Origin of the sequence: Streptomyces pallidus (ex Mingjun et al. 2026), from assembly GCF_051550185.1 — a bacterium.
GTDB lineage: Bacteria > Actinomycetota > Actinomycetes > Streptomycetales > Streptomycetaceae > Streptomyces.
Genome location: NZ_CP196181.1, coordinates 168,676 through 223,839, shown reverse-complemented (window position 1 = coordinate 223,839; position 55,164 = coordinate 168,676). Strand labels below are relative to the sequence as shown.

General features: G+C 70.9%; 51 protein-coding genes and 2 pseudogenes (2 of these 53 cut by a window edge). 25 read left to right on the top strand and 28 right to left on the bottom strand.

Going from position 1 to position 55,164, the window contains the following annotated elements; all coding sequences use genetic code 11:
* Together ACSHWO_RS01100 and amaP are read left to right on the top strand one after the other, a co-directional pair.
* Positions 1-179, top strand: partial view of a DUF6286 domain-containing protein gene (locus tag ACSHWO_RS01100; RefSeq protein WP_438309649.1) — the end only. It extends 472 nt beyond the left edge of the window; the window shows 179 of its 651 coding nt (coding positions 473-651); the start codon falls outside the window, past its left edge; its stop codon occupies positions 177-179.
* A gap of 52 nt (positions 180-231) precedes the next feature.
* Positions 232-831, top strand: a complete 600-nt coding sequence (gene amaP / locus ACSHWO_RS01095) for an alkaline shock response membrane anchor protein AmaP (protein WP_438309648.1) — start codon at positions 232-234, stop codon at positions 829-831.
* An 83-nt stretch (positions 832-914) separates the two neighbouring features.
* Here the strand turns inward: amaP and ACSHWO_RS01090 are convergent, their stop codons facing one another.
* From ACSHWO_RS01090 to ACSHWO_RS01070, 5 genes are all read right to left on the bottom strand, one after another.
* Positions 915-1,403: an SPW repeat protein gene (locus ACSHWO_RS01090; protein ID WP_438309647.1), complete on the bottom strand. Its 489-nt coding sequence runs from the start codon at positions 1,401-1,403 to the stop codon at positions 915-917.
* A 139-nt stretch (positions 1,404-1,542) separates the two neighbouring features.
* Complete coding sequence (locus ACSHWO_RS01085) at positions 1,543-1,947, bottom strand: ATP-binding protein (RefSeq protein WP_438309646.1); 405 nt, start codon at positions 1,945-1,947, stop codon at positions 1,543-1,545.
* 80 nt (positions 1,948-2,027) lie between these two features.
* Entirely contained in the window at positions 2,028-2,408 is a 381-nt protein-coding gene (locus ACSHWO_RS01080; RefSeq protein WP_438309645.1) for an STAS domain-containing protein, read from the bottom strand.
* Between the two features lie 158 nt (positions 2,409-2,566).
* Complete coding sequence (locus ACSHWO_RS01075) at positions 2,567-3,763, bottom strand: amidohydrolase (RefSeq protein ID WP_438318845.1); 1,197 nt, start codon at positions 3,761-3,763, stop codon at positions 2,567-2,569.
* A 268-nt stretch (positions 3,764-4,031) separates the two neighbouring features.
* Positions 4,032-4,301 carry a hypothetical protein gene (locus ACSHWO_RS01070; protein ID WP_438309644.1) on the bottom strand — a complete coding sequence of 90 codons (270 nt, stop codon included), beginning with the start codon at positions 4,299-4,301 and terminating at the stop codon, positions 4,032-4,034.
* Positions 4,302-4,421: 120 nt separating this feature from the next.
* Between ACSHWO_RS01070 and ACSHWO_RS01065 the strand changes: the two genes are divergently transcribed.
* On the top strand, positions 4,422-4,787 hold the full coding sequence (locus ACSHWO_RS01065; protein ID WP_438309643.1) for a hypothetical protein: 366 nt from the start codon (positions 4,422-4,424) through the stop codon (positions 4,785-4,787).
* 65 nt (positions 4,788-4,852) lie between these two features.
* On the opposite strand, the gene ACSHWO_RS01060 is transcribed toward ACSHWO_RS01065, so the two are convergent.
* On the bottom strand, positions 4,853-5,200 hold the full coding sequence (locus ACSHWO_RS01060) for a carboxymuconolactone decarboxylase family protein (RefSeq protein ID WP_385805203.1): 348 nt from the start codon (positions 5,198-5,200) through the stop codon (positions 4,853-4,855).
* A gap of 147 nt (positions 5,201-5,347) precedes the next feature.
* Here ACSHWO_RS01060 and ACSHWO_RS01055 point away from each other — a divergent pair, with 147 nt between their 5' ends.
* The gene (locus tag ACSHWO_RS01055; RefSeq protein WP_438309642.1) at positions 5,348-6,265 is read left to right on the top strand and encodes a LysR family transcriptional regulator; all 918 of its coding nucleotides are present in this window, start codon (positions 5,348-5,350) and stop codon (positions 6,263-6,265) included.
* Positions 6,266-6,457: 192 nt separating this feature from the next.
* Here ACSHWO_RS01055 and ACSHWO_RS01050 read toward each other — a convergent pair whose 3' ends face one another.
* Positions 6,458-7,162 (bottom strand): YqjF family protein, encoded by a 705-nt coding sequence (locus tag ACSHWO_RS01050; protein ID WP_438309641.1) that lies wholly within the window; start codon positions 7,160-7,162, stop codon positions 6,458-6,460.
* A 178-nt stretch (positions 7,163-7,340) separates the two neighbouring features.
* Positions 7,341-7,571, bottom strand: a complete 231-nt coding sequence (locus ACSHWO_RS01045) for a hypothetical protein (protein ID WP_438309640.1) — start codon at positions 7,569-7,571, stop codon at positions 7,341-7,343.
* On the opposite strand from ACSHWO_RS01045, the gene ACSHWO_RS01040 reads away from it, so the two are divergent.
* Together ACSHWO_RS01040 and ACSHWO_RS01035 are read left to right on the top strand one after the other, a co-directional pair.
* Entirely contained in the window at positions 7,570-8,301 is a 732-nt protein-coding gene (locus tag ACSHWO_RS01040) for a DUF6328 family protein (RefSeq protein WP_438309639.1), read from the top strand. The genes ACSHWO_RS01045 and ACSHWO_RS01040 overlap by 2 nt on opposite strands.
* 266 nt (positions 8,302-8,567) lie before the next feature.
* Positions 8,568-9,128 (top strand): DUF6245 family protein, encoded by a 561-nt coding sequence (locus ACSHWO_RS01035; protein WP_438309638.1) that lies wholly within the window; start codon positions 8,568-8,570, stop codon positions 9,126-9,128.
* A gap of 77 nt (positions 9,129-9,205) precedes the next feature.
* Here the strand turns inward: ACSHWO_RS01035 and ACSHWO_RS01030 are convergent, their stop codons facing one another.
* From ACSHWO_RS01030 to ACSHWO_RS01015, 4 genes are all read right to left on the bottom strand, one after another.
* Positions 9,206-10,039, bottom strand: a complete 834-nt coding sequence (locus tag ACSHWO_RS01030; RefSeq protein ID WP_438309637.1) for a PIG-L family deacetylase — start codon at positions 10,037-10,039, stop codon at positions 9,206-9,208.
* A 402-nt stretch (positions 10,040-10,441) separates the two neighbouring features.
* Positions 10,442-11,815 (bottom strand): NAD(P)/FAD-dependent oxidoreductase, encoded by a 1,374-nt coding sequence (locus tag ACSHWO_RS01025; protein ID WP_438309636.1) that lies wholly within the window; start codon positions 11,813-11,815, stop codon positions 10,442-10,444.
* A 91-nt stretch (positions 11,816-11,906) separates the two neighbouring features.
* Complete coding sequence (locus tag ACSHWO_RS01020; protein ID WP_438309635.1) at positions 11,907-12,992, bottom strand: terpene synthase family protein; 1,086 nt, start codon at positions 12,990-12,992, stop codon at positions 11,907-11,909.
* 160 nt (positions 12,993-13,152) lie between these two features.
* Positions 13,153-14,202: a polyprenyl synthetase family protein gene (locus ACSHWO_RS01015; RefSeq protein ID WP_438309633.1), complete on the bottom strand. Its 1,050-nt coding sequence runs from the start codon at positions 14,200-14,202 to the stop codon at positions 13,153-13,155.
* A 719-nt stretch (positions 14,203-14,921) separates the two neighbouring features.
* Here ACSHWO_RS01015 and ACSHWO_RS01010 point away from each other — a divergent pair.
* The 4 genes from ACSHWO_RS01010 (at position 14,922) to ACSHWO_RS00995 (ending at position 19,638) form a co-directional block, all read left to right on the top strand.
* Positions 14,922-15,683, top strand: a complete 762-nt coding sequence (locus ACSHWO_RS01010; RefSeq protein ID WP_438309632.1) for an SDR family oxidoreductase — start codon at positions 14,922-14,924, stop codon at positions 15,681-15,683.
* 145 nt (positions 15,684-15,828) lie between these two features.
* Positions 15,829-16,719: a helix-turn-helix transcriptional regulator gene (locus ACSHWO_RS01005; RefSeq protein ID WP_438309631.1), complete on the top strand. Its 891-nt coding sequence runs from the start codon at positions 15,829-15,831 to the stop codon at positions 16,717-16,719.
* Between the two features lie 207 nt (positions 16,720-16,926).
* Entirely contained in the window at positions 16,927-17,952 is a 1,026-nt protein-coding gene (locus tag ACSHWO_RS01000; protein ID WP_438309630.1) for an SAM-dependent methyltransferase, read from the top strand.
* A gap of 105 nt (positions 17,953-18,057) precedes the next feature.
* Positions 18,058-19,638: an FMN-binding glutamate synthase family protein gene (locus tag ACSHWO_RS00995; RefSeq protein WP_438309629.1), complete on the top strand. Its 1,581-nt coding sequence runs from the start codon at positions 18,058-18,060 to the stop codon at positions 19,636-19,638.
* A 225-nt stretch (positions 19,639-19,863) separates the two neighbouring features.
* Here the strand turns inward: ACSHWO_RS00995 and ACSHWO_RS00990 are convergent, their stop codons facing one another.
* From ACSHWO_RS00990 to ACSHWO_RS00980, 3 genes are all read right to left on the bottom strand, one after another.
* Positions 19,864-22,383, bottom strand: a complete 2,520-nt coding sequence (locus tag ACSHWO_RS00990) for a SpoIIE family protein phosphatase (RefSeq protein WP_438318842.1) — start codon at positions 22,381-22,383, stop codon at positions 19,864-19,866.
* A gap of 92 nt (positions 22,384-22,475) precedes the next feature.
* Complete coding sequence (locus tag ACSHWO_RS00985; RefSeq protein WP_438309627.1) at positions 22,476-24,167, bottom strand: response regulator; 1,692 nt, start codon at positions 24,165-24,167, stop codon at positions 22,476-22,478.
* Positions 24,164-26,518, bottom strand: a complete 2,355-nt coding sequence (locus tag ACSHWO_RS00980) for a HAMP domain-containing protein (RefSeq protein WP_438309626.1) — start codon at positions 26,516-26,518, stop codon at positions 24,164-24,166. The genes ACSHWO_RS00985 and ACSHWO_RS00980 overlap by 4 nt, the downstream gene beginning before the upstream one ends.
* Positions 26,519-27,138: 620 nt before the next feature.
* Here ACSHWO_RS00980 and ACSHWO_RS00975 point away from each other — a divergent pair.
* Positions 27,139-28,335 (top strand): IS110 family transposase, encoded by a 1,197-nt coding sequence (locus tag ACSHWO_RS00975; protein WP_438309625.1) that lies wholly within the window; start codon positions 27,139-27,141, stop codon positions 28,333-28,335.
* Positions 28,336-28,343: 8 nt separating this feature from the next.
* On the opposite strand, the gene ACSHWO_RS00970 is transcribed toward ACSHWO_RS00975, so the two are convergent.
* Positions 28,344-30,629, bottom strand: coding sequence for a catalase (locus tag ACSHWO_RS00970; protein WP_438309624.1), 2,286 nt, complete (start codon positions 30,627-30,629; stop codon positions 28,344-28,346).
* Between the two features lie 263 nt (positions 30,630-30,892).
* Here ACSHWO_RS00970 and ACSHWO_RS00965 point away from each other — a divergent pair, with 263 nt between their 5' ends.
* Positions 30,893-31,534: a carbonic anhydrase gene (locus ACSHWO_RS00965; protein ID WP_438309623.1), complete on the top strand. Its 642-nt coding sequence runs from the start codon at positions 30,893-30,895 to the stop codon at positions 31,532-31,534.
* Positions 31,535-31,553: 19 nt separating this feature from the next.
* Here the strand turns inward: ACSHWO_RS00965 and ACSHWO_RS00960 are convergent, their stop codons facing one another.
* Complete coding sequence (locus tag ACSHWO_RS00960; protein WP_438309622.1) at positions 31,554-32,522, bottom strand: L-threonylcarbamoyladenylate synthase; 969 nt, start codon at positions 32,520-32,522, stop codon at positions 31,554-31,556.
* A 505-nt stretch (positions 32,523-33,027) separates the two neighbouring features.
* Between ACSHWO_RS00960 and ACSHWO_RS00955 the strand changes: the two genes are divergently transcribed.
* The gene (locus tag ACSHWO_RS00955; RefSeq protein ID WP_438309621.1) at positions 33,028-33,306 is read left to right on the top strand and encodes a transglycosylase family protein; all 279 of its coding nucleotides are present in this window, start codon (positions 33,028-33,030) and stop codon (positions 33,304-33,306) included.
* A gap of 650 nt (positions 33,307-33,956) precedes the next feature.
* Here ACSHWO_RS00955 and ACSHWO_RS00950 read toward each other — a convergent pair.
* The 3 genes from ACSHWO_RS00950 to ACSHWO_RS00940 form a co-directional block, all read right to left on the bottom strand.
* Complete coding sequence (locus tag ACSHWO_RS00950; protein WP_438309620.1) at positions 33,957-34,202, bottom strand: isoamylase early set domain-containing protein; 246 nt, start codon at positions 34,200-34,202, stop codon at positions 33,957-33,959.
* Positions 34,203-34,900: 698 nt separating this feature from the next.
* The gene (locus tag ACSHWO_RS00945; protein ID WP_438309619.1) at positions 34,901-35,278 is read right to left on the bottom strand and encodes an STAS domain-containing protein; all 378 of its coding nucleotides are present in this window, start codon (positions 35,276-35,278) and stop codon (positions 34,901-34,903) included.
* 50 nt (positions 35,279-35,328) lie between these two features.
* Entirely contained in the window at positions 35,329-35,997 is a 669-nt protein-coding gene (locus tag ACSHWO_RS00940) for an HSP18 transcriptional regulator (RefSeq protein WP_438309618.1), read from the bottom strand.
* A 124-nt stretch (positions 35,998-36,121) separates the two neighbouring features.
* Here ACSHWO_RS00940 and ACSHWO_RS00935 point away from each other — a divergent pair, with 124 nt between their 5' ends.
* From ACSHWO_RS00935 to ACSHWO_RS00910, 6 genes and pseudogenes are all read left to right on the top strand, one after another.
* Positions 36,122-36,556, top strand: a complete 435-nt coding sequence (locus tag ACSHWO_RS00935; RefSeq protein ID WP_438309617.1) for an Hsp20/alpha crystallin family protein — start codon at positions 36,122-36,124, stop codon at positions 36,554-36,556.
* 102 nt (positions 36,557-36,658) lie between these two features.
* Positions 36,659-37,006 (top strand): annotated as a pseudogene (locus tag ACSHWO_RS00930) (DUF2267 domain-containing protein); the annotation flags it as partial.
* Positions 37,007-37,088: 82 nt separating this feature from the next.
* Positions 37,089-37,493 (top strand): DUF2267 domain-containing protein, encoded by a 405-nt coding sequence (locus ACSHWO_RS00925; protein WP_438309616.1) that lies wholly within the window; start codon positions 37,089-37,091, stop codon positions 37,491-37,493.
* A gap of 428 nt (positions 37,494-37,921) precedes the next feature.
* Complete coding sequence (locus tag ACSHWO_RS00920; RefSeq protein WP_385805181.1) at positions 37,922-38,125, top strand: cold-shock protein; 204 nt, start codon at positions 37,922-37,924, stop codon at positions 38,123-38,125.
* Positions 38,126-38,343: 218 nt separating this feature from the next.
* Entirely contained in the window at positions 38,344-39,609 is a 1,266-nt protein-coding gene (locus tag ACSHWO_RS00915; protein ID WP_438318839.1) for an SLC13 family permease, read from the top strand.
* The gene (locus ACSHWO_RS00910; protein ID WP_385805180.1) at positions 39,606-40,106 is read left to right on the top strand and encodes a universal stress protein; all 501 of its coding nucleotides are present in this window, start codon (positions 39,606-39,608) and stop codon (positions 40,104-40,106) included. The genes ACSHWO_RS00915 and ACSHWO_RS00910 overlap by 4 nt, the downstream gene beginning before the upstream one ends.
* Before the next feature lie 221 nt (positions 40,107-40,327).
* Here ACSHWO_RS00910 and ACSHWO_RS00905 read toward each other — a convergent pair whose 3' ends face one another.
* Positions 40,328-40,576: a gamma-glutamyl-gamma-aminobutyrate hydrolase family protein gene (locus tag ACSHWO_RS00905; protein ID WP_438309615.1), complete on the bottom strand. Its 249-nt coding sequence runs from the start codon at positions 40,574-40,576 to the stop codon at positions 40,328-40,330.
* Positions 40,563-40,739 carry a hypothetical protein gene (locus tag ACSHWO_RS00900; RefSeq protein ID WP_438309614.1) on the bottom strand — a complete coding sequence of 59 codons (177 nt, stop codon included), beginning with the start codon at positions 40,737-40,739 and terminating at the stop codon, positions 40,563-40,565. The genes ACSHWO_RS00905 and ACSHWO_RS00900 overlap by 14 nt, the downstream gene beginning before the upstream one ends.
* Before the next feature lie 263 nt (positions 40,740-41,002).
* Between ACSHWO_RS00900 and ACSHWO_RS00895 the strand changes: the two genes are divergently transcribed.
* The 4 genes from ACSHWO_RS00895 to ACSHWO_RS00880 all read left to right on the top strand — a co-directional run bounded on the left by ACSHWO_RS00895 (position 41,003) and on the right by ACSHWO_RS00880 (position 46,382).
* Positions 41,003-41,911, top strand: coding sequence for a LysR family transcriptional regulator (locus ACSHWO_RS00895; protein WP_438309613.1), 909 nt, complete (start codon positions 41,003-41,005; stop codon positions 41,909-41,911).
* Positions 41,912-42,256: 345 nt separating this feature from the next.
* A complete protein-coding gene (locus tag ACSHWO_RS00890; protein WP_438309612.1) occupies positions 42,257-43,522 on the top strand; it encodes a hypothetical protein in 1,266 nt (421 codons plus the stop codon).
* Between the two features lie 1,441 nt (positions 43,523-44,963).
* Positions 44,964-45,467: a GNAT family N-acetyltransferase gene (locus ACSHWO_RS00885; protein WP_438309611.1), complete on the top strand. Its 504-nt coding sequence runs from the start codon at positions 44,964-44,966 to the stop codon at positions 45,465-45,467.
* A 219-nt stretch (positions 45,468-45,686) separates the two neighbouring features.
* Positions 45,687-46,382, top strand: a complete 696-nt coding sequence (locus ACSHWO_RS00880; RefSeq protein WP_438309610.1) for a transposase — start codon at positions 45,687-45,689, stop codon at positions 46,380-46,382.
* Between the two features lie 362 nt (positions 46,383-46,744).
* Here the strand turns inward: ACSHWO_RS00880 and ACSHWO_RS00875 are convergent, their stop codons facing one another.
* Entirely contained in the window at positions 46,745-46,906 is a 162-nt protein-coding gene (locus ACSHWO_RS00875) for an HTH domain-containing protein (protein ID WP_438318836.1), read from the bottom strand.
* Positions 46,907-47,355: 449 nt separating this feature from the next.
* Between ACSHWO_RS00875 and ACSHWO_RS00870 the strand changes: the two genes are divergently transcribed.
* Positions 47,356-48,081, top strand: coding sequence for a peptidylprolyl isomerase (locus ACSHWO_RS00870; RefSeq protein ID WP_438309609.1), 726 nt, complete (start codon positions 47,356-47,358; stop codon positions 48,079-48,081).
* 168 nt (positions 48,082-48,249) lie between these two features.
* Here ACSHWO_RS00870 and ACSHWO_RS00865 read toward each other — a convergent pair.
* Positions 48,250-48,571, bottom strand: a pseudogene (locus ACSHWO_RS00865) (IS110 family transposase); the annotation flags it as partial.
* Between the two features lie 119 nt (positions 48,572-48,690).
* Positions 48,691-49,449, bottom strand: a complete 759-nt coding sequence (locus tag ACSHWO_RS00860) for a hypothetical protein (RefSeq protein WP_438309608.1) — start codon at positions 49,447-49,449, stop codon at positions 48,691-48,693.
* A 911-nt stretch (positions 49,450-50,360) separates the two neighbouring features.
* On the opposite strand from ACSHWO_RS00860, the gene ACSHWO_RS00855 reads away from it, so the two are divergent.
* Positions 50,361-51,467 carry an RCC1-like domain-containing protein gene (locus tag ACSHWO_RS00855; protein ID WP_438309607.1) on the top strand — a complete coding sequence of 369 codons (1,107 nt, stop codon included), beginning with the start codon at positions 50,361-50,363 and terminating at the stop codon, positions 51,465-51,467.
* 797 nt (positions 51,468-52,264) lie between these two features.
* Here the strand turns inward: ACSHWO_RS00855 and ACSHWO_RS00850 are convergent.
* The 3 genes from ACSHWO_RS00850 to ACSHWO_RS00840 all read right to left on the bottom strand — a co-directional run.
* The gene (locus ACSHWO_RS00850) at positions 52,265-52,879 is read right to left on the bottom strand and encodes a DUF3995 domain-containing protein (protein ID WP_438309606.1); all 615 of its coding nucleotides are present in this window, start codon (positions 52,877-52,879) and stop codon (positions 52,265-52,267) included.
* A gap of 670 nt (positions 52,880-53,549) precedes the next feature.
* Positions 53,550-53,990: a VOC family protein gene (locus ACSHWO_RS00845; protein ID WP_438309605.1), complete on the bottom strand. Its 441-nt coding sequence runs from the start codon at positions 53,988-53,990 to the stop codon at positions 53,550-53,552.
* 544 nt (positions 53,991-54,534) lie between these two features.
* Positions 54,535-55,164, bottom strand: partial view of a quinone oxidoreductase family protein gene (locus ACSHWO_RS00840; protein ID WP_438309604.1) — the 3' portion only. 294 nt of this gene lie beyond the right edge of the window; only the last 630 of its 924 coding nucleotides appear in the window; its start codon lies beyond the right edge, outside the window — the gene reads right to left on this strand; its stop codon occupies positions 54,535-54,537.

Here is a 55,164-nt window from a genome sequence, read left to right as displayed (position 1 = left end):
TCAGTGCCATCAAGGTCCGCTTCTCCCGGAGGCGCGTCACCGCACGCGCGCAGGTGCGGTTCCGCCCTCCCGGGGACGTCAGGGCCGACCTCCGCAACTCACTGCGTGAGGAACTGGACCGGCTCGCCCTCGCCCGCCTTCCCTCACTCGAAGTCCGGGTACGCCCGCACCACCGATGACCACATGCGGGCTGGCGGGGCACGGGGGAGACCTGGGGAAAGGGGAGATGCGATGAAGAGGAAATCCGTCACCAACCGAGTCCTGCTGCTCCTGGCGGGCGTTGTCCTGCTCGGCACGGGTCTCCTGGTCCTGGCCGGCGGCGTCGACCTGTACCGGCGCTGGCCCCTGACTCCGCCCGACGGCTGGCCCCTCACCGCCCCCCAGGACGTGCTCCTCGACGACGCCGACCGCACGCGCTGGACGGACGAAGGCTGGTGGTGGCCCGCGGTCATCGCCGGACTGGCCGTTCTCACCCTGCTGGCTCTGTGGTGGCTTGTGGCGCAGTTCCGCCGCACGCACCCCGGCAACCTGTCGGTGGGAGTCCCGGAGCGGGACGGCGTGGAACTGCGCGAGGACGCCCTCAGCGACGCCATGACCGCCGACGCCGGGCAGCTGCGCGGTGTCCGGCGAGCTCGTGCGCGGATGGACGGCTCCTCCCACCGTCCTGAAGCGCACATCGAGGTCACCCTGAAGCCGGACGCCGAGCCCGGCTCCGTCCTGCAGGCGCTGTGCGACGGGCCGCTGAAACGTGCCCGCCAGTCGACGGGACGGCCGCTTCCCGCCCGGATACGGCTGCGGATGACCCCGCACAAACCCCACCGCGCCCAATAGCAGGTTCCGCGCGTAGAAGTGTGGCGACCGGGGTGCGGGGACGCCGACCGGCAGACGCCCCTGCACCCTCCTGATCGGACGGGTCAGCGGTCGCCCGGCATCATGCGGTGGTCCCGCGTACCGGCACCGCCGATGCGGCGGCCGTATCCGGCGCGGTCGCGGGCGCCGGAGGCGGCGGCCAGAGCGAGCAGGGTCGCGACGGCACCAGCGATGAGGTTGCTGGTGATGGAACGAGTGTGGGCGACATCGCCGGCCACCACCCAGGGAGCGACGCAGGTCCAGATACCAATGGCGGCAGCAGCCCAGGCCATGGAGTGGGTGCGCTCATAGGAATTCCCGAGTCCGCCCAGAAGGAGCATGTAGGCGACACCGGCGATCAGGTTGGTGACCGCGAGGGTGGTGAACCCGCTGAAGCCGACGATCCAGGGAGATGCTGCGAGATAGAGGCCCGTGATGAGGGCGCAAGCCTCGACCATCTGGGCCCCCGGGGTGGCCGCGGCACGGTCATGCCGGGCACGCAGCTCCAGCAGGTCCGGGTGCTCCTCGATGGGAGCGCGGTGCGTTGACGCCATGATGACCTCCACAAGAAGAAGTGGTCTATGGCGCCTGTACCCGCAAACCCGACATTAATCGGGAAACCGGGGTGTACGGCGGTGTCAGTTGCCGCGGTGTCAGCGCGCCCGCCGGGGGTCCGCAGGCTCCTGGCGGGCCTCAGTACGGTAGGCGGACGTCCGCCCAGACGGTCTTGCCCGGGCCGTGGGATTCGCTTCCCCACTGATGGGCGAGGACGTCGACGAGGAACACGCCGTGGCCGCCGGTGGCATCGGGCCGGTGTGCGCGGAGCCGGGGCGGGTCGGGGCTGGGGTCGGTGACGGCGATCCGCAGCAGGTGCCCGTGCCAGTCAAGGGCGAGGCTCAGGATGCCGCCACCGTGCTTGGCTGCGTTGGAGAGCAGTTCCGCGGCGATCAGCACGGCGTCCTGGCCCTGGCCGAGCAGGTCCCAGTCGGTGAGCGTCCGGCGTACCCAGGCGATGCCCGTGTTGCAGGTCTTCGTGTCGGCACAGTCGTTTTCGAAGGCGATTTCCCGGTGGCGTGTGGCAGACGGCGGAAGACCCATGGCCAGTCCCTGGCGGCCGAAGGAGTGTTGCCTGCCGCCTGCCCGCCGGTACCAGGGCCACACCGGCCACGGCCGGTGGATTACGGCTGGTGTCCGGCTACGGCTTCCGCGATGGTGGAGTGGATCGTGAAGAGTTCGGCAGCGCCTGTCATGTCCAGGATGCGGCGGACGGATCTGCTGGGGGAGACCAGGACCAGCGGCACACCGTAAGTGCCTGCGGCATCGCGCAGGGTGAGGAGTATGTTGAGGCCTTCTGCGGTGAACAGCTCCACCGCGTCGAGATCCACAGCGAGCAGGGCCGGACGGAGGGCGAGCGCCTCTCGCAGCGCCTCATCGCCGAGGGCCTTGGTGCCCGTGTGCACATCACCGGCCATGACGCACACGACGGCATCTCCGACACGCACGATGTCGGTCTTCAGCCCTGGTGCCGGCATCGGCAAGTCCGCCGGGTCCCTGTCCATGCCCGCCTCCTCCATGCCACCTTCCGCGACCCGCTGCGCGCACAGCGCCGTTGCGGGGGCAGTCGGCGTCCTGCCCGGCCCAGCCGCCGGGGGCGGTCTTCGACCGGGGGGTGTCTCCACCGTACGCCCGCCGAACGGGGCCCCGCCGCATCGGCGGCTCAGAGGCCGGCTGCGGCCTTCTCCCGCAGCGCCGCCCACGCCTGCGGGCCCACCTCAGGGCGCAGCAGCACGTCCGCCGCTGTGCAGGCGAGGGCTTCCGCCGCCGCGAGCAGGACGCGGCGACCGCGGGACGACGCCGCTGCGGCGGCGAAGCGAGGTGTGTGGTCGGAGCCGTCGGCCGCATCCATGATGGCGATGAACGGATGGATGGCCGGTACGCCCGTGCTCACGTTGCCCATGTCGGACGACCCCAGGTACACGCCGGGCTCCGGTTCGGTCAGCTGGATCCCGGCCCGCGCCAGGTGCCCTGCGAACCGGCCGGAGAGCACGGGGTTGTCGCGGAAGTGCTCGTAGCGCCCGCCCACCCGCTCCACGGTGACTTCGGTCCCCGTGGCTGCCGCCGTTCCTTCGGCGCACCGCCGCAGCTCGCCTTCGAGAGCTTCCAGCGCGGCCGTGGTCGCGCCGCGGATCCCGAACAGCCCCTCGGCGTACTCGGGCACGATGTTGGTGGCCCGCCCGCCGTCGGTGACGATGCCCTGGATGTGGGACCCGGGCGCAAGCCGGCGGTGCAGCACCCCCAGCATGTTGAACAGCTGGATCAGTGCGCCCAGTGCGTCGATGCCTTCGGTGGGGTTGCCCGTCGGGTGGGCGGCGCGCCCGTGGAACCCCACTCGCACCTGCGAACTGGCCGTAAGCGGCGCCCACGACCAGTTGTGGACGCCCGGATGCATCATCAAGGCGGCGTCCACGCCGTCGAACGCCCCGGCTTCCACCAGCGTCGCCTTGCCGCCGCCCCGCTCCTCTGCGGGCGTGCCGAGGGCCAGCAGGGAGCCCTCAGGGTCGCCGAGGGCGGCCCGCAGGGCGAGGGCGGCCCCCAGCCCGGCCGCGGCGATCAGGTTGTGCCCGCACGCGTGCCCGAGCCCGGGCAGCGCGTCGTACTCCATGAGCAGCGCCACCCTGGGCCCCCGGCCACTGCCGGCGGCCGCAGTGAAGGCGGTGGGCAGTCCGGCCGTCCCGCGGTCGACCCGGAAGCCCTCCCGCGTCAGCTCCGACGTGAGCAGCTCGGCCGCCCGGTGTTCCTCGTACGCCGACTCGGGGTCACGGTGCAGGGTCATGGCGGTGTCCCACAGGCGATTCGCGCGGGCCGCGACCTCGCGGCGGATCAGGTCGTACACCGCACCCGGACCGCCGTCCACGGGATGGGCGGCGGAGGACGCCGGGTCCGGGCGACCGGGGTGGCCGGGGACGGGACGGTCGAGGTGGTCGGGCACGGTGTGCCTCCCTATGGTGCGGGCGCTTCCTGTACGTGTTCCACGTCGGCGGCCCCTGATGCGCGGTCTCCTGGCGGAAGCCGAGGGCTTCCACTGGAGTGTCGTCGGCGCTCGCTCGGGTCGGGGCAGGGGGAGGACCGGTCCTCGACGCGCGGCTGCGGCCACATCACCCAGCGGTTGCCTCGTCGCCGAGTCAGGAAAAGACGCCGATCAGCAACTGCAGGCCAAACATGAACACCATGCAGAAGCCGAGGGCGGCAAGGAGCCATTGGGCCACGCCGCGCGGGGCGTCGAACTGGACGAAGTACCCGCCGATGCCTGCGATCCCCAGAAGGGCGCCACCCCAGAACAGGGAGCCCTCGTGCCACTTCGCCAGCACGGCTATGCCGGCCGCCAGCAGGCCCAGTGCCACCACTTGGCCCCGCGTGGCCACCCCGCGTGCTGCGTCCCCCGTATGCGTCATACAGGGGATCTTAACCGTCCCTGGGGAAGCCCCGGCGCCAGCGGGGAGAGGGCGGGAAGCGGCATCACAGCACACGGAAAGGGCCCCGTGCAGCAGCCGGCCGGTCATGAACGAGACCCCGTGGACCATCGAACGGTCTGCGAGGCCCTCGGCAGCCCTGACCCGGCCCAGCGATTCCTGTCCGAGATCGACAAGGCGCCGGCCCACGAACTCCTCACCGTGTTCGCGAAGTGGGAGCGGATCGCGGAGAGCACCCTCCTTCCCGTCGAGCGTGGCGAGCAGTTTCCCGGTGAGTGGGCCGACGCCACCCACCGGATCCTCGATCAGAGCGGATCCCGCACGAGGCGCCGCCTGAAGCTGAGACGGACCCGGCCGCCGAGGCCGGCCACGGCGCCCTTCCGCCGCACGCAAGCAGGAACCTCACGCGGTCCCTCGCCCCCTGCATGCGGACGGCCCCTCGACGCGACACACCCGTACGGCGCGTAGACGGGACACCTGTACGGTTCGGTCGGACCTGCGTCGGAGAAGAGTGCTCCGGGCCGAGTGCGTCCCTACTCGTGTGAGTGGGTGGTCTTGCCGTGGTGTTCGTAGAGGCGATCGGCGAGCAGGGCGTGGGCGAGGGTGCCGCCGGCGCGCACCGAGGCGGTGACGAAGGCGGTCTCGGCGAGTTCCTCGGCCGTGACGCCGTGCCGGCGGGCCGCGGCGGTGTGCACGTCGAGGCAGTACGAGCACTGCGTGACGAGGGCCACCGCCACCGAGATCAGTTCGCGGTAGCGGCGCGGCACCGCACCGTCCTCACGGTCGACCGCGTTCTGGAAGGTGAGCCAGGCGGCGAACTCGGGCGCGGCGGCGCCTCCGACGGATCGGGCACGGTGCAGGTCGTCGGGGTGCGCGTACATGGGGGCTCCAAATGCGGAAGGTGCGGAGAGGTACGGAAGTCGCGGGAGTTGCGGTCCCGGGAACGGATCCAGTTCACCGTGGACCCCCCTGCTGCGTCCAAGACCGCTTTCGCAGGGGCGGTGCGGTTCTCGGTATCGTGGCCGGTCATGGACTTGCGGACGTTGCGTTGTTTCGTCGCGGTGGCGGAGGAGGGCCACTTCGGCCGGGCGGCCGCTCGGCTCCACATCGCCCAGCCGCCCCTCAGCCGCAGGATCCGGGAACTGGAGACGGACCTCGGTTGCCGCCTGTTCGACCGGATTCCGACCGGGGCCCGCTTGACCCCGGCCGGGGAAGTCCTGCTCGCCGAGGCGCGCGACCTCCTGGAGCGGGCCGAACGGGCCCGGGAGCGGGTGCGCGCCGCGGAATCCGTGCGAGAGGTGGTGCTGGGCACGGTCGCCGGGGCGGGTCTGGACGCCGGCCACGCGGCACTGGCCGTACTGCGGACCACCCACCCCGCATTGCGGGTCCGGCTGCGGGAGGCGCCCGTCACCGACCCCACGGGCGGACTCCGTGAGCGGCAGGCCGACCTCGCACTGACCCGGCTCCCCTTCGACACCGCCGGACTGGCCACACGGCTGCTCGGAGTGGAGCCCGTGGTGGCGGTGCTGCGCGCGGACGATCCGTTGGCCGCCCGACCGCGGCTGCACGTCACGGAGCTCGCGGGACGCCCGCGTTTCCGCTTGCCGGCCGGGACGGACCCGCGCTGGCGTGCGTATTGGCTCGCGGCCGAGGAGGATGCCCCCGGCCCGGTGGTGACGTCTGCGGAGGAGTGCCTCCACGCGGTTCTCTGGGACGGGGCGGCAGGCCTGCTGCCAGCGGGGGCTGCGCGGCGGCACGTCCGCCCTGGCATCGCCTTCGTCCCGGTCGACGGCCACCCTCCGAGCCGTGTCGTGTTGGCCCGCCGCGCGGGTGCCGCCGATCCGCTCGCGGACGCGGTGGCGGACGCTCTGGCCGACGCCTACGCTGACGCGGCGGCCGCGCGGTCAGCCGTCGCCACGAGTGGCGACGCTGGGGCCGAGGCCTGAGTCGAAGCGCGGATCTCCGCTCGGCCGCGGCCCGGCGTAGTGGCTGGCGAGAGCCAGCCACTCACAAGCCGTCACCGGCGTTCCCTCGGCCGGTCCGGCGCCGTGCCGTACGACGCCACGGACCGCTGCGTCCGGGAGTAGCCGTTTCCTCTTGTCCCGGCGGCTGTAGTCGTTGACCAACGGCGTGGCCGGTCATCCCACGAGCCGCGGCAGCCCCATGCGCACCGGGCCCACCCCGGGGGAGGTGTGGATCAGTGGTTCGCTGCCCGGATCGGGAAGCCTCGCGCTGCGGGTGAGGGTCTGGTCCAGTTCCAGGACCGTACCCCGGTGCAGGGGCCACGGCTCGTGTTCCACCGGGGTGAGCCACAGGCGCCCGGCGCGACGGGAGAACGCGGCCCACCGGTGGGTGAGCCAGTCGTCGAGTGGGTCCGGTTCCGCCACCGGCGCGCCCCCGCGGACGCGCAGCCGGTAGGAGGCGTCGCCGTCTCGGCGCCGCCCGTAGTAGCCGACCTCCTGACCCCGGGACTCCACCGACAAGGCGGCCACGTGGTACGGGATGCCGATTGCGCGGGCCGCGAGCATCAGCGGGTTGGTGACGTCGAGCGAGAAGAACCACAGTCCGCGACGGCCGTCGGGCAGGCGGGCGTAGGTCCGCAGGTTCGTCTCCGTGAAGGCGGGGGGCGGCAGGGGCGCTCGCAGCGCTCTGACCGACCGCATGATGAAGGGGGTGAGGCTGACCCACGCGGCCTCGTCGAACAGGTCGACGAGCAGCCCCGGTGGCAGCAGGTCCTGGACGGCTTCGGGCGGATAGCGCCAGTGCACCAGCGTCTGCTGCCGCCAGTGCATGGTCAGCACGGCCCGGGTGACATGGGGAGCCTCGTACCGCGTTCTACGCATGGGCGCGGGGCGGGATCGGCGCCGTGATCGTCATGGGACAACGATGGGCCGGCGGTCCGGGCATCGACGCCCGCGACACACGGCCCCGGGCCCCCGTGACGAAGTCACCGCTGTCCGCCGTTCTCGACTGGCGGCGGCGCCCAAGGTGTGCTGCGTACGCTCTACGTCGCACGGCGCTCTATGCCGGATCTGCCGGGCCTTGGCGACCGCCCTCCGACGCTCCGGGTTTTCCGGTGCCCATGACTTCCCGCGCCGCTTCCTTCACCTTTTGTGCCGCCTCCTGGATCCGGCCCTTGCCGTCCTCCGGAGACGTGCCACGTTGTCGCTCCTCCTCGGGGGACACGTCCTTCTCGCCAGTCACCTGCTCCAAGGGTGACCGGTCGTCCTTCCTCTCCTGAGGCTCAGCCATGACAGGGCTCCCCTCTTTCGTGCTACGTGCCGGGACACGGCTTCTGTCCCTTCGACACCGCTTCAATCAACCTGGGGCAGCACCGGCCCGTCCCGATTCCGGTCGGCCAGCAGCAGGGGAGTGCGTACGTCATCGGGCCGGTCTGCCGGGAAGAGACGGCTGCGATGCCGGCCAGCCCATCGCGGCAGGACAGGCACGGCGCCCTGGCCGGGGAGCCTCCTTGCCGTCGCGGCGGCGCGAGGCGGTGTCCCGGACGCTTCAGCCGCGCCGTCTCGGCGGCCTTCCAGCAGTCCGAGGCTCCGGTCGAAGACGCTTCGCATCGCTCCAGGAGCCGCGTCCACCTCCCTCGTCGACCGCCTGGGCGCGACGCCGGAGGCTGTCTCGGTGTCCGCGAGTGAGGAGCGCGTCGCCGCCGGTGCCAGGTGTCGGACTGCCGGGACCGGGAATACGACCTTCGCAGCCCCGCCATGCGGGGCTGACCAGACCAGCGACGCACCCCGCCGCCCGCGGTTCCGCCAAAAGCAGACCCGGCCGTCCGCTGAACGAACGCCCCCTTCGCCCCGCGCCGCGAAACGTCGGCCAGCGGCGCGAGACCTGCGACGAGCGGGCCGACCGCCTCTGGCTGGAGATGGTGTACGAAGTCCGGGTGCTCCTGACCGCCGTGCAGTTGCTCTTCGCTTTCTTCCTCCCAGTGGCCTGCTGTGCGGGGCGGGTGCGATGGCGGCATTGACGGGCCCGGTCGCGCTCCGCCGGTGGTCTCCTGGTCGTGCTGCGGCAGATCACCGGCTCGACCACGGCCTTCCTGCTTGCTGCGCCGCCACGACCGCCTACGCGCCACCGAGCCAGGCACGCAGTGAGCTGACGCTTACGGACGGTGAGGTGATCGCCCGGCGCTCTCTTCATCCGAACGGCCGACCTGACACAGGATCGAGAACCACCGCCGATTTGCCGTCACAAAGGCGCCTACGCCCCGTCGGGCACGGGTAGCGTGCCGGTATGACGAGCGGCGGCATACCTGTGACGGTGGAACAGATCAATGCGGCCCTGGCCGCGTTGGGCGTACGCGAGGGCAACGAAACGCCGGTCGGTATTGCCGAGAGCATTGCTCTCGGCAATACCGACTTCCACCGGTTACGGCTGCTCAACACCCTGCTGGGCGTGGTGCAGGAACAGGCGAAGCTCGCCGACGAGGCCGAGGAGGATGGCGAGGACCTGTTCACCGCATGGTTCGAGCAGCTGAAAGCCGCCGACGCCTGGGACGACGCCGCGCGGCAGATGGCGTTCCTGGGCTGGCAGGTCCGACGGGCGGGCATCCCGCTCTACTTGCTCGCCAAGGATCCGGACGCCGGGGCGTTCGTGGTCGCGGCCGCGCACGCCGCCGAGGCGCTGCACGTCATGCTGGGAGTGATCGCCGTGACCGACAAGGCGAACGCGATCGGCGACGCCGCAACCGTCCTCGCCCAGATCGTGCCGATGAAGGCGGCCCGGGAACTACTGGTAGCCGCCCTCGACAACGCCGACATCATGCTGGACTCCATCACGTCGGCCGGCCAGTAGCTCCGCCGATCTCGCGTCACCGGAACCACCAGGGCGGCTCCCCGACAGGCCCGCGTTCAAGCCGATTGGCGGGCCGATCAGCGCAGGCCGGCGAAGAGGTCGTTCTCGGGTATGGCCGCGCCGGTGGCGTCCAGGACGCGTACGAAGGTCTCCATGCCCATCAACTCGCCGAACCTCTCCTTGCCCATCCTGAGGAAGAAGATGTTCTCGCCTTGACTGGCGTGCGCGGCCAACGCGTCGAACTTCTGACCGCTGAACGCGGTGGTGTCCACCCACGTGGTGATCTCGTGGTCGGGGAGGCCGATCTCGGCCATCGCGGCGGCCTCGGCAGGATCCGGCTCCGGCATGTCCTCGTGGAACTCGCGCATGACCTCGCCGAACCGCTGCATCGTCGAGCGGGGCACCGTGGTCCAGTACACCTTCGGTGCCAGCCCGGTCATCTCCAGCGCCGCCATCGTGATGCGGTGGGCCTGGATGTGGTCCGGGTGGCCGTAGAAGCCGTTCTCGTCGTAGGTGACGACCACATCAGGCCGGTAGTGCCGCATGAGTCCAGCGAGTCGGGCCGCACCTTCCTGCACCGGGGTCTGCCAGAAGGACCCGGGGGCGTCGTTGCTCGGCCACCCCATCATCCCGGAGTCGGCATAGTCCAGCATCTCCAGGTCACTGACCTTCAGGACGTCACAGCTCTTCTGCAGTTCCCGCCGCCGCATCAAGGCGACCGCCGCCGGGTCGTGCCCGGGATCGCCCGGCTTCACACCCCCCGGTCCGTCGCCGCAACGGCCGTCGGTACACGTCACGAGAACCGTGCGGATACCTTCCGCTGCGTACCGTGCGAGAACTCCTCCGGTTCCGGTGGCCTCGTCGTCGGGGTGGGCGTGTACTGCCATGAGCGTCAATGGCCGGTCGGTCATGAAACGGTCCTCCTGTAGGAATACGTGTGGGTCCGAGTGCGCCTCGGTCGATGCAACCTTGCCGGCCGGACCGCTTGTTCCCGGGGTGCCCGCTTGGTCTTCCAGGCGTCGGCGTTTCGACCTGATCGCCGTCCTCGGCTCCCCGTCCCTGGAGGCTTCGGCCGGGGCGCGCTGCGCGAGGAGGTCGTCCGCGCCGCCGCCCGGCACCGCTTTCCCGGCAGTCTGCATGTCCTGGCGACCCGGCTCCGGGTGGCCGGCCGCCGCCGGACGCCGAGGAGGTGCGGCGGTGCGATCCGGATCGCCGGGGCCGCCCTGGAGGTACTCGTCGACCCTGAGCCCGGTGGCGTGCCTCTGTTTCCTGCTGTCCTGTGCGGCTCGACGGCGCGCAGCTCGTGGTGTGGGTCACTTCGCCGTGGTCCCCGGTTGCCGTGAAGTCGGCTGGTGGAGCATCTGGCGGAGGATGCGGAGGCGGACGAGCTTGAGGGGGGAATCAACGAAGGAGAGTGACCTGAGTACCGCGGATGCGGTTCTAGGGTCGCTTGCGGCGGCGGCCATGAGACGACGAAAGGAGGAGCCGAGAAGCCGAGCGCTGACTCCATCCTGTACGAGGCTGTAGTCGCCGATCTTGGACAGCCACCAAGCCGGATAGGTCGCGTCGTGTGCGGACGAGAAGAAGCGACGAGCCAACGGGGGCCCGGCGCCTTCCTCGGCAAGGCATTCTTCGAGCAAGACGGCCTCGCGGACGGCCAGGGAGATCCCGGCCCCGTAAACGGGGTTGACCGAACAGAGAGCATCCCCCACGGCCAGCAACCCGTCAGGGAAGCGCTTCAACCGGTCGTAGCGGCGACGGACCCCACAGGGGAAGCGGTACACAGCGATCTGATCCAGCGGTTCGGCACGCCGTAGCTCGCTCATGACATCGGGAGGGGCGATCGTGGCGGCGAAAGCGAGGAATTCCTCGTCGTCCACAGGGGCCCGGTGGTGACCGTAACTGTGCAGGGAGACAACCCAACTGCCGTTCTCCTGCGCCGCGAAGACCATCCCGCGTGGCTGCGAAGACGTAGCGCCGATCATGACGGCCCGGTCGGCGCCGAGCGCATCGGGCGGGAGCGCGAAATGCCGACTGGCATAGGTGACGTTGATCCGGGTGCGTTCCTCCCGGGCCCTCGGATAGCCCATCTCCTCCAGCCAGGCTCCGCTTCGCCCACCGCGCCCCATTGCATCGACCACGAGGTCCGCCTCCAGGACCTCACCACCAGCTTCTCCACCGCGTGGATACAGGCGCACTCCCCGTACGGCCGCCTCTCCCCGGGTGCCCTCGGTGACCAACCCCGTGACCTCCACGCCGTCGCGAAGGGACAGGGACCTCAGCTGCAGAGTGCGCTCGCGGAGCCTGGCTTCCAGGAACGGCCGTGATGCCATGATCCCGTCAATTCCGGCGAACCGCTGGGGCAACCTGTGACCGTGGTAGGTGATGCGGCTCTGACTGCCGAGCTCGGCGCTCACGGCACCGCCGGCCAGACACTGGTCGATCAGGCCGGGAAACAGCTGTTCCATCTCCTGTGCCGCGCGTGTCAGGACGGTATGGATGTGGGGACTCTGCGGGACTCCCTTCCTGCCCCCGCCGTCTGCGGCCTTCCTCTTGAGATGGTCGCGTTCCACCAGCGTCACTCGGGCGAAGTGACGGGTGAGTACGGCGGCCGTGCACAGTCCCGCAATACCCGCGCCCAGTACGACGGCGTGGTCACGGACAGCAGGGACCTCGGCGCGACGCATCGAGACGACCTCCAACGGATCGACGGGAGGTTTGCGGCCGGACCGGTTCCGTGGCCTGCGGGCAGCAGCCGCCTCCGTGCCGGTCGGCTGTTCAGGGCAGGTACTCGGTGCGGTCGGGGTGAAGGACCACCGTGCCGGAGGTGAGGCCGTTCCAGGTGTGACCGACGCCGTTGTAGCGGCCGGCGAGGTAGACCGAGCGCAGGTAGCCGGAGCAGAACGTCTCCAGCCCCTCCAGGAAGGCGACGACCGCGGGTTCGGTGGCTGCGGGTGACGCCAGCGTGGCGGCACGGGCGTCGTACAGGTCGCGCTCGGCGTCCAGGATCAGTGAGCCCAGCCGGTCGACGGCTCCCTGGAGGTTCTCGCCCGGCTGCTGGAGGAAGATCGTGATCGGGTTGATCGACGCGTCGCCGTGGAAGTGTTCGCGGCGATAGGAGAACAGGTCGTTGACCAGGAGGACGTGGCGGATCGCGACGTCGACGGTGGCTTGGAGGGCGGGGCAGGTGGCCAGCGCACAGCTGACGTCGATGCCCAGCGCGTACTCGATCAGGACCATGACCAGGCCGCGGAAGCTGGTGCCCGCGTGCACCTGCTGGTAGGTGTCGAAGTCCGGCACGGTGCCCGCGGCGCGCAGGCCGTCCTCCTGCACGCACCCGTCGGCGTATTCGGACAGGGCATGCAGGAGCCGTTCGCCCTGGCGCGGGCTCAGGTGCTGGTGCAACCGGCCCATCAGGTCCAGCAGCTCCCGCAGGACGTCGGGGCCTGTGCGGGTGGCGTCGTCGGACGGGCCGGACTTCAGGGCATCGAGTACGGGTTCCAGGAGGGCCCGGGTGGCGGAGCCGGTGCGATCGGTGGCGCGGACGTCGTCCAGCACGTTGTCGACGGCTCCGAAGAACTGCATGAGGTCGGTGATCAGGCCGAGGCGTTCGAGCGGGGCGTCCGGGTAGCACCACAGCGCGAAGCACTCCGCGTGCTCGGCGATGAAGAGGTCCAGGGCGTCGTCGTCGGGCAGGATGCAGCGCAGGTGGGTCCGGCACCAGTCGGCGGTGCGCCGCGTCTCCTGCCTCGCGGCCGGGTGCAGGCGCGGTGCGGGCAGTTGCACGGTCAGGACCGGGAGGGTGAAGGCCAGTGGCCCGTCCGGGACTTCGCCTCGGGAGACGGCCGACGGGGAGAGAGACATCGTTCCTCCTGTCACATCCTGGGGTCAGGACGCGCTCTGGTTCTTGGACGGCCCTCGGCCTTGCGCTGCGGCCCGTCCTCGACCGCAGCCCCCTCCGCACCCGTGGTCGGGAAGGCGGCGGAGCCCGCCGTACGGTAGGCCACCGGTGTGTCCGGCGGGGTCAGTGGTCACGGCCGGTCACCAGATCTGCGAGGGCCCGTAGCTCGGCGGCCGCGGTCCGCTGCGGTCGCGCGGCCGCAAGTTCCTCCAGTGCCTGCCTCGTGTGCCGTTCTGCCGCGCGCACTGCCCAGCTGCGCCCGCCGGCCTCCTCGACCAGGCCCGCTGCCCGGGCCACTTCCGCCGTGCCCAGCGGCCCGCTCCCGGAGTACAGCCGGCCCAGCTCCCGCCCCGCCGCACAGCGGGAAGCGAGCGCCGCGGCGATCGGCAGGGACTTCTTGCGCGCCGCCAGGTCCGCCCCGGCCGGCTTGCCGGTCCGTACCGGATCACCCCAGATCCCCAGCACATCGTCGATCAGCTGGAACGCAGCCCCCACATGCACCCCGAACGCCCGCAGACACCCCACCCGCTGCTCGTCCGCGCCGCCGGCCACCGCCCCCAGCGCACACGAGGCGGCGATCAGCGCGCCGGTCTTGCCCTGCGCCATCGCCGTGACCTCCGCTACGGGCACCGACGCCACCTCGCGGTCCTCCAGCAGCGTGTCCACGTACTCGCCGTCGATCAGCTCCTGTACCGCGCGCGTCAGCATGCCCGGCCCCGCCGCGCCCAGCGGCCCGGGAGCCTCGGCGACCGTCTGGACGGCGAGGAGGAACAACGCGTCCCCGGCCAGGATCGCCGCCGGCACCCCCAACGCAGCCCACACAGCCGGCCGCCCCCTGCGCAACCGGTCGCCGTCGATGATGTCGTCATGCAGCAGGGAGGCGTTGTGCACCAGTTCCACCGCCACCGCCGCCGCGACTCCCGCCTCACGCACCCCGCCCACCGCCTCACACGCCGTGAGCACCAGCGCCGGGCGCACCGCCTTGCCCGCCCGCCCACCCTCCAGCGGAGTGCCCGCCTGGTCCCACCAGCCGAAATGCACCCCCACCGGATGCCGGATCCCCACCGGCAGCCCCTCCACCGCGGCCCGCAGCGCCGGGTGCGTCAACGCCTCCGCATCCCGGAGCACGTGATCCGCGTCCCGCGCCGTACCCGCCGAGGACACCACCGTCATTCCCGTCGCCTCCCACTGCCGGAAACCCGATGAGCCACACGTCGTCCCGGCTGTGTCCGCCTCATGAGGCGACCGGGAACACCGATCTGCGCTGTTCTGCCACTGACGCGTGGACACCCGCCCGCGGCAAGAGGGGCGTCTCAGCCAGCCCTCGAATAGCGAACCACCTGCAACCCACTTTGAGCGCGTAGGCGCACAACACGCTTCCCCCGCGTCACCCCGGCACCCCACGCCCGGCGGAGCCTCCCGTCCCGGCCGGCCCGCCCGCAGGTGATGACACGGGATCAGGACGTGGCTGCAACGGGGTCTCCTGTTGAGCCCTGGGACTGCCCACGGGCGAGAACGGTCCGTGAGTACGAGGGCGCCGAGTGGTGCGCCGGAGCACGTTGACGTCACGGCGGCTGGTGCGGCGGCTCGGGGAGTAGCCACGGACCGGCTCGCGGAGGATCCGGGGCTTCCGTCGCCGAGGAGCGGCCCGTTCCCGCTTCTCCACCCTGCTGCCCTGTGCAGGGCGGTCGGGGCTCGCCGAGCCGGCCGCCCCGCGTGGAAAGGGCAGGCCGGCCCTGGGTGGGACTGGCTTTCCCAGGGAACGGCAGGCTCTGGTTGGCGGTCCCGGCCGGGCGCAGAGTGGTCTGCATCCGCCCACTGCACCGGCCCACCGGGGCACCGGGCCGGTCCATCGGAACCGGCCCGCGCAGCAGAAGACCCAGGAGCACCTCATGAGCTACCCCGCCCTCGCCGCCCGTACCGCCGTCGTCACCGGAGCGGCCAGCGGCATAGGTGCAGCCACCGCCCGCCTGCTCGTCGCGGGCGGGGCGCGCGTCGCCCTGCTCGCCCGGCGCACCGACCGGCTGGACGCACTGAGCGCCGAACTCACCGCCGCCGGGGGCCAGGCACTCGCCGTCACGGCCGACGTCACCGACCAGGCCTCGGTCGACGCCGCCGCCAAGGCCGTCCACGATGCTTACGGGCAGGTGGATCTGGTGGTCAACAACGCCGGCGTGATGCTGCCCAACCCCCTCGCTGCGGGTCGGCTCGACGAGTGGACCCGCATGATCGACACCAACCTCACTGGCGCCCTGCGCGTCATCCGCGCGTTCACCCCCGACCTCATCGAGGCCGCCGCCGACGGTCGCACCGCGGACCTGGTCAACGTGTCCTCCATCGCCTCCCACCTCCTCTTCCCCGACTACGCGGTATACGGGGCCACCAAGGCCGCCCTCACCCAGCTGTCCGCCGCACTGCGCACCGAGCTGGGCCCGCGCGACGTCCGCGTCAGCACCATCGAGCCGGGCCTGACCGACACCGAACTCGGTGGGCACATCGACAACCGGGAACTGCGCGACCAGTTGGACGGAATGTTCAGCGTGATCCCGGCCCTCGCCGCCGAGGACATCGCCGACCTCATCGCGTACACCGTCAGCCGCCGCCAGCACGTCAACCTGCGCCAGTCGATCGTCCTGCCCACCCGCCAGGCCTGACATCCCTCCGGACCCCACCGGGGCCGCCTGTGGAGACGTGCTCATCGCGTGACCGAGCGGCAGGACAGCGGCCCCGACCAGCGGTGTGCTGCCTGGCACCAGCAGGGCCAGGCAGCACACCACGCCGATCAGCCACAATCGTCGTATGAGCACCACGATCAGCCTGAGCGACTTCCTCCGGACCCGCCGCGCCCGCCTGCGCCCGCAGGACGTAGCCCTACCGGACTTCGGCGGCACGCGCCGCGTCGCGGGCCTGCGCCGCGAGGAGATCGCCCAGCTCGCCGGGGTCAGCGTCGACTACTACACCCGGATGGAACAGGGCCGCGTGTCGAACCCCTCGGACACCGTGCTCGACGCCCTCGCCCGCGCACTGCGGCTGAACGACGACGAGGCCCGGCACCTGCACCACCTGGCCCGACCACAGCGCCCCGCCCGTACGGTGCGTGGACACCAGGTCCCCCAGCAGCGGGTGCGGCCCATGCTCCAGCGACTGCTGGACGAGCTGAAGGACGTGCCGGCCATGGTGATGGGCCGACGCATGGACATTCTGGCCTGGAACCCGGCAGCAAGCGCCCTCTTGGGCGACTACGCCGGCATGGAGCCGGCCGAGCGCAACATCGCCCGGATCACCTTCCTCGACCCGCGGTCCCGAGAGCTCTACGCAGACTGGCCCTCCTGTGCCCGCGAGAACGTGGCCTACCTCCACCTGGAGGCAGGACGGCGCCCCGACGACCCCCGATTGGCACACCTGATCGGGGAGCTGTCGATGAAGAGTGCGGACTTCCGCCGCTGGTGGGCTGAACACCCGGTCCAGGACAAGACTTCGGGCGTCAAGAAGTTCCACCACCCGTTGGTCGGCGACCTGGAACTGACCTACGAGACCCTGCGCGCTGCCGACGACCCCGACCAGGCACTGATCACGTATGGAGCCCAGAAGGACACCTCGTCCCACGACGCCCTCCACATGTTGCTCGCCTGGACCGCCTCCCCGACCCCAGCGCTCGTCGACCGACCGATCGGCGAACAGGACCGGTAGCCCGGGTTCGCGGTCGGCTGCGGCGCCGACGGGACCTGCCGGGCCTACCGGGCTGGCAGAACGAGGCCCACGTCGCCGAACTCGCGCGGGCCGCGGGGACCTTCCGGCCGGGTGTAGCAGCGGCTTCGAGGGCTGAACGGGTGGGAAAGGTGCGTACGGTCGGTGTGGATCGCACGTGGCGGCCCGCACAGCGGTTGTGATCGGTCCATGTCCGGGAACGGCGAGCCCGCCACCAGCCAGCCCACCCACGACACCCCGACGACCAGGGGGACGTCCGTCCAGAAAGGGGCGTCCGCCTACAAGGGGTCGTCGACGAAGGCCATCCTTCACCACTACGACTACCTGGGTGACTTCTACCGCCTCTTCCTGGGCGAGGACCTCGTCTACTCCCATGCCATGTGGCAGGCGGGCGACACCCTCGAAGCCGCCCAGCGGCGCAAGCTCGACCACCACATCGCAGCGGCTCGGGCCGACGGCGCCGAGCGGGTGCTGGACGTGGGCTGCGGCTATGGGAGCCTGCTGCACCGCATGGTCGAGTGCCACGGCGTCCAGCGCGCCGTCGGTCTGACCCTGAGTCCCGCCGAGGCGGCCCGGGTACGGGCACAGGGGTGGCCGAGATGCGAGGTGCGGGTGGAGAACTGGTTCGATCACCGTCCGGACGGACCCTACGACGCGGTCATCGTGATCGAGGCCGTGGAGCACTTCGCCGGGGGCACGCTGTGGCGGTCGCGTCGGGTCGCACGCTACCGGGAGTTCTTCCGGCGCTGCCACGACTGGCTGCGGCCGGCTGGACGGCTGTCTGTGCAGGCCAATGCCTGGAGCCGGTACGGCTGGCTCGCTTCCGTGCTGCTCAGCCCGGAGCGGCTGGCAGCCGACGGCGCACCGGGCCGGAGTCGCCCCACGGGCCGGGACGCCGCTGCCGCCGTACGCAACCTTCGGTCCGGGCTGCACGCCTCCCGGACCGTGTTCCCGGAATGCTTCGTCCCCACGCGGTCCGAGCTCGCCGACGCCTCGGCAGGCCTGTTCCGGATCGTTTCCGAACGCCGGGACCCGGAGGACGGCATTCGGACTCTCCGCGCGTGGATCGACCTGGCCGAGGAGAACCAGGAGGACGGCGCCCGGCTCATCGGCCGTCGAGCGGTGGACGACATCCAGCGCGAGCTGCGGACGTCCTTGCGCTTCCTCCAGGAAGGCCGCGCCACGACCCTCCGCCTGGTCTTCGAGAAGCTCTGAGGCGCACCGGGCCGCCTGCTCCGACTCCTCTGCACCGCCGCGACGACGGGGCACTTCACCCCCGAACGAGGGCATGCCGGGCCGGTAACGGGACACAAGAGGCGCGTGCTGAAGACATTCCTCCTGAGCCTGCTCGGTCTGGCCGCCGCCGCCTCGGTCGCCGGAGCCCTCGTCGTGCCCTGGTTCTGGGTCCTCGCCGCCCCCTTGCTCGTCGCCGCGCTGACGGCCGCCCACGACCTCGTCCAACGGCGGCACGCCATCCTGCGCAACTACCCCCTCCTGGGGCGGCTGCGCTTCGCGCTGGAGGCGGTGCGGCCGGAGATCCAGCAGTACTTCGTCGAGCGCAACTACGACGGCCGCCCCTTCGACCGCGACACCCGCAGCCTCGTCTACGAACGCGCCAAGGGAACGGACGCCGAAGAGGCTTTCGGCACCGAACGCGACCTGTACCGGCCCGGCAGCGAGTACTTCACGCCCTCCATGGCTCCGCTCCCCGTACCCCCCGATCCGCCCCGCGCCCGCATCGGGGGACCCGACTGCACCCGGCCGTACGACATGGCACTGCTCAACGTCTCCGCCATGAGCTTCGGATCGCTCTCGGCCCATGCCGTCCTCGCCCTCAACACCGGTGCGCGGCTGGGCGGCTTCGCCCACGACACCGGCGAGGGCGGGCTGTCCGAGTACCACCTGCGCCCCGGCGGGGACCTCGTCTGGGAAATCGGTACCGGATACTTCGGCTGCCGAACCGGCGACGGGGACTTCGACGAGCAGCAGTTTGCGGAGGAGGCGGCGTACCCGCAGGTCAAATGCGTTTCGCTGAAGATCAGCCAAGGCGCCAAACCAGGCATCGGCGGCGTCCTACCCGGCGCCAAGGTGAACGCGGAGATCGCGAAGGTGCGCGGCGTGCCGCAGGGCCGGACGGTCGTCTCCCCGCCCTTCCACCGCGTCTACTCCACCCCTCGCGAGCTGGTGCGCTTCCTGGCACGCATGCGCCTGCTCGCGGACGGCAAGCCCGTCGGGCTCAAGTTGTGCGTCGGCTCCCGCCGCCAGTTCCTGGCCCTGTGCAAAGCCATGATCGAAGAGGACGTGACACCCGACTTCGTCGTCGTCGACGGGGCGGAGGGCGGGACGGGCGCAGCGCCGCCGGAGTTCGCCGACATCGTCGGCCTCCCCCTGGACGAGGGACTGATGACCGTGCACAACGCGCTCGTGGGCGCCGGGCTGCGCGACCGGATCAGGATCGGAGCCAGCGGCAAGGTCGCGACCGGCAGCGACCTCGTCAAGCGGCTCCTCCAGGGAGCGGACTACACCAACGCCGCCCGCGCCATGATGCTCGCGATCGGATGCATCCAAGCCCAGCGCTGCCACACCAACACCTGCCCGGTCGGGGTCGCCACCCAGGACAGACGGCGCGCACGCGCGGTGCACGTCGGTGACAAGTCGCAGCGCGTACGGCGCTACCAGGAGGCGACGGTCAAGAGCGCACTGCAGATCATGGCCGCGATGGGGGTGGACGACCCCAGCGGGCTGCGCCCTCACATGCTGTTGCAGCGGGTGGACCCGCACACCCTCCGCACCTACGCCGAAATCCACGAATGGCTCGCTCCGGGAGAGCTGCTCGCGTCGCCGCCGCGTGGTTGGGCGGCGGACTGGAGGGCTGCTCACCCCGACCGCTTCTCCGCCTGAAGCCGTGCCCGGCCGCGCTCGCCTGGCCGGACCGGCGGGACGTCTACACCGGTGCGATGGTCGAGACGTTCCGGGCCACCGACACGGCCCGCGTCCCGTGGACCGTCGTCAAGAGCAACGACGAGCGGCGCATCGTGGACGGGGGAGACGGTCCGTGCGCCGACGCTCCTCCGCCGGTGTACGGTCCGCGGCAAGGCGCGCAGGTCACGGTGAGTGCTGGCGCAGTCAGTCCGAAGGTGCTCCCTGCGCCCGCCCGCGGACGGACACGCCGACGAGGCACGTGTCGTCGTCCGTGTCCGCCCGGCTGTCGCGCAGCAGGTGGTCCAGGTGCGCCTCCAGGTCGGACGGGTCGTCAGCGCCCGCCCTCTCCGTGAGGGAGATCAGGTTCGTCAGCGACGCCTGGAGGGACTGGTCGCGGCGTTCGATCAGCCCGTCGGTGTACAGGACCAGGAGGTCGTCCGGCTGCAGCTGGAGCTCGCTCTCCTCGTATTCGGCCTGGTCCAGAGCACCGAGGAGGATCCCCGCGAGTTGGGGCAGGGTCTCCGCGCGTCCGGCGCGCAGCAGCACGGGCGGCAGATGGCCGGCGCGGGCCCACCGCAGTCTGCGCGTCACCGGGTCGTACAGTCCGCATACGGCCGTGGCCGTGAGGTTCTCCGTCAACTGGTGGGTGATGCTGTTCAGCCAGGACAGGAGTTGTGCCGGGCCGGCGCCGGTGGCCGCGAGCCCGCGCAGGGCGTTGCGCAGGGCGACCATGCCGGTTGCGGCCTCGATGCCGTGTCCGGCGACGTCCCCGACGCACAGCAGGATCTCGCCGGACGGCAGGGTGAGGGTGTCGTACCAGTCGCCGCCGACGAGGTGGTCCTTCTCGGCCGGCCGGTAGCGGACCGCGACGTGCAGGTCGTCGAGGTGAAGCGGGCCGCGGACGGGCGGCATGATCGCGTGTTGCAGCTGGCGGGCGAGGCGGCTGCGCTCGGCCGCCTGCTGCTCGGTCTGGGCGAGCTGGTCGCGGGTGGCCGCGAGAGCGACCTCGGTCCAGTGCTGGGCCGAGATGTCCTGGTAGGCGCCGCGGACGAGGCTCAGCCGGCTGTCGGGGCCGTCGACGGGTTCCGCCACGACCCGGATGTGGCGGGCCACGCCGTCGGGGCGCTCCAGGCGGAACGCGGTGGAGGCGGGCCGCCGGTGGTGCAACAGGGTGCGCAGGAAACGGCCGATGGAGTGCCGGTCGTCCGGGTGGGCGTGATCGGCGAGCTGGTCGAGGGGGATCGGCGTAGCGCCGCGGGGCAGGCCGTGCAGCTCGTATACCGCTTCGTTCCAGACGATCTGTCGGGTCCGCAGGTTCTCCTCGAAGCCGCCGATGCGTCCGAGCCGCTGGGCGTGCTGGAGGAGCCGGGCGACCCGCGGCGTGCCGTCGTCCAGTCGCCAGACCACCACGAGGTGACTGCCGTGGCGGCTGATGCTCACCTTGGCCCGAGTGCTCAGCGGCACGCCGTCGACCATCGCCGAGAGCGTCATGCCGCCGGTGCGGAACGGCTCGCCGGTGACGAAGACGTGCTCGACCTTCTCCAGGAGCCCTCCGGCCTCTGCCGCCAGCGGGTACGCCTCCAGCAGCCGGGCGCCGACGATGGCGCTGGTGGGCCGGCCTGCGAAGTCGACGAAGACGGGGTTGGCGTGTCGGATGGTGAAGCGCAGCGGGCCTGCGTCGCCGTCGCACGACACCTGGAGGATGAGGCTGGGGTCCAGCAGGCCGTCGGTGAGCGCCCGCAGGCGCTCCAGTCGGTTGTCGCGCCCCTCGGGCTCGGCCGGTCCGCTGTCGGCCCAGGTTTCGAGGGTCGTCGCGCACAACTCGGCGAGCGCCTCGAACTGGCGTTGCAGCGGTTGGGACAGCTCGGGCAGCCGATCGTGCCAGCAGACTTCCAGGACGCCGATGAGTCGCCCCCCGATGCCCGCCGGGACCGCGAGGCGCCCGCCGCTGATCTCGTGCTGGCCGATCGAGGGGAGGGCGGCGTCCGCGAGCACCGGATAGGAGGCGGCAGCCCGCCGGTCGAGGGCGTGGCGGGCGGGCGTGGGCACTCCCGGAGGCACGTGTCGCCAGCGGTGCGCCTCCGCGGGACCGAAGCCGGCACTGCCCGCCAGGGACAGGGACTGGTCGGGGTGGGCGGCCCACACGGCGACGGCGACGGCGCCGAGGGGCCGCAGCGCGTGCTCCAGCATGGAGCGGGCCGCCGCTTCGGTGTCCTGCCCGGCGAGGGCGTGTGCTTCGGCGCTGCGCAGCCGGACGCCGACGGAGTCGGCGGCGGGGGCGGCGGCTGAGGAGGCGACGAAGTCGCGGGCGACCGCGGAGATGCGGTCCGCGGCAGCCTGGTTGACGAGGTCCGCGGCCAGGGCCAGGGGCGGGACGCCGGCCTTGTCCGCGAGGGCCGCCAGCTGCGTCGAGGCTTCGGTGGGCCCGCATTGCAGCCGCTCGACCAGGACGCCGATGGCCATCTCGACGAGTGCCCGCCCGGCGGCGTCGGCGTGCACCTGATCGAGCTCGCGCCGCAGGCGTTCGACGATGCCCGCGAGGCGGCCGACGGCGGCGCCGCCGGCCGTGTCGGCCGTGGTGCCGGCAGACCGGTCCGCGCCCGTCGTGTCGGGGGTGCTGCCGGCCCACCGGTCCGCGTCGGCCGTGCCGGCGGGGGCGGAGGGGGCGGCGGTGATGGCGTCGCGCTGCGGCCCGACCCGGACGGTACCCGGGCCGGACGGCATCCGGGGGCGGCCGATGCCGCCCGGCGGCTCGTGGGGGTGTTGCACGCTTGGGCTCCTCGCAGTCCTTCGGTAGCTGTGGACCGGTCCCGGCGTCAGGGGGCCAGCTGGCGCTTGACCCGGCCGATCAGCTCGTCCGCGTCGACGGGTTTGGTGATGTAGTCGCTGGCGCCGGAGGCCAGGCTCTTCTCCCGGTCGCCGATCATGGCCTTGGCGGTGACGGCGATGATGGGCAGCCCGCTGTGCTCGGGCATGGCCCGGATGGCGGCGGTGGCGGTGTAGCCGTCCATCTCCGGCATCATCACGTCCATCAGGATGACGTCAATGCCCGGGTGCAGGGCGAGGGCTTCCAGGGCGGCCCGGCCGTTCTCCGCCTGGAGCACCCGCATACCGTGCAGTTCGAGGATGCCGGTGATGGCGTACAGGTTGCGGTCGTCGTCGTCCACCACCAGAGCGGTGCGGCCGGCCAGGGAGCGGTCGAGGTCGGGGTCCCAGGGGGACCCGGTGTCCGGCCGGTGGACGAGCGGCAGCACGTCGCCCGGCCGGTCCGCCCCCATGTGCAGAACGATGCGCTCGCGCAGCTCGTCCAGGCCGGTGATGAGTTCCAGCAGACCGGAGCCGTTCCGCTCGCGCAGCGGCCGCGTGTCGGGCGCCGCGGTGCCGCGGCTGCTGTGGGCCAGCACCGGCACGCCCTGCAGGGACGGGTCCCGTTCCATCTCCTCCAGGAGGCTGGCGGCCGCGCCGTCGGGCAGGTCCAGATCGAGGATGACGCAGTGGCAGGGGTTCGTGGCCAGGGTGGCCGCCGCCTCCTGGGCGCCGACGGCAGTGATGATCTCCACGCCGTCCCCGGCCGCGGGGTCGCCGTAGCGGGGCAGGTCGCCGACGGCGTTCTCCGCCACCAGCGACAGCAGGCCGCCCGGCCGGGCTTCCACCACGAGCAGGCGGCGCCGCCGGAGCGGCCCCGGGAGCGCAGAGAGGGTGGTGGCGGCGGGCTCCGGTTCCCGGCCGGCCCCTCGAACGTCCGGGTCCGAGGCGCCTGCGTCCTGGAGTTCCCGCTGCGTCCTCGTCGTGACCGCATCGGCGGAGTCGGGGCGTGCGATGGGCAGGTAGAGGGTGAACGTGCTGCCCTTGCCCAGGGTGCTCTCGGCGGTGATGGCCCCGCCGAGCAGGTAGGCGATCTCCCGGCTGATGGACAGGCCGAGCCCCGTCCCGCCGTATTTGCGGCTGGTGGTGCCGTCTGCCTGCTGGAAGGCGCCGAAGACCGACTCCAGGTGCTGCGGCGCGATACCGATACCGGTGTCGGTCACGCGGAAGGCGAGCACGGGGCCGCCGCCCCGGCGGGCGAGCTCGGGAACCCGGTCCTCGTCAGCGGGTTCGATGCGCAGCTCGACGCCGCCCTGCTCGGTGAACTTGACCGCGTTCGACAGCAGGTTGCGCAGGACCTGGCGTAGCCGGTAGTCGTCCGTGACCAGCTCGGACGGGACCTCGGGGGAGGTGCGGACGACGAACGACAGGCTCTTCTGGCTCGTCAGGGGCCGGAAGGTGGCCTCGACGTAGTCGAGCAGCCTGGCCAGGGAAACGGTCTCGACGGTGAGGTCCATCTTCCCCGCCTCCACCTTGGACAGGTCGAGGATGTCGTTGATGAGCTGGAGCAGGTCCGAGCCGGCCGAGTGGATGATGCCGGCGTACTCCACCTGCTTCGCCGTCAGGTTCCGCGTCGGGTTCTGCGCGAGCAACTGGGCGAGGATCAAGAGGCTGTTGAGCGGGGTGCGCAGCTCATGGCTCATGTTGGCCAGGAACTCCGACTTGTAGGTGGAGGCCAGGGACAGCTGGTGCGCCCGCTCCTCCAGCTCCTGGCGGGCCTGCTCGATCTCCAGGTTCTTCGTCTCGATGTCGCGGTTCTGCGCCGCGAGCAGCTCGGCCTTGTCCTCCAGCTCGGCGTTGGACGCCTGGAGTTCCTCCTGCCGGGCCTGGAGCTCCTGCGAGCGGGCCCGCAGTTCGGCCGTGAGCCGCTGGGATCACCGAGGAGCTCGTCGGTACGGGCGTTCGCGATGATGGTGTTGACGTTCACCCCGATCGTCTCCATCAGCTGGTTCAGGAAGTCCTGGTGGACCTGGGCGAAGGGGCGCACGGAAGCCAGCTCGATCACGCCGAGGACCTGTCCCTCGACGACGATCGGCAGCACGATCAACGACAGCGCCTCGGTTTGACCGAGCCCGGAAGAGACAGCCAGGTAGCTCGCCGGGAGGGCGTCGACGGCGATGGAGCGCTTGCTGCGGGCGGCCTGGCCGACGAAGGACTCGCCGAGCCGGAACCGGTTCGGCCGCGAACCGGCGGGGAAGGCGTAGGAACTGACGAGCTGCAGGACGGTGCCCTCCTCGCTCTCCTCGGCGAGGTAGAAGGCGCCGCACTGGGCCGACACCAGCGGGGTCAGCTCGTCCATGATCGATTCGGCGACGAGGCCGAGGTCGCGCTGTCCCTGGAGCAGGCCGGAGATGCGGGCCAGGTTGGTCTTCAGCCAGTCCTGTTCTTCGTTGGCCCGGGTGGTCTCGCGCAGGGACTCCACCATGAAGTTGATGTTGTCCTTGAGGTCGGCGACCTCGCCCGAGGCATCGACCGTGATGGAGCGGGTGAGGTCGCCCGCCGCGACGGCGCTGGTGACCTCGGCGATGGCGCGCACCTGGCGGGTCAGGTTGCCGGCGAGCTCGTTGACGTTCTCGGTGAGCCGCTTCCAGGTGCCGGAGACGCCCTCGACCTCGGCCTGGCCGCCGAGCCGGCCCTCGCTGCCGACCTCGCGGGCCACCCGGGTCACCTCGGCGGCGAAGGAGCTCAGTTGGTCCACCATGGTGTTGATGGTGGTCTTGAGCTCCAGGATCTCGCCGCGGGCGTCCACGTCGATCTTGCGGGTGAGGTCGCCGTTGGCGACGGCCGTGGTGACCTGTGCGATGTTGCGCACCTGACTGGTCAGGTTGTGTGCCATGAAGTTGACGTTGTCCGTGAGGTCCTTCCACGTCCCCGCCACGTTCGGCACCCGGGCCTGGCCGCCGAGGATGCCCTCGGTGCCGACCTCGCGGGCCACGCGCGTCACCTCGTCCGCGAACGCCGACAGGGTGTCGACCATGGTGTTGATGACGCCCGCGAGAGCAGCCACCTCGCCCTTGGCCTCGACGGTGATCTTCTGCGAGAGGTCGCCCCTGGCGACCGCGGTGGCCACCTGCGCGATGGAGCGGACTTGGCCCGTCAGGTTGGAGGCCATCACGTTGACGTTGTCAGTGAGGTCCTTCCAGGTGCCCGAGACACCGCGGACGGTGGCCTGGCCGCCGAGGTTCCCGGCGGTCCCGACCTCGCGGGCGACGCGGGTGACCTCGTCCGCGAACGCGGAGAGCTGGTCCACCATGGTGTTGATGGTGTCCTTGAGCTCCAGGATCTCCCCGCGCGCGGTCACCGTGATCTTCTGTGACAGGTCGCCCTGGGCCACGGCGGTGGCCACGTGGGCGATCGCCCTGACCTGGCTGGTGAGGTTGCCGGCCATGAAGTTCACCGAATCGGTGAGGTCGCGCCAGGTCCCCGAGACGCCCTGAACGTCGGCCTGGCCCCCGAGGATGCCCTCCGTGCCGACCTCGCGGGCGACGCGGGTCACCTCGCCGGCGAACGAACTGAGCTGATCCACCATCGTGTTGACGGTGTCCTTCAGCTCCAGGAACTCACCGCGCGCATCGACGGTGATCTTCTGCGAGAGGTCGCCCGTCGCGACGGCCGTCGCGACCTGGGCGATGTCGCGGACCTGGGTGGTGAGGTTCCCGGCCATCGCGTTGACCGAGTCGGTGAGGTCCTCCCAGGTGCCCGACACCCCCGGCACCTGCGCCTGACCGCCCAGCCGGCCCTCGGTGCCGACCTCGCGGGCCACGCGGGTCACCTCCGAGGTGAAGCGGGAGAGCTGGTCCACCATGCCGTTGAAGACGGTGGAGATTTCGCCCAGCAGACCGTCCGCCTCACCGGGCAGCCTGATGCCGAAGTCGCCGTCGCGTACGGCCGTGAGCCCGGCCAGCAGCAGCCGCAGCTCCGGCTCGCCCACCTGGGCGGCCCCGGTACCGGTACCGGCACCGGCCGTGGCACCGGCCGCGGCCCTCTGGGGCACTTCCGCACTCTCGTCGGGCGGTGTCGCGCCAGCCATCGAACATCGCCTCCGTAGAACGCCGGGCCATTGGCCGGCTTCGATCCTGCCCGTCCCGAGCGGAGGCGGCCCGGGAGCCGTCCCTCGCGGTCAGGACGTGGGCCTGTACCGATCCGGAGGCTACCCCACCGGTCAGGGGTGGGAACGAGCCCGGATCGAGCCGCACTTCCCGGGTACGGGCAGGCATGGATGTGCGAGTTCGGTGGATACGGCCCGCATTGGCGGTCCCGACGGAACGCTCTCCACCGGAAGGAGCCGCGGCCATGGCTGACATCATCTCCGTATTTGTGGCCGGATCGTTCGACCCCTGGGCGCCGACCGGCCACGGCCGGCCGGCGCCCCGCGGGTCAGGCGGCTCTACCTTCTTGATCGGGTTGATCGAGCCATTCGTAGGGTTGGGTCGCCCAGGGGTGCCGGGTGTGGCTATCAGGCGGCTGCCGTCTCGTGGTTTCCCTGGCTTCGCCGCCCGGCGCCCCACGACGACTCGGCCGCCGATTAGGAAGTGCGAACAAGTCGCTGTGTAGAGCAATGCCGGCGAGGTCGTCCGTGGTACGAACCGAACGAACACGTACGTCAGGAGCGCGATGAGCCGGATATGGGCGGGGATCGACAGCGGCAAGGGCCACCATCACGGCCTCGCCCTGGACGCGGACGGCAAGACGCTGCTGTCGCGGCGGGTGGCCAACGACGAACCTGAGCTGCTGAAACTGATCGGGGATGTCCTGGATCTGGCCGACGGCCGTGAGGTCACCTGGGCCATCGACATGACCGGCGGGGAGCCCGCGCTGCTGCTGGCCCTGCTCGTCGGCCACGGCCAGCAGGTCCTCTACATGCCGGGGCGGCTGGTGAACCGGGCTTCCGACGGCTACCGCGGTGAGGGAAAGACCGACGCCCGCGACGCCTACGTCATCGCGGACCAGGCCAGGATGCGCCGCGACCTGCGGCCCATCCGCCCCGCCGACGAGGCCGCCGTCGAGCTGAAGCTGCTGACCGGCCGCCGGGCCGACCTGGTCGAGGACCGCACCCGCTCGGTCAACCGGCTGCGTGGCACCCTACTGTCCATGTTCCCGGCCCTGGAGAGGGCCCTGGACGTGACGAACACCGGGCCGCTCAGGCTGCTGACGGGCTACCAGGCCCCGGCCGCGATCCGCCGTGCCGGGGCCACTCGGCTGACGACGTGGCTGGCCAACCGCAAGGTCCGCAATGCCAGAGCCCTGGCCGAGGCGGCCGTCGAGGCCGCCGCGCGACAGCACACCGCTGTCCCGGGGGAGAAGACCATCGCCAAGCTGGTCCACACCCTGGCCGAGGAGGTGATGACCCTCAACGAGCAGATCGCCGAGATGGACAAGCTCATCGAGGGCCGGTTTCGCGAGCACGAACTCGCCGACATCGTCCTGAGCGTTCCCGGCATAGGCGCGACACTAGGAGCCGAGTTCCTCGCCGCTGTCGGCGGCAGCCTTGACGAGTTCGATTCCCCGGACGCGCTGGCGGCCTTCGCCGGCGTCGCCCCGCGACCACATGATTCCGGCAAGGTCAGCGGCAACCTCCACCGCCCGCTCGTCTATCACCGCAGACTTCAGCGGGTCTTCTACACCTCCGCGCTGGTCAGCGTCCGGTACGACCCGAACTCGCGGAGGTTCTACGACCGCAAACGCGCCGAGGGCAAGAAGCACGTCCAGGCCGTTCTCGCCCTCGCCCGCCGACGCGTCAACGTCATCTGGGCCCTGATCCGTGACCGGCGGTGCTACGAAGTGTCACCGCCGGTCACGACGGCCGCTTGACAACACGATTAGGAAGCTGGGGCGGGGAAGCGGGCCCAGACGCGGTGGCTTCCCATCAGTTCGGAGAGCTGGCGCAGAGCGGCCGGTCCGTCGTTCGCGAGGACGACGCCGGCGTCACCGTTTCGGATGCCTGCTGCTTCGAAGAGCCGCTCCGCACCGTTCCAACCGCCGACGGCCTTGCCGTGCCGGTACGCCTCGGTGAGCAGTGCCAAGACGCGGGGGTCGCCGACGGCGGTCCTGGGGTCGGCGGCCTTCGCGTCGCGGGCGCCGTAGGCGTCCGCCCCCGCTGCGGGCACACCGGCGAACAGCAGCGCGTCGAACTCGACCGAGCGTGCGGCCGCGTAGGTGCGTTGCACGGTCACCGGCGCTCCGTCGCCGGCCAGGCGGCCGCCGACCGGAGCGATCACCAGGGGAACCATGCCCGCGTCGAGGACGGCCTGGCGGACCTCGGTCACGCCGGCCTGGTCACTGGCGGCGTCGGTGACGATGCCGATGATCCGCCCGTCCAGCGGCCAGGTCTGTCCGATCTGGGACAGGCGCGGGCTGGGGCTGGCGTCCGCGAGCGTCTCGGTGGCCGCCGGTGCGGACAGCCCCAGCCCGGCGGCGACCTCGGCGCACAGCTCACCGTCGATGTTGGCCAGCGTCTGCAGGACCCGTTCCTTGACGGCCTGTTCGTAGCACTTGGACAGCTCGAAGGTGTAGGCGGCGATGATGTGCTCGCGTTCCACGGCGCTCATGCTCAGCCAGAACAGCCGCGGCTGGGAGAAGTGGTCGTCGAAGGAGGCGGGAGCTTCGCGGACCTTGCGTGCGGCCGGGAGTTCCACGGGTACCTCGATGAAGGCACCGGTGTCGGCGCCGGCGAAGAAGGGGCAGCCCCCGTCGAGGCTGTTGGGGTGGTACGGCGCCACGCCGCGGTGCACGGCGGTCTGGTGCATGCCGTCACGAAGCATGTCGTTGACGGGCGCGTGGGTGCGGTTGATCGGAAGCTGCGGGAAGTTGGGCCCGCCGAGCCGGGTGATCTGGGTGTCGAGGTAGGAGAACATGCGCCCGGCAAGCAGCGGGTCGTCGGTCGGATCGATGCCGGGGACGAGGTGGCCGGTGTGGTAGGCGACCTGTTCGGTCTCGGCGAAGAAGTTCGACGGGTTGGCGTTCAGGGTCATCAGGCCGAGCGGTTTCACCGGCGCCAGTTCTTCGGGAACGATCTTCGTCGGGTCGAGGAGGTCGATGCCCTCGAACGTCTGCTCCGGGGTGTCGGGGAAGGTCTGGATCCCGAGCTCCCACTGCGGGAACGCGCCCGCCTCGATGGCGTCGGCCAGGTCACGTCGGTGGAAGTCGGGGTCGACACCGCCGAGGATCTGGGCCTCCTCCCAGACGAGGGAGTGCACGCCCAGCTTGGGCTTCCAGTGGAACTTCACCAGCGTCGTGACGCCTTGTGCGTTGACGAGGCGGAAGGTGTGGACGCCGAAGCCCTCCATCATCCGGTAGGAGCGCGGGATGCCCCGGTCGGACATGTTCCACAGGGTGTGGTGGGTGGCTTCGGTGTGCAGGGAGACGAAGTCCCAGAACGTGTCGTGGGCGCTCTGCGCCTGCGGGATCTCCCGGTCCGGATGCGGCTTGCCGGCGTGGATGATGTCGGGGAACTTGATCGCGTCTTGGATGAAGAAGACCGGGATGTTGTTCCCGACCAGGTCGAAGACGCCTTCCTCGGTGTAGAACTTCGTGGCGAAGCCACGGGTGTCGCGCACCGTGTCGGCGGAGCCGCGGGATCCGAGCACGGTGGAGAACCGTACGAACACGGGCGTCTCGGCGTCGTCGGCGAGGAACGCGGCCTTCGAGACGACTGCCCCGGTGCCGTAGGACTGGAAGACGCCGTGGGCGGCCGCACCGCGGGCGTGGACCACGCGCTCGGGGATCCGCTCGTGGTCGAAGTGCATCAGCTTCTCACGCAGGTGGTGGTCCTGCAGCAGCACCGGCCCGCGCGGACCGGCCTTGAGCGAGTGGTCCGTGTCGTACAGCCGCGTGCCCTGCGAGGTCGTGAGGTGCGCGCCGCTCTGGGCCATCCGAGCCTGCTCGTCGCCGGTGGGCTGCCCGGTCGGACTGACGGTCTCCGGTCCCCTCTGGTCCGCCTTCGGCGGCAGCGGCTCGACCGGCTGGACGGGTTCGGTCAGCTGGGGAGACGCGAAGGCGGGCTTGCCCGGAATCCCCTCCTCAGGGCCGCCACGCTCTGACCCTCCGCCCTGCATGGCGTCGGCGATCTTGTCGGTCACAGCCTTCAACGGGTTCTTCTCTGGCATCACATCTCCAGGTCGCGGGAACCGGGTGATACACGTGTGACCCCATCCAAAAATTCCCAAACAGTGCTATGTCCAGAAGGCGAGGCATTGCCGGTGCCCGGATCCTGCCGACCCGGCCGCTGTGTCGCCCCGCCTCCGGCCTTCCCGGTCTCATACCAGGTGGGGGCGGGTAGCGCTGGTCACGGGGGCAGCGCCGCCTGTCCGGGGCCGTTCGGCGGGACCGGGCGCTGCGACGGCTGATGCCGCCTCGTAGGCTTCGGGGCATGACCGAGATCAAGAGCCCGACGCCCCGCGACGCATTCGAGCTGCTCATGGCGGGCAACAAACGCTTCGTCTCCGGAGCCACCGAGCATCCGAACCAGGACGCCGCCCGCCGCACCGAGACCGCACCGTCTCAGCAGCCTTTCGCCGTGTTGTTCGGGTGCTCCGACTCCCGGCTCGCCGCCGAGATCATCTTCGACCGCGGCCTGGGCGATCTGTTCGTGGTGCGTACCGCCGGCCACGTCGCCGGCACGGAAGTGCTCGGCTCCATCGAGTTCGGCGTGAGCGTCCTCAACGCGCCGCTGGTCGTCGTCCTCGGCCACGACTCGTGCGGTGCCGTCGCCGCGGCCTGCTCCGCCTTGGAGAACGGGAACACGCCGGGCGGCTTCGTGCGTGACGTGGTCGAACGGGTGACCCCGAGCGTGCTGGCCGCCCGCGCCGCCGGACGCGAGACGGCCGAAGAGATCCTGGCCGAGCACATCGAGCACACCGTGGATCTGCTGCTGGAACGTTCCCGCATCCTGGCCGAGCGGGTGGCCGCCGGCCGCCTCGGCGTGGTGGGGCTGTCCTATCGGCTGGCCGACGGCAGCGCACAGTTCGTCGCCTCCCGCGGCTTCGACGCGGCGGCCGCCACCGCTTCCTGACCGCCCCGGCCATAGCCGTTCACACGGAGGGCCGGGGTCCCGCGGCCCGGCGGAGCCGGTTGGCGATCGCGAGCCCCAGCCCTTCCTCCACTGGCAGGGACGCGACGATGAGGTCGCAGCCCTGCTGGTCGAGCCCGCGCAGGAACCCGTACAACCCGCGCGCGTAGGCGCCCATCGAAGGGGGGAGCGCCACCACGGCATGCGCCTTGACCGGAGTGGTGGCGAGGGAGGGGGGAAGAAGGACCCCCACCTGGTGCCCCAGCTCCTGTGCGAGCTCGGCTTCGGCGACGACCCTCCCCGGGGCGGCGAGGACGACGCGCGCCCGCGGCGCGTAGTGCGATGGATGCTGGCCCGGCACCCGGACACCGCTCGTCGCCGAGACCGCGACCGGGCGCCCCAGTACCGTTTCCAGGTCCTCACGCGTCACTCCGCCGGGCCGAAGGACGGTCGGGGCCCCGCCCGTGACGTCGACGATGGTCGACTCGACGCCGACCGCGCAGCGCCCACCGTCCAAGACGAAGTCGACGGCGTCACCGAGCTCCGCTCGGACATGGTCCGCAGAGGTGGGGCTGACCGAACCGAAGCGATTGGCGGACGGCGCCGTGACACCACCGCCGAAGACCGACAGCAGCCTCAGGGCGACGGGGTGGTCGGGCACGCGCACGGCTACTGTCTCCAGCCCGCCGGTTGCTTCGAGGGGCACCCGGTGGCCGCGCCGCAGGACCAGCGTCATCGGCCCCGGCCAGAAGCGTTCCGCCAGTAGGCGCGCGTCCGCCGGCACTTCCTCGACCCAGTCGTCCAGATGCTTCGCACTGCCGATATGGACGATCAGTGGATGGGAGGGCGGGCGCCCCTTGACCTGGAAGATCCGTGCGATAGCCGTGGAGTCCTCGGCGTTGGCGCCCAGCCCGTACACGGTCTCGGTCGGGAGAGCCACCAACCCCCCGGCGCGCAGCACACCGACCGCCCTCTCGATGTCACCGGTCATTGCCGTCACCTGGTATTCCTCTCCGCTCCGACCTACCGGGCCGAACCTGCTGCGACCACGGTGCCGGGCAAGGCCCGCCGGCCGCTGACCTGCACAAGTTCGGGAAGGCCTCCTTCTGCCCGTGCACGCGTCGCCTGGCCAACGCCAACGGTGCCGGCGAGGACACGCCCGGCGTCAACACGCCGCCTCCGCCTGGCACGGCCCCTCACCCAGCCTCTGGCCAGGCGGTGGCCGTCGCCCCCGCGACGAGCCCGGTGCTGCGGAAACCGAGCGAGGGCCGCGAGGCCATGGGAGTGGCTCCATCCGACTTCCCGCCGCCAAGCCGTCCGGTCCCAGGGACCTCGTGTTGTGATGCGCGTGCCGCTGCCCGGCCGCATCGGCGGACCGACTGCCGCTCGGCCGGCTGCCGTACGACGAAGGAGGATTTGTGTCCCGTTCCCAGGTACGCCGCCGGACCCTGCGCATCGTGCGGTCTCTGTTGTGCGCATCCGCAGTCTGCCAGCTCATGGCACTGAGTACCTCCGGCGCTCATGCAGTCGAGCACCTGTCCAGACCGGTCGACTGGGATGCCATCGCCCGGTGTGAGTCCGGCGGCAACTGGCGTGCCAACACAGGCAACGGTCATTACGGCGGTCTGCAGTTCAGCCAGTCGAGTTGGCGGGCTGCAGGGGGCACCACCTACGCAGCTCGCGCCGACCTCGCCACCAAGGAAGAACAGATCGCCACCGCCCGGAAGCTGGCTGCGATGCAGGGCATGGGCGCTTGGACTTGCGCCCGTCGGTGATGGGCAGCGGCTGCAGGCGCGGTTGCGGACCTGACACTTCTGAACCCTGGCCTGGCGTCGGACCCGCCAGGTGACACCTCGGCCCCGGCCCTGTGAGGCACCGGGCACCCTCGTGAAGAGGTGGGGGTGGGGGTTCGCGGCCGGATCCCCAGCCCGCTTGGCGACAACTACGGGGCTGCGGCAGCGGCGATCGGCCGCGGGCGGGCCGGTTGCCGGTACCCACCGTTGTCCGCTATCCGGCAGGGGTGCCCCGGCACCGGGCCACGGGTGGCGGGTGGTGTGGTTGCCGGTGTGGGCGAGGGTGCTCCAGGCGTTTGACGGCCGGCAGCGTTTCCCGTTCGGCGGGCGGGCGGACGGCTTCTGCGAGGCCGGTCGCGGCCTCGTGGGCGAGTGCCGTGTCTCCGGGGGTCGGCTCCCACGGGCGGTGGGGGAGCTGGGTTTCGGCTTCCGTGACGGGCTCGGCGATCTGCTTCCCGCATGCCCTTTGCGGCCGGCTGCCGGTCTGAGGGCTGCGTGAGAGGTGCGGACCGCCACCGTTTCCCTGCTGAGCCCGGTCCCTCCGCCTGCGGAACGGACATGACGAATCCCTGCTCCTCATGTGTGCGCTTGGGTGCGCGTGCCGCCGGTGCGGCGCGTGGGGTGGGGGCGTATCAGGTGTGGAGGTGGCTGCTGGTGGCGTTGTGGCTGTCGGTGGTTTCGTCGTTGAACCAGTAGTCGCCGGCGGCGCGGTAGTGGAAGTGGCGGGTGGCGGGGGCGCGGAGGGCGACGGCGGCTGCACGGGTGCCGTCGCCGCGCGGCTGGAGGGGGTGGGCTGAGGGGCTGCCGTCCGGGATGTGCTCGGGCAGGACGGACGTGATCTCGGTGCGGCCCCTGAGCCGATTGCGTTCGAGCACCATGGAACTCCGGTCGTTGAAGGTGTGGTCGCTGGTGCATCGTCGGTCCTGTCGGCGGTGGGGTGCTCTCGTACGCGCCCGGTCGGCCCATACCGGTCACCCGCGCCGGTGGCCGCCGTGTCGGTCAGCGGTTGCCGCAGCGCGGCGCCGACGGCCGTCCCCTCGACGTCGTCAGGCCCTCGAACGTGACTGAAAAGGGCTGACGGATCAGCCGCGGCTGGCCGGACGCCGCGCGCCGCGCTGCGGCTTCCCACGCCACGGGGGCCGCGGACCCGAGAACGCCGCAGGGCATGCTCGGTCTACAGCCCGGTGTCCGGAATGCGTTGCTGCGGGCCGCCAGCCGCACGGCGACTTGCCTGGTCCGCGTCCGCGTCCGTGGCGCACCATGGCCTGGCTCGCTGGTTGCCACCACCCTCACCGCCGCTCCGGACGCAAGCCGACCACCTCCTCGCCGCCAACAGGACCGCCTGCACCCCCATCTGCTACCGAAGCCCGGCCACACGAGATGACTTCCAGGGAACTGCCCGGTCTTTCCTTCGGGCTTGCGTACGCCCTCTCCGAGGCAGGCGGACCGGTCTTGTCACCTTCTCCCGTCGGTACTCGTCATGAGGGCGACGACCGCATGCGAACGGTCGCACCCACGAGGGAGTCGAGAACACGATGCTGACCGACATCATGTACGTGACGGTCTACGTCACCGATCAGGACCGCGCGCTGAGGTTCCCAGGCGGATCGTCCTCTTTCGGGAAGAGGGAATCCGCCCCGGATATCTGCAACAGGCGTTGGAACTGGGGGGCCGGGTTCGCCAGGTGGATCTCGACGTTGGCCTTGGCTGCTTCCTGTCGTGCGGCGAGGAGTGCGTTGAGTCCCGACGAATCGCAGAAGGTGATCGCGCTGAAGTCGGTGACGATGCGGTCGGCTCGGGACGCGCGGACGAGGCCGAGTGCTTCGGCGAGGGCGCGTCTCAGGGAGGGTGCGGTGGCGATGTCGATCTCGCCGGTGGGCCGGACGGCAGCCACGCGGCCGATGATCTCGACGGCGGGCCGTGTGCCGTTGTCCTGGTCGCCTCGCTCGGTCACGGTTACCTCCTCGGTGTGCGGCTGTGCGGGGGTCGGTTCGTAGGCGCGGCTTAGGAGTTGCGCTGGTCGTTGCTGTCCTGGCGGAGCTGTTCGGTGTGGCGGGTCATGGCGTCGATGCGGTCCGTGAGGCCGGCGTCCTGAGGCCGCAAGTGGTCCCGGGTCGCGGTCAGGGGGCCTATCAGACGGGCGGCGTCGTTGTCGGCGAGAGCCAGGTTCAGCTCGCTGATCGCTCCTTCCGCGCTGGCGGGGAGGCCGGTGAGGGAGGTGACCTGGCCGGCGAGACGGCGCAGGTCGGCTGCGTTGTCGCGGGCCCAGGCGGTGACGGTGCGGTCGGCGGCGCGCGAGTCGCGGGTGGCCTGGACCCGCTGTTCGCCCGTGCTTCCCGCAGCGCCGGGGCGCAGTCGCAGGTAGCGGCGTTCGGCGGCCTGCCGGCTGGCGACCCCGAGCGGTCCGGCGAGGTCGGCCCAGCTGGCGCCCTGGTCCCGGGCCGCTTCGATCAGGACGCTCTCCCAGCCGGCGAGCTGCTCGCGGGCCTCGCGAAGCATCAGCAGCGCGGCCAGGGCCGGGTGCGGACCGCGGTCGCCTGCCGGCGGTGGTGAAGCCGTCGATGATCCCCGTGAGGACTGCTGCGCGTCCTTCACGGACCGGCTGATGGCCTCCAGCGCCGCCGCGGCTGCACGAAAGGACACGGGTGGCGTCGGCGAGACTGCTTCGGTCATGGCCCCCTCCGTGGTCGTCATCCTCCAGATGACGTCCTGCTTGTCATCGTTTCGATGACATGCTACAACAGGAGCACGTTGAGCGCATTGGCAGTTCCTGCCTGAACCAACCGGAGGTGTTTCGATGTTGATGCGCACCGACCCTTTCCGTGAGATCGACCGGATCGTCCAGCAGCTCTCGGGTACGTCCGGGACCTGGTCGAAGCCGTCGGTCATGCCGATGGACGCCTACCGCGAGGGCGATGTATATGTGATCGCCTTCGACCTGCCCGGTGTGAGCACTGAGGCGATCGACATCGACGTCGAGCGGAACATGCTGACCGTGAAGGCCGAACGGCGCCCGGCCGCCAAGGGCGACCAGGTGCAGATGGAGCTGTCCGAACGGCCCCTCGGTGTGTTCTCCCGGCAGATCGTGCTGGCCGACACCCTCGACACCGAGCGCATCGAGGCCGACTACGAGGCGGGCGTCCTGACCCTGCGGATCCCGATCGCCGAGCGCGCCAAGCCCCGCAAGATCAGCATCGGTACCGGCGCCGACCCCAAGCAGATCTCCGCCTGAGGCTCCCGGCGTCAGCTGGCTGCGGAGGGCGGGAGTACCCCCCTTCGGCACCCGCCCTCCGCCCTCTTGATCTTCTTCACCGCTTTTCCCCGGAGGTGATCGATGTCGCCGGGCAGGGAGTCGCTCCGGGGCCATGTCCGGGAGTACGGGGAGTGGCCCTGCTGGGCGCGCACCTGGTCGGCACGGGACGGGCCGAGCTGGCCGCCCGGCTCCCCGAGGCCTGACGCCCTGTCCTCTCGAACCCCCGCTACAGGCTGCGGAGCCGCTCTCCCCGGAGCGGTTCGTCCGCGCGACGGCGGCCCGGACCGAGGGCGCCGCCGAGGAGACGGCCCTGTGGGACACCGGGGCGGTCCTGCCCACCTCGGCCGCCGCCGCGGGAGACGCCTCACCCCCGAGATCCTGACCCGGCTCCTGCCCGGCTACGACATCCTCTCCGGACACCCCCGACCGCCCCACCCTCCCGGATCCTTCGCGCAGAAAGGCAATCGCAGCCGTGTACGACCAGCCTCGAGCGAACCCGTCCCGCACCCCCATGACGTTCGACCAGATGCTGGAAAACGTGCGCCACGAGGGCGCCTATCCCACCCGCGAACGCGCCGAGGCAGCCGTCCACCACGTCCTGGCCGCCCTCGGCCGCCGGCTCACCGGCGACGAGCGCGCCGACCTCGCCCGGTGCCTGCCCGTCGAAGCCGCCCTCACCCTGACCGCCCAGATCCCCGACTCCGAACCCCTCACCGGCTGGGGCTTCGTCAAGGACCTGGCCGCCCGCACCGGCGCCACCCCCGCCACCACCCGCTGGGACACCGGCGCCGTGCTCGCCGTTGTCACCCGCCTTGCAGGACCTGACCTCCTCGCCAGGATCCTGCGCCGGCTTCCCGACGGCTACGCCCTCCTCTTCGGCCAGGCAGAACTGCGTCGACCTCAGCCTGCCGCATGACCGGCGCACCGACACCGGGCCGAGACCGTACTGCGGCCCCGGCACCGCCGCGCCGCAAAGCGGCCCGGTAGGGACGGCGCGCGGCTCCCGCGCTGCAGCACTCCGACCAGATCAGACGGTGCAGTGTCGCCGTTGGTGCCGGCCCCGATTGCTGCTCTCCGCCGGCCTACGGCGTGTACGGCGCGACCACCCCGGCCGCCTGCCGGATCGTCATCCGTAAGAGCAGTCTTTGCATCACACGGCGCGTTGCTGCCGTATGGACAGGGTGAGCGGGCGTGTACCGTCTGGGTCAGCTGTCGTGGTTCGGACGCTCCCTCTGGCTACGCCGAGGCGGTGACGTTCTGCTGTGCCGTGCCGCAGGAACCAGGGCGATCACCTCAGCCTTCCGCACGGTGCGCGAAGGCTTTCCTCGGCTGGAGGGCATGGATATGGCTACGGGAACTGTGAAGTGGTTCAACGCGCAGAAGGGCTTCGGCTTCATCGCGCAGGACGGTGGCGGCCCGGACGTCTTTGCCCACTACTCGGCGATCAACTCCTCGGGTTTCCGAGAGCTCCAGGAGGGCCAAGCGGTGACGTTCGACGTCACCCAGGGCCACAAGGGCCCGCAAGCGGAGAACATCAACCCGGCCTGACCCCTTCCGCCACCGCCCGCCCCTTGCGGCCGCCCAGCTCGAAGCGGAAGGCGGCTCGCACAGAAGACGACACGCGGTCACCGGCAGGGAGAACGAGGTCGGGGCCGTGCAGCCTTGCGCCGCACGGCCCCGACCTGTGTCGGTGGTGACCGAAGGCGGAGTGGCGGCACACGAACTCCTTCTCCCATGGCGGGACCGCCCCCCGGAAGGCTCCGATCCTGAACGCCTTGACCGCTGAAGTACTGTCTCTCGTCCTGCTCCTCGTGGTCTTGGCCTGTGCGGTGATCAGGCCCTGGGGCTGGCCGGAGGCGGTCGTGGCCGTCCCCGCAGCCGGGGTGGTCGTCGCTGCCGGAGCGATCTCCCTCGGCGATGCGGCGGCCGAGGCCCTCCGACTGGCCCCGGTGATCGGCTTCCTCGCGGCTGTACTGGTCCTGGCCCAGCTGTGCGACGACGAGGGCTTGTTCCACGCCTGCGGTGCGTGGATGGCGCGCCGGGCAGCGGGCCGCCCCCGCCGCCTACTGCTCCTCGTCTTCGTGATGGCCTCCCTCATCACGGCGGTCCTCAGCCTCGACGCCACCGTGGTGCTGCTGACTCCGGTGGTCTTCGCCACCGCCGCCCGGCTGGGCGCCCGCGCCAAGCCACACGTCTATGCGTGCACCCACTTGTCGAACACCGCCTCGCTGCTGCTGCCGGTCTCCAACCTGACCAACCTGCTGGCTTTCGCCGCCAGCGGCCTGGCCTTCACCCGGTTCGCCACCCTGATGGCGCTGCCCTGGCTGGCCGCCATCGGAGCCGAGTACGTGGTGATCCGCCGCTTCTTCGCCACCGACCTGGATGCGGGCGCCGACGCCCCGCCCGCTGCCGACTCGCCAGAGCTGCCGCTGTTCGCCCTGCTCACGGTGGCAGGCACGCTCGCGGGATTCGTGCTCGCCTCGGCACTCGGCATCGATCCGGCCTGGGCGGCAGCCGCAGGCGCTGCCGTGCTGGCCACCCGCGCCCTGGCACAGCGGCGCACCACGCCGCTGGCGATCGCGCGGGCCGCGGCGATTCCGTTCTGCGTCTTCGTGCTGGCCCTGGGCATCGTCGTCCAGGCCGTGGTCGACAACGGCCTGGCGGACGTGCTGGGCCGCCTGATCCCGACCGGAACCGATCTGCCGGCCCTCCTGGCCATCGCGGGGCTGGCTGCCGTACTGGCGAACGTGATCAACAACCTCCCCGCCGTCCTGGTGCTGCTTCCGCTGACCGCACCCACCGGCGCGGGCGCCGTCCTGGCCGTGCTCCTCGGGGTGAACATCGGCCCCAACCTCACCTACGCCGGCTCCCTGGCCACGCTGCTGTGGCGGCGCATCGTGCGCGAACACGACACCGACGTGGAACTGGGCGAGTTCACCCGGCTCGGCCTGCTCGCCACGCCGGCCGCACTGCTGCTGTCGGTGCTGGCACTGTGGGTATCACTCCAAACGATCGGAGACGGAACACGGTGAGCGTCATCGTCTGGATCGTCGAAGGCACCTGGCCCGCCTGCATCGACGCCGCACGCACCCACACCCCCGAGGACACCGAACCGGTCCTGCTCCACGTCAGCGCTGCCCAGGCACCCGGCCTCGCGCACGGCGCCTACGCCGGGCTGCTGGGCCGGGCCCGTCCCGATCGCGACCCCGGCACTCGGGTGGAGGACCTGGCCCACGCGGCAGGCGAACAGCTCCTGGCCGCCGCGGCCGCCCGGCTGGGACGCCCGTGCATCCGGCAGGAACGCGCGGGCCGCGTCGAACGCGAAGTCGTGGCCGCGGCCGAAGGCGCCGACCTGCTCATCCTCGCCCGCGACGGCGACCGTACCCACCTGGGACCCCGCAGCCTCGGGCCCGCAAGCCGTTTCATCGTCGACCACGCCCCCTGTCCGGTCCTGCTCGTCTGGCCGGAGAGCGCACCACCCACCACCACCATCCCGCCACCGCCGCCCCACCCTCCGCACGACCGCTGACAGCGCCACAGAAAGGACGCGGACCAGCCCAAGGCCGTTGCCGTTGACTCGCTGTCCCACCTGGTGAGGGTGGGGCCGTGCATGGCTGCGACGGCCGGGCCGGCGTCGCGGTGTCGGCGGAAGTCGCGCAAGGCCGACCTGGCCGGTGGCTGCCAGCGGCAGGGTGCGCACCTGGATGCCGTACGGGCGCTGCGCAGGTGGCCGAGGACCGTCCCTGGCGCTCACGCGCCGGGGAACGGAACCACCCGTAGCTGCCTGACAGGTTCGGGCTCTGCTGCTGGGGGATGCGTCGCAGGGTGTGAAGGCACCTGTGTCGGATGGTGGCCCACACGGTCGGGCAGGTGCTGGATGAGGGTGCCGCCCGCATGCACGTTCATCAGCTGCATTCCCCGGCACACCCCGAGCACGGGTATGTCGCGGGCGAGGCCGACGGCCAGCACGGCCTGCTCCCACGCGTCACGCTCGCGCACCGGCGGCCCCGTACGCGGATGGGGCACCGCCCCGTACAGGGCGGCAGCGGCACCGCGCGCCCGCCCGCCGCATCGCGGGCAGCACTGCGGCGGGCAGGTCCCACTCGCCCCGCTGCGCGGTGGCGAGGTAGGCGGTGAGTCCGATGAGCGGTTGCTGGGGCATACCACTTCCTTTCGGGGCATGAGGGGTGCCCGTCTACGGGGCCGGATCCACGCCCGGCCGCCGGGCGGCCCCGGCCACGGCAGGCTGCAGCGCGGAACGGTGGCGGTACTCGTGGAGGGCGCTATGAGGGCGGGGGAGAGGCGTTCGTTCGGGCCCAGAAGCGCAGGCTTGCGTTTTTCCTGCCGCGAGCAAGAATCCTGCTGGCGTTCATCTCGAATCACAAGAAAACACATCTTCGCGACAGATAAGTGAGCCTTAACTCCGTGCACGGACTCGACCCCCGCCTGCTCGCCACCCTCGAAGCCGTCGTACGGCACGGCTCCTTCAGCGCCGCCGCACGGGAGCTCGGCTACAGCCCGCCCGCCGTCTCCCAGCAGATCGCCGAACTCGAACGCCGCGCGGGCCTGAGGGTGCTGGAGCGCCGCCCCGTGCGCGCCACACCGGCCGGGGAGGTCCTCCTCGGCGCCGAACAGGGCGTCCGCAGCGCCCTGGCGGCCGCCTCGGCCGAACTCGACGCCATGCGCGCCGGAACGGCCGGACGGATCCGCCTCGGAGCCTTCGCCTCCGCCGCCACCAGCATCGTTCCCCAGGCACTGGCGCGGCTTCACGCCGCCTACCCCGACGTCCAGGTCAGCCTCTGCCAACTCGAACCCGAAGCCGGCTACAGCCGGCTCAAGCGCGGCGACATGGACCTGGCCCTCAGCTACGACTACGACTTCATCCCCGTGTCCCCGCCCCGGATGCTGCGCCGGACCCTGGTCGCCCGGGACCCGGTGGTGGCCGTCGTCCCGGCGCACCACCCCCTGGCCGACAGGGAGGTCATCGACCTGGCCAGCCTCGCCTCCGAGACCTGGATCGCCGCCCCGGAGGCCGCACTGCGCCTGGAACTGCTCTCCCAGATGGCCAAGACGCCCGGCTTCCAGGCCCGCCTGCAGTACGAGGGAGACGACTTCAACACCGTGCTCGGCTTCGTGGCCGCAGGCCTGTGCGTGGCCCTCATGCCGCAACTCGCCCTACCCCGCACCAGACCCGAGATCGCGGCCCGCCCGTTGGCCAACCCGCAGCTGACACGCTTCATCTACGCCGTCCGCATCGACACCCGGCACGCCCCACGCGCCGTCCTGGACCTCGAGCAGATACTCACCGCCCAAGCGCTGGCCGCACTCTCCTGACGCGTACGGAGGCCGGCAGTCACGAGCGGCCGCCGTACGACCACGCGCCGCACCCGCAGCTCCGGCAGGCCGAAGACGGTGCTCGCTCCTGCGGGAGGGGGGCCGGGATGCTGCTCCCCGTCCCCTTCCCGCAGGTCGGCGGACCGCGCAGCCAGAGGCGAACAGACCGTGAAGGTCACATGAAAAACAGCCAACTTGCTGCCCCTTGCACGCGCGTAGACCCCGTCACGACGCCAGCGTTCTCGGGATGTCCGACTATCGGACACGGTGGCTGAAAATTAAACTATTGTGTGGCGAGCGGACTACCTTGGCCGCGGTTGACGTTCCAACGAGAGGAAACCCCTCATGACCGCAGCCGACAGCGCGCCGAGAACGGCCCGCGTCCTCACCGGCTACTGCCCCGAGGACGGCTTCCTGGCCGCAGAACTGGACCCGCCACCAGCCGAGTACGTATGGCACGACGAGCACGTCGAACAGCAGGATCAGCGCTACGGTCCGGGAACGGGATACCAGCAGTGGCTGGCAGTCGACGCGAACGACGGCGCGGTCTGGTTCGGCGACACCGACTGGCGGGACCCGCGCGGAAACTTCGCCGACCAGCTTCCCGGACTCCCCCGCAGGGCGCTCGGGGACGGGACCATTCCCGCCCCCGGAATCATGGTGCAACTCCTCGGCCACCTGACCCATGACCAACAGCACGGCTGCACCTGGCGCTTCTTCACCGCCGAAGAGCTCCACACCCTCGCGCAGCGCATACTCCCCGCCGTGCAGCGCCTCGTCGACTCGATCCACCGCATCGGACCGGACGGCGAGCTCGAATGGTCAGCCGAGGCCGCCACCGCCTGGGACGACATCGAACACACCACCACCCACACCCTCGACCCCTCCGGCGACCTCCACTGGCCCAGGCTGCGCACGACGCCGATTCCCGCCTGGCGCGTCGAGGTCGGCGCCTTCCTCGCCGCCAACCCCGAGCTCTGCGAACCTTCCTGGGGTGTGGCCACCGACGCCGAACTCGATGCCTACGCCGCCTACCAGCCCGACACCGGTTACGGGGGAGTGCCGGGCAGGGCCTGCCACACCGCCGGCAGGCAGATCGAGGACGGCTTCACCTTCTACGGCCACCGCGCCGCCCTGTACGCCTACCGTGCACAGGCGTGCGGCGACCGCACCCCGACAGACGCCCGCACCTGGCTGGAGACGACGGAGACCGGAAGAAGCACGTGGGAGGCGGCCAAACCCCCCGGAGCCACCCTTGCCGACGTCTCCGACTGCGTGCTGACGGCCCTGACCAAGAGGTTCCAGAACGCGGCGCGCGAACACGGGCTCGTCCTGACCGGACTCCACACCTACCTCCGCCACCTGCGCGACGAGGAACGCGCCGCCGTCGACCAGCAGCTCCTCTTCGAAGGCGAGGAAATCGAACGCCTCGAGAACATGCTCAAGGACTTCCGCGCCGGACGAAACCGCACCGTGACGCGGATCCTGGCCTGGTCCGACGGGCGCGGCGACGCCGAGATCGCCCGCCTGGCCTCCATGCCCGACGAATACGTCAGCGAGTGGCGAGCCCGCCTGAACGGCGACCAGACGACCGCCACACCCGGGCTGTGAACGCGTACGGTCAGAGCATCGACCGCCGACAGCGAAGTACCGTCCCATCCGCCCGCGTCAACTGGCCGGCAGGCCAGCAGGCGATCGTGCCGCCAGGCCCTCGAGTTCAGGCACGGGTCGGCCTCATCCGAGCCCCCTACGAGCGCCTCGACCACCTCCCCGAGGTTGCACCCCGGCCGGTCAGAGCCCTGGGCACCGCCGAGTCCAGGGCCCGACTTCCCGCAGGGCGCGGTGCGCGTCGACGCCGTGGCAGCGGCGGTGGTCGGCGCTGCGGCTTCGACTATCGCCGTCGCCTCATTCACTCTGCGGTTCCGGACCTGACGCGCCGGAGCTGACTGGGCGCGGTACGCCATGGAGCCTGGTGATCACCAGGAGGATTCGGCGACATGGGGCGCCGTACTACGCGGGTGGGGGCGAAGAGCGAGCCCGTCCCGAGCCGGGCGGACCGACCGCGGCTGACTGCCCACGGGGCAGCTGAAGCCGTGGGCGCCCCCAGCCCGCATACCCCTACCAGCACGCGCCAGCTGACGCTGCGGTCTGCAGCAAGCCGGATGTATTGCTCATCAGTCATGCAGTGCATCATTCCTGCCGAGTCCACGGGTTCTCGTGGTCGCCATCCCCGAACGGCTCCGGGCGCAGCACCTTGCCGCCCGGCTGCGGCGCGCGCGACAGGGCGCCGGCGTCGGTGTGGTCGCGGTGGAGGCGCGTAAACAGTCCGGCGAGTACGTGTTCCTGCGCGCGTGGCGGACGACGGCGGGCAGGGGTGCCGACGGAGAGGCGCCTTCGAGACGCCTTCGGCCGCCCGAGCAGGTCTGCTGTTGGCGGAGGCGGCTCGGACGGGTCGGGAGAGCCGGGCCGCGACAGGTAGGTGTTCCGCCCGCCGATGACAGCGGCACACCGGGCCCGGAGGTTTGCGATGCGGCCTGACGCGCGGGGCTCCCCAGCGGCCTCGGACCCGTCCACACCAGCGGCCATGCGCGGCGTACCAGAACGACGCCGGAGGGCAGAGCCGGTGCCGTTCCACCGGTCGAGAGGCCCAAATCGGCTGCCGATCCCGTCTTCCGGCTGCCGGACTTCCTTGAGCAAGACGGTCCCGAAGCGTTCCAGGCGGGCGGCGGGAGCCCGGCGCGTCGTATGGTGGGGCACGGGACTCGTGGAGCGATCATCAGCGATCGGAGGACCACCGTGCTGTCGGCGTGTGTGATCGCCGGATCCCTCGCTGAGGTAGTCCGTTATGGCATGAACGGCATCAGGCTGGTTTGGAGACGTCGACCGCTCCACGATCACCGGCGCGATCGGCGAAGCGCGGCCCTTGCCCGCAAGCCGCGGTTGCACCACCGCGCCCGGAATCCCCGGGACCTCCCCGGCATGAGAGCAGCCTGGTGGTATGCGCGCAAAATCCAGGGGAGCGGACGGCCGCGCGCTGCTACGGTCGGGCGCCATGAGCTGGCTTCCCGATGACTTCGACCACCCCGTCCTGGTACCGCTGCCGGGCGGTGGCCATCACCTGCGGCCGATCCGGGAGGCGGATACCCCACTCGACTATCCGGCTGTGATGGGTTCGCGCGAGCGGCTGTGGACCATCTACGGCCCGGCCTGGGGCTGGCCCGCGGCCACCATGACCTACGAGGCCGACCGGGCCGACCTGTTGCGGCACGAGAAGGAGATCGCCGCACACCAGTCCTTCAACTACGCACTGTTCGACGCGGCGGAGACAGCTCTGCTCGGCTGCGTCTACATCGACCCACCGGAGAGGGCCGGCGCGGACGGCGAGATCTCCTGGTGGGTGGTGGACGAGCTGGTGGGCAGCGAGGTCGAGCAGGCCCTCGACGCGCTGGTGCCGCAGTGGATCGACGCCGAGTGGCCGTTCGAGCAGCCGCGCTTCCTCGGCCGCGAGATCTCCTGGTCGGACTGGCTCGCCCTGCCGGAGCATCCGGACACGTAAGTGGTTGTTGCCCGTACCGATCTCGAAGGCTGCCGATCAAACGGGAGTCTTGATCGGGTGGCTAGGGCGGTCTCCGCGCGTGAAAGCAGGGCCTCCTGGTAGCTCGGGGGTGCGATCCCATTCCGAGTGGTTCCAGGAGGCCCTGTTGTCTTCGTTGAACGTGCTTGAGCATGTTGACTTCAACTCGCCCGCGGCGTCGCGTGGTTGCCTCGCGCACGTGTGCGGCAACGCGGCCGACCATCGGACCGGGGGCGCCGGTATCCGTCGGACACGACGGACGCGGAGTGGGCGACCTTCCGGCCGTTACTGACGGTGCCGGCCTGGTTCCAGGGGCGGGGTGGACGGCCCGAGGGATACTGCCACCGGCAGCTGACGGACCGCTACCTGGTCGCGGGCGGGAGCTCGGGGCGGGCGATGCCCGCGGACCTCCCCGCATGGGACCGGGTCCACGCCTTCTTCCGCCGCTGGCGCGAGCACCTCATGGAGCGGGAACAAGACGCCGGATGCCTCTCTCATTCCGAGCTACACCATTGCCTGACCAGCAGAAATCAACGGATCATGTTCGGTTGGGACACGGCTTCTTACCCACGCCCCAGAGTTGGGCCCGGCCTGCTCAAGCACCTGGCCAGCGGCCCGGCCGTGGAGCTCCTCGCCAATGCCGTCCACCACCGCAAGTGCAAGAAGAACTCGACGGACTGGTACGAGGAGGCTTCCGAACGCCAGCGCAAGGCCCACTCCACGCCGCATCCGCATCGAACACGGCATGGCACACCTCAAGGGCTGGCGAGCGCTCGCCAGCCACTGCCGTCGCGACCACATCAGCGACACCATCCAAGCCGTCGCCGACTTGCTCTCACACCAGCAGGCCACCACCCGCCGGCACAATCCGTCACAGTGACCACCACGCAGACCTAACCCTTCGACGCGCCACCGCCAACCGCACAGGAGCCTGGCAGGATCGGACCGTGGGAGGCTCTGGACCACCGACCAGGGCCACGATCACCGTCCGCGGTGGCGAACCTCTACATCCGCCACCCGGCACATCCTGCACTCACGAAGGGGCGCCCTTGCTGCCCGTGCGGCAGTGCTTGCCCTGGTTGAGCCCAATTCCGCTTGCCGCGCGCCACGGCACTACGCCGGGATCTTGGCAGGGGTCCCGGCGCCTCTCACGTACACGGCGGGCTTCATTTGTGGGGCGTGGCAGGTTGAGGCCTTCACAACCCGGAAATATTCTCATAAGCAAATATGTGTACTGGTTCGCGAAGGTCTGCGGTGCGTCAGATCCAGCCGTTGCGTGCCGCGTGGAGGGCCATCTGGAACCGTGTCACCGAGCCGGCGCGGGTGTTCATCGCCTCGATGTGTCGAGACAGCGTGCGGCGGCTGACGCCGAGGGGCTCGGCGATGGTCTCGTCCGTGATTCCGGTGGCCAGCAGCTGCAGGATGCGCCGGTGGATCGGTTGCAGTCCGCACGGGACGCGACCGGGACCGCCGCTCCACCGCCACTGCCGCTCGGGACCGGCCCGCTGCGGGCGCCGAGCCCTCCCCGACGGCCTGGTGTGATCGGTGCCTCGGTGGCGCTGGTCGGGTGTCAGCGGCGATCGGGTGGGTTGCGCTTGGTCTCGCCTTGGTGTGAATTGTGGTCTTGGCTGTCATGGGGTTGCCCATCCCCGTGTGCGGCTGGCCGGGGCCGTCTGGGCCGGTGGTGTGGCCGACGCCTACACCGCCCGTGGCTCCGTCGAGCAGGGACGTCAGCTGGAGGGCGCGGACCTCGGGGTCGGCCGCACCAGGCTTCTGCCGTCAACCATTCCCGTAACCATTCCCGCGGACCAAACCACGCCCTAGACTGCGACCGCTCCAGGACCTGGCGATCATCGGGAGGGCGTGCGGGATGAACCGAGTACTGATCAGCGCATTCGCGGCCGTGGCGTTAGTCGTGTCCGGGGGAAGCGTCGCCACCGCTTCCGACGGCGCCCCGCCGCGCACCACGCACGGCCCCTGCCAGTACGCACAGACCCCGGACGAGCCGCCGGCGCGCCCTGTTCCGCTGCCGCCCGACCCGCGGCGCACCCCCGGTCGCGGCACGGTTGACATCGCTGTTCCGACCAGCCAGGGCCCGCTCCCGCTGCGCCTGGACCGGGCCAAGGCGCCGTGCACGGTCCAGAGTTTCCTGCACCTGGCACGGCACGGGTTCTACGACCGTACGGTGTGCCACCGTCTGACGGCGTATCCGACGCTGAAGGTGCTGCAGTGCGGCGACCCGACCGGTACCGGTGAGGGCGGGCCCGGGTACAAGTACAAGGACGAGCTGCCGGTGGGCCTGCCGCCGGCACCGACCGATCCGACCGGCGCGCGCCGCCTCTACGGGCGCGGCCTACTGGCAATGGCCAACGCCGGCCCGAACACGAACGGTTCACAGTTCTTCGTCGTCTACGGCGACTCCGCGCTGCGACCGAACTACACGGTGTTCGGCACCGTCGGCGCCGACGGCCTGCCGACACTCGACAAGGTCGCCGCCGGAGGTGTCGAGCCGACCGCGGAGGAGCCGGCACCGGTCGACGGCACACCCGTGCTACGGACTGAGCTGCTCCGCGTCCGGCCGTCCTGCGAGGATTGACGCACCGCGGCGTGGGCCACGTCCTCGACCAGCGTGCCTGGCGCCTGTGGCCGCCCCCGGGCGGACTGCGCCGGCCGGGTGAAACGTCAGGGTACGGGAGCGGAGGGGTCCGCACGTTGTGCCGGGCCCCTGCGAGCCGACGTAGGCGTTGGTGGCATCGGTTCTGCGTATGCGGACCCCGGTCCTGGCGTCGACTCCCGGCATCGAGGTCAGGACCTTCCAAGAGGGTGGGCCTCCAGGAGTTCTTCGATCCGTCCGGCCAGCAGTTTGCGCTGGTCAAGGACGGCGTTCAGTGAGGCGGCCAGACTCGGGCGACCGCCTCGGTCCCCGGGGTCGTCACGGTCTGCTCCTCCAACGCGTCAAGCTCTGGGATGGGAGCATGGGGCGCGGCCGTCTCCGGGCCCGGCGCGTCCGCCGCACGTTCCGCCACGGGGTCGACTGTAGGCCGCAGTCGTGGCGGGCGCCCGCATGAACGCCTGCCACTTGGCCGTGCTGCTCGGCTCCCTCTGCCCTTTCCCGTTCCTTCTCTCCTGTTTCGTTCCGCCCCCGCCCCCGCCCGCCCCCGCAGCCCGGGGCGCCCCGCGTCTGCCTTCCCATGTGCCAAGGGGGTCAGGGTACGAGATACCAGCAGTACAGCCGCTGCCGAATACTCGCTGCCGTGTGAGCCAGGTCGGCGAGCTCCGTCAGCGTCTCGACCGCTGTTTCGACGGGAAGGTACTCGCCCCGGCCGGCCGCGAGCCCTGCCCATGCGGCAGCGACCTCGACGAGCCGGCGCCGGTTCGCCTGCGCCAGCGCCTCGCACAGCCCGTCGGGAACCTCGAACACAGTGGAACCGCTGTTCTTCGTCGGCCTGAGGGACCGCAGCTCCCCGGCCGTCTCTCCGGTGAGGAGAAACTCCCAGTCCCCCACCGCCTCGCCGGGATCAAAGCCGGTGCACTCCAGCGCGGGAAACTCCTCCCCTCGTGGTGGCCCCGTTTCTGCGACCCGGTCGTCCGGGGCCGCGAAGAACTCGACGGCCACGGGAACGTTCCGGCCGGCCCCGGTCACATGTCCGGCATCTGCCCCGTTTCCCCTTTTCGTGCGGTCCTCACCCGGCCGCTCACGGGCCAGCCTGCCGGCCCGTACCAGAGCGGCAACGGCACCCGGCGTGACGACGGCCGCGGTCTGGAGCATGTAGACCACCGCAGGCGAGGGCCCGTCGTGGCCGATCGGCACGGCGACCTGCGCGCCGTACGCCCCGGCCACCAGGACAAGGAAGACCGACGCGCCGAGGACCCCCGTGTTCCAGGCCCTACGCGCCGCCGTGTTGCGCGGCAGCGTCGCGATCGCCCACCAGGCCCAGCCGAACACCAGGATTCCCGCCAGCATGCGCCCACCCCCGGCATCTCCCTACCCGTTTTTCAGGGGCAGTCCCCCTCGGAACGTCCTCTGGCGTGCGATGGCCGGAACCCGCTGCCGCCCGCACGACGTCGCAGCCCCAGCCACCCGGTAGTTCGTCGCCGAAGCGCGTCAGCACACAGGAGCCGGGCGAGCGCTCCCGGCGATCTACGCGATCGGCGAGTACCGCGAACGCCGAGTGGGCCGCCGTGTTCCAGTTGCCGTGTATGCCCTTGACCTGAATCCGCCGGAGGGTATCTGGCTGCGGTCAGGCGCGACATCGGCAACCGTGCCGCAGCCGACCTCGCGGCCAGATGCCCCGAGCCGTGGAACGCCGGCTCAAGCGGATCCAGTACGGCCCGGAGTTCGTCGACGGCCGCCTCACCGGGACGGGGCTCACATTCGCTCGAACACCCGAGACGGCACCCGAGAGACTGCCTTCCCGTTTTCACGAGGAAGCGGCGGCCGCCGCTGGGCCGGGCGGGTAGAGCTCGAGCACGATGTCCAGTCGGGTCGCACCGACCTCGGCGAGCAGCTGAGCGGCCAGGACGCAGCTCCCTGACCGTTGTCTGGCTTTGTTCACGAGAACGGGCAGCAGTTGTTCACCACTTCGGGAGGCGGTGCGCGCGGTCGGGTTCGAACGCCGACGGCCTTCGCCGCGTGCATCCTCGGGGCTCCAGGGCTTGCAAGCGGGCCCTGCGCGGATGTCGCGGATCTGCCATCAGCTCTGTTTGCAATCAGCCACTCTCGACGAAAACTGGCCAATGCCGAGGCGGGCACTCAGTGGAGTTGATCAGTCACTTACGGTGGCTGCGTTGGGGTCGTGAGGCGGGTGCGCCGGAGGGATGTCGGCCATCTCGCGTTCGCGGTCCGTCGTATCGCTACTGCCGGGAAGGCATTACATGGCTGAGAAGAGGCTGAAGTCCTGGGGCAACAACCGGGCCGGGCAGCTCGGTGACGGGACCTGGACCGATTTCCGCACCACGGCCACGACGGTGCTCGGGCTCACCAGCGCCGAGGTCGTGAAGATCGTCGCAGGTGGAGCCGGCTCGGCGACCGGTCACGGCCTGGCCCTGCTGACCGACCGCACCGTCCAGTCCTGGGGCGCCAACGGCTCCGGGCAGCTCGGTGACGGCTCCGTGTTCAGCCACAACGCGCCGGGCCAGGTCGTCAACCTGTCCGATGCCACCGACATCGCCGCGGGCGGCACCCACAGCCTGGCGCTGCTCGCCGACCAGACCGTGGTGGCCTGGGGCCACAACAACTACGGTCAGCTCGGCAACGGCACCAACATGGACAGCAGCGTCCCGGTCCGGGTCGAGGGCCTCAACAAGGTGATCGCGATCGCCGGCGGCCTCAACCACAGCCTGGCGCTGCGCGAGGACGGCACCGTCTGGGCCTGGGGCTACAACATCAACGGCCAGCTCGGCGACGGCACCTCCGCCTCAAGAAACGTGCCCGCACAGGTGAACGGTCTGACCGGCGTCAGCCTGATCGCTGCCGGGGCCAACCACAACCTTGCCCTGGTAGGCCCGGTAGGCAGCGGCGGGGTGGTGATGGCCTGGGGCTACAACGCCACCGGCCAGCTGGGCGACAACAGCACCGTCAACCGCCTCACGCCGGTCAAGACCCAGGACCCGTGGAGCGGCGAGGTCAGCCGCATCGCCGCCGGCTGCAATCACAGCCTGGCCGTCACCGGCAGCACCAACAGCCTCCACGCGTGGGGCCAGAACACCTCGGGCCAGCTCGGCGACGGCACCACCGACTACCGGACGACCCCGGTCCCGGTGCCGGGGCTGACCGGAGTCCAGCTGATCGCTGCCGGCCGCGAGCACACCATCGCCCTCCTCGGCGACTACACGGTGCGCTCCTGGGGTGCCAACGGCTCCGGCCAGCTCGGCAACGGCACCACCACCGACAGCAGCACCCCGGTAACCACCCTCACCGCACTGACCGGCGTCGACAAGGTCGCCGCACCCATCGGCGGCGACTTCAGCCTGGCCAACTAACCCCGCCCCAGCCAGCGGGCAGTGCGGCAAGAGCACGCACCCACCCTGCCCACGAAGAACCTCCGAGGGCTCTGCCCATCACCCAGGGGAGAGCCCTCTGCCGCGCCCAGGTCACGCCACAACAGCACGGAACCACCACAGTCCACCCTCACGACGGCATTCGAACAGCGACCCCCCGACTGCCTCCCGAAGTGGCGAACAACTGCTGCCCGTTCTCGTGAACAAAGCCAGTTGTCGCTGCCGAAGCCGAGAAACAGCTTCAGGTCGCAGTCGACGGACAGGCTCGCCGGTTCCTCTCGCCTCCCGCCAACGAGCTCGACCAGCGCTCTCACATGGTCCGTGAGATCGCTGTCATCAGGGAGCCCGCTTCGCTTGATCCGAACGCTGGTCTCCCTTCGAGCACTGCTCGGGTTGCGGGGATCCATCAGGCCCTCCCGCTCGAACTGCTGGTCCGCCGTGATCCCCAGGCGGCCCGAGATCTCGCCGGCGCCGACCCTGCGGCTTGTGATCCGAATCGATCCGGCCGACCACTTCGTGCCCGCCGCCGCCGACCGTGCCATCAGGCCTTCTCGTACATCCTTACGATCGCAGGACGGTCTACGGGACACGAGGGCATTTCCTCGGGGGTGGAGGCCAGCGGGACCGACATCACCGGTTCGGGTCCAGTGGCTTCCTGAGGGCGCGCCGGCTCGACTCGGTGAACGGGGCCGTCCAGGACGGTTCGGACGCCGTGACCACTTCAGCCATCACGTAGTCGTTTCGCCCATGACCGGCAGCTGGGCGAGGGCCGTCAGCCGTCAACCAATCCCGGTGACCACCGAGGCCAGAGACAGGAGCAGAGCGCCCAGCGCCCCCGCAGAGCCGTAAAACCTCACCTCACGCCGGCCATCGTGTCGGCGGACGTAGTGCGTGGTGGCGGCGGCGAAGGCCAGGCCACCGGCGATGAACCACGGCCCCCACAGGTAGAGGTACCAGAGGGTCAACCCCACCAGATCGGGCGCCACAGCGCGCGCCCCGGCCTCGACCAGCACTCCGTGGACCACGAACAGTGATCCGTGCCAGACGAGCAGCACTGCCGCGCCCCCACCACAGAACACCATCATTCGACCGACCCAGTTGCCGCGCCGGCGCGTCAGGCCGATGCCGACCAGTGCTCCGAAGAGCTTCAGAAGACCGGTCACCCACAAGACGGCCAGGAACCACGTCACTCGGTCATGAGCGAGCTTCACCAGTGACGGAGCCACCGTCGCCTGCACACCGAGGGTGCCTCCCATCGCCCAGACGAAACTGGGTACCGCGAACAGTAACCCCCATGCCGCAACGGCGACCCCGGGCCACTTGCCTGGACGGTGGCGGGGCGTCCGGAACGGGACCGGCCGCACTGCATCGTCCGAAGAGTGCTTGATCGTCACAGCTCCACCGTGGCCCAACCTCGACGACAGGACGTCGTCCGCGCGAACGATCATGCTCCCCCGTGCGGGGGAGACACCTTTGATCGCGTCGGGCCTGACGGTCGGGAACGACTCGAAGTCCTTCGAACGGCGATTACGGGGCAGCCCTTGAGGCCGCGCCCCCGCCGCAACGGAGGCACTCATCAACGCGAACGGCATCTCCACGCGGCAGGACGCCGGATGGCCGTTCTGCTGCCCGCCGCACCAGGGGGGACGGTGTGGGCTGGGACATCCCGATCAGCCTGGGCCGTGCCTGGGACAGGCGACCGGACACGATGCCCCGCCGTGTGCGCGGCACCCGGGCGTGTCGGAGTAAGCGAGGGCGGTCAGTCGGCCGGGACATGACGACCGAGCAGCCGCAGGGCGCCGGTGAGCCCGACAGGATCGGTGCCTCCGCCGGGCAGCGGACCACGGCGGTTTCCGGGTGGAGTGGCTCCACCGGGTGCCTTCAACCGGCACCCGACCAGGCATAGCGAGTCCGTGCACCACGCGGACTCCTCGGGACGCCCACCGACGACCCGGCCCCGAACGCCGCCCGAAGCGATGGGCGGCCGGCGCCGCAGGACGGCCTCATCGAGCGGTTCGGAACCTCGGTGACCCCGTTCGGCTACACGGCTCGGTTCCTCACCCCTCAACCCAGCTGCTCGGCCAGCCCGACGATGATGCCCTCCGGGCCGCGGAGATAGCAGAGCAGATAGCTGTCCTCGAACCGGGCGATCTCGCCGACCAGCTCGGCGCCGTGAGGGCGCAGGCGGGCGACGGTGTCCTCGATGTCGTCGACGGCGAACATGACGCGGTGCGTGCCCAGAACGTTGTGCGGCCGGTTGCGCGGCCCGGCGCTGATCACCGCGGGGCTGCGGTACTTCGCCAGCTCGATCCGGCTGTGACCGTCCGGGGTCCGGACCATCGCGATCTCACAACGGACACCGTCGAGTCCGGTGCACCGGTCGGCGAAGAGGCCCTCGACCTCCGCCCTGCCCTCCAGCTCCATCCCGAGTTCCACGAAGAACGCGACGGCGGCATCCATGTCCTCGACGACGATGCCGACGTTGTCCATCCGCTGAATCGCCATGCTGGCTTCTCCTTCCTCCTCGTGGGGCGGGCCGGTGGCGGCCGCTGATGTCCCCGGGACGGAGCCGGCGGCACGTTCTCGACATCCGCAGACCGCCGAACTCCCGAAGTCTGGATCGCGCCCCGGCACCGCTACAGCCACGACGATCTTCGTGGACTTCCCCGACGCGCCCGCGAACGACTCCCCGGCCGCCCTGCGCGTCCTACGCCGGCGGCGGCAGCGGCCACCCTTGGGCAGGGGAGCAGGTGGCCCGGCCGGCCCGCGTCGGAACGCACGACGGTGGGCCGGGAGCACGCCCGTTCCACCGGATGGAGTCGCCGATCCACAGGTCGTCGTGCCGTGGGGTCGGTGCCCTCGGCCGAGAGATGACGATCCGGACGTCGATCCGGTTCATCGCCGACGGGGCCGCAGCCGGGACCTCGAGCCGTACCGGCAGAAGAAGGCGTAGATCCGCGAGGACAACGACATCCCGGCCGAGGGCGGCGTGATGTTCGCCGAGGTGACCGTCCCGGACGCGACCCGGGCAATGATCGACCGGACAGCGCTACGGGACGAGGACGACCTTGCCGAGGTTGCGACGCTGCTCGATGAGGGTGTGGGCTCGGGCGGCGTCGACGAGGGGGATCTCCTCGTGGACGGCGGTGCGCAAGATGCCCGTGTCGCGCATCTGCCAGAGCTCGCTCAGCCAGCGGTCGTAGAGTTCGGGCCTGCCGGCGGCGATGGCGCGCATCTGGAAGCCGATCATCGAGGCACCGCGGACCAGGAGTTCGTACGCCTCGACCGTGCCGCCGCCGGAGCTGAACGCCACCAGTCGGCCGCCCGTCCCCAGGGCTCGCACGGCGGGGCCGAGGAGGTCCCCGCCGACACCATCGAGAACCACGTCGTACGGGGCGCCCCAGTCGGCCTCCTCGTAGAGGACGACCTCGTCGGCACCCAGCCCTCGGACGAAGTCGGCCTTGTCGGCGCTGCTGACGGCGGCGACGACGCGTGCTGCCCCACCGGCCTTGGCGTACTGGAGGGCCAGCGTGCCCACGCCGCTGGCCGCCGCCGTGACCAGCACCGACTCCCCGGGCCCCGTGCGCGCGGCCTCGTAGGCACCGCGCGCCACCAGCCCGCTGCGGACCAGGGCGACCGCCTCCACGGCGGTCGCGCCGTGCGGGATCCGGGAAACCAT

Bases quoted from the DNA above. Each gene is read 5' to 3' on its own strand.
- ACSHWO_RS01060 (WP_385805203.1), bottom strand. From the start codon at position 5,200: ATGTACGCGCACCCCGACGACCTGCACCGTGCCCGATCCGTCGGAGGC.
- ACSHWO_RS01090 (WP_438309647.1), bottom strand. From the start codon at position 1,403: ATGGCGTCAACGCACCGCGCTCCCATCGAGGAGCACCCGGACCTGCTG.
- ACSHWO_RS01015 (WP_438309633.1), bottom strand. From the start codon at position 14,202: ATGACGGTGGTGTCCTCGGCGGGTACGGCGCGGGACGCGGATCACGTG.
- ACSHWO_RS01010 (WP_438309632.1), top strand. From the start codon at position 14,922: ATGAGCTACCCCGCCCTCGCCGCCCGTACCGCCGTCGTCACCGGAGCG.
- ACSHWO_RS01020 (WP_438309635.1), bottom strand. From the start codon at position 12,992: ATGTCTCTCTCCCCGTCGGCCGTCTCCCGAGGCGAAGTCCCGGACGGG.
- ACSHWO_RS00885 (WP_438309611.1), top strand. From the start codon at position 44,964: ATGAGCTGGCTTCCCGATGACTTCGACCACCCCGTCCTGGTACCGCTG.
- ACSHWO_RS01025 (WP_438309636.1), bottom strand. From the start codon at position 11,815: ATGCGTCGCGCCGAGGTCCCTGCTGTCCGTGACCACGCCGTCGTACTG.
- ACSHWO_RS00985 (WP_438309627.1), bottom strand. From the start codon at position 24,167: ATGAGCCATGAGCTGCGCACCCCGCTCAACAGCCTCTTGATCCTCGCC.
- ACSHWO_RS00900 (WP_438309614.1), bottom strand. From the start codon at position 40,739: ATGCCCCAGCAACCGCTCATCGGACTCACCGCCTACCTCGCCACCGCG.
- ACSHWO_RS00940 (WP_438309618.1), bottom strand. From the start codon at position 35,997: ATGACCGAAGCAGTCTCGCCGACGCCACCCGTGTCCTTTCGTGCAGCC.
- ACSHWO_RS00920 (WP_385805181.1), top strand. From the start codon at position 37,922: ATGGCTACGGGAACTGTGAAGTGGTTCAACGCGCAGAAGGGCTTCGGC.
- ACSHWO_RS01080 (WP_438309645.1), bottom strand. From the start codon at position 2,408: ATGGACAGGGACCCGGCGGACTTGCCGATGCCGGCACCAGGGCTGAAG.
- ACSHWO_RS00955 (WP_438309621.1), top strand. From the start codon at position 33,028: ATGGCACTGAGTACCTCCGGCGCTCATGCAGTCGAGCACCTGTCCAGA.
- ACSHWO_RS00870 (WP_438309609.1), top strand. From the start codon at position 47,356: ATGAACCGAGTACTGATCAGCGCATTCGCGGCCGTGGCGTTAGTCGTG.
- ACSHWO_RS00970 (WP_438309624.1), bottom strand. From the start codon at position 30,629: ATGCCAGAGAAGAACCCGTTGAAGGCTGTGACCGACAAGATCGCCGAC.
- ACSHWO_RS01085 (WP_438309646.1), bottom strand. From the start codon at position 1,947: ATGGGTCTTCCGCCGTCTGCCACACGCCACCGGGAAATCGCCTTCGAA.
- ACSHWO_RS01050 (WP_438309641.1), bottom strand. From the start codon at position 7,162: ATGCGTAGAACGCGGTACGAGGCTCCCCATGTCACCCGGGCCGTGCTG.
- ACSHWO_RS00890 (WP_438309612.1), top strand. From the start codon at position 42,257: ATGACCGCAGCCGACAGCGCGCCGAGAACGGCCCGCGTCCTCACCGGC.
- ACSHWO_RS01045 (WP_438309640.1), bottom strand. From the start codon at position 7,571: ATGGCTGAGCCTCAGGAGAGGAAGGACGACCGGTCACCCTTGGAGCAG.
- ACSHWO_RS00950 (WP_438309620.1), bottom strand. From the start codon at position 34,202: ATGGTGCTCGAACGCAATCGGCTCAGGGGCCGCACCGAGATCACGTCC.
- amaP (WP_438309648.1), top strand. From the start codon at position 232: ATGAAGAGGAAATCCGTCACCAACCGAGTCCTGCTGCTCCTGGCGGGC.
- ACSHWO_RS00965 (WP_438309623.1), top strand. From the start codon at position 30,893: ATGACCGAGATCAAGAGCCCGACGCCCCGCGACGCATTCGAGCTGCTC.
- ACSHWO_RS01035 (WP_438309638.1), top strand. From the start codon at position 8,568: ATGACGAGCGGCGGCATACCTGTGACGGTGGAACAGATCAATGCGGCC.
- ACSHWO_RS01055 (WP_438309642.1), top strand. From the start codon at position 5,348: ATGGACTTGCGGACGTTGCGTTGTTTCGTCGCGGTGGCGGAGGAGGGC.
- ACSHWO_RS00935 (WP_438309617.1), top strand. From the start codon at position 36,122: ATGTTGATGCGCACCGACCCTTTCCGTGAGATCGACCGGATCGTCCAG.
- ACSHWO_RS01040 (WP_438309639.1), top strand. From the start codon at position 7,570: ATGACAGGGCTCCCCTCTTTCGTGCTACGTGCCGGGACACGGCTTCTG.
- ACSHWO_RS00960 (WP_438309622.1), bottom strand. From the start codon at position 32,522: ATGACCGGTGACATCGAGAGGGCGGTCGGTGTGCTGCGCGCCGGGGGG.
- ACSHWO_RS01030 (WP_438309637.1), bottom strand. From the start codon at position 10,039: ATGACCGACCGGCCATTGACGCTCATGGCAGTACACGCCCACCCCGAC.
- ACSHWO_RS00990 (WP_438318842.1), bottom strand. From the start codon at position 22,383: ATGCCGTCCGGCCCGGGTACCGTCCGGGTCGGGCCGCAGCGCGACGCC.
- ACSHWO_RS00845 (WP_438309605.1), bottom strand. From the start codon at position 53,990: ATGGCGATTCAGCGGATGGACAACGTCGGCATCGTCGTCGAGGACATG.
- ACSHWO_RS00855 (WP_438309607.1), top strand. From the start codon at position 50,361: ATGGCTGAGAAGAGGCTGAAGTCCTGGGGCAACAACCGGGCCGGGCAG.
- ACSHWO_RS01070 (WP_438309644.1), bottom strand. From the start codon at position 4,301: ATGACGCATACGGGGGACGCAGCACGCGGGGTGGCCACGCGGGGCCAA.
- ACSHWO_RS00925 (WP_438309616.1), top strand. From the start codon at position 37,089: ATGACGTTCGACCAGATGCTGGAAAACGTGCGCCACGAGGGCGCCTAT.
- ACSHWO_RS01000 (WP_438309630.1), top strand. From the start codon at position 16,927: ATGTCCGGGAACGGCGAGCCCGCCACCAGCCAGCCCACCCACGACACC.
- ACSHWO_RS00975 (WP_438309625.1), top strand. From the start codon at position 27,139: ATGAGCCGGATATGGGCGGGGATCGACAGCGGCAAGGGCCACCATCAC.
- ACSHWO_RS01005 (WP_438309631.1), top strand. From the start codon at position 15,829: ATGAGCACCACGATCAGCCTGAGCGACTTCCTCCGGACCCGCCGCGCC.
- ACSHWO_RS00860 (WP_438309608.1), bottom strand. From the start codon at position 49,449: ATGCTGGCGGGAATCCTGGTGTTCGGCTGGGCCTGGTGGGCGATCGCG.